This window comes from Chryseobacterium scophthalmum (assembly GCF_900143185.1).
Classification (GTDB): Bacteria; Bacteroidota; Bacteroidia; order Flavobacteriales; family Weeksellaceae; genus Chryseobacterium; species Chryseobacterium scophthalmum.
In genome coordinates, this window is record NZ_FSRQ01000002.1 from 980,414 (window position 1) to 1,038,084 (window position 57,671).

Consider the following 57,671-nt stretch of genomic DNA (forward strand, 5'->3'; position numbering starts at 1 on the left):
ATGAGATGATTATGATTGGTTTAAGGACGATTTGGGGAGTGGATTTAGAAAGTTTAAACCAAAAGTTTTCTGAAAATATTTTAGATAAATTTAATAAAGAAATTCAGCATAAAATAGAAGAAGGTATTTTAAAAATTGAAAATAATCACCTTATAATTCCTAAAAAACATTGGTTTATGGCAGACGGAATTGCCTCTGATTTATTTATTGTCTAGGCTGGAAGTCTGAAGCTTGAGGTTGGAAGATGTGTTTGTGAAAAACTTCCAACATCCGACTTCCATCATCCAACAATTTCACTATTTTTGTATTAAATTTCACATCGTTTGAAAACTAAAAAACAAAACTATTCGCATCTTTCGTCAAAACAACCTATCGGAATTTTCGATAGTGGAGTGGGAGGTTTAACGGTTGCCAAAGAAATAAAAAGACTTCTTCCGAATGAAGATCTTATTTATTTTGGAGACACCAAACATCTTCCTTATGGTGAAAAATCTAAAGAAGCGATTATAGAATATTCTACGAAAATTTCTAATTTCCTGTTAGAGCAAAACTGCAAAGCGATTGTGATTGCCTGTAATACGGCTACAGCAAATGCTTTGAAGGAAGTGATGCTGTCGGTTGCCGGGAAAGTTCCCGTAATTGACGTTATTAATCCTGTTGCCGAGAAAGTTGCCTATGAAATTCATAATAATGTGGGGGTTATTGCAACGAAAGCAACGGTGAATTCTGGTTTGTACAAGAAAAGCATCCGTAAGCATAATAAGTTTATTAAAGTTGATGAATTGGCGACTCCGCTTTTGGTTCCTGCGATTGAAGAAGGTTTTAAAAATCATCCGATCACACATTCTATTATTTATAATTATCTTAGTAATACTAAATTGAAGAATATTGAAACGTTGATTTTGGGTTGTACGCATTATCCGCTTTTGATCGACGAGATCAAACAATATTACGGAAACCGCGTTCGTGTGATTGATTCACCGAATATTGTAGCCAATCATTTGACGATTATTCTAGATAAATATCATCTTTTGAATGATAATAATCCGAAGCCGAATTACAAATTTTACCTTTCGGATATTACCAAGAATTTCGAAAAAATCTCCAAGAAATTCTTTGGCAAGACCATCGATTTAGAATTGAAAGTATTATAAAATAAAAAAAGACTCTTTATGAGTCTTTTTTTATTCTGTTACATCGCTGTTTTCGGTTTCTGCTTCCATTTCAGTTTCCTGATAAGGCTCGTAAAAACTAAAGCTTACATTTCCGTATTTTCTGGTGAATTTATAATTCGGATGATCAAGCTTTAATCTGCTTTGATGTTCCACAATTAAAACTCCATTAGGTTTCAGATATTTATTTTTTAAAACTAAAGAAAGCAATTCGTGATACTTTTTTTCCTCAGTTTCAAAAGGAGCATCAGCAAAAACGATTTCGTAAGATTTATTATTTCTGAATTTTTTAAGCCAGTCAAAAACATCGCCTCTTTGCGTATTTACCTGCAAACTCATATCCAGTTCTGAAGCGGTAGCATTGATGAAAGACGTATGTTTTGGGTTCATTTCAACCGAAGTCACATCTTGGCAACCTCTTGAAGCAAATTCAAAAGTAATAGAACCAATTCCTGCAAAAAGATCAAGAACGGAAATCGACTGCATGTCATAAGTGTTTTCCAAAATACTGAAAAGTGCTTCTTTAGCAAAATCGGTTGTTGGTCTTACGTCAAAGTTTTTGGGAGCGGCTATTTTTTTTGCTTTCCATTTACCGGAAATTATTCTGTACATTTTTGTTAGGTTTTAGATGGTAGGTGAAAGGGAGCAGTAGAAACTAAATCCTAAAATCTGCATCCTGCAACCTAATTAAGGATAAAATTCTTATTCGGGATATTATCAAAAACAACTTTCAGATTTTTTACAAATTTCTGAAGTTCAGAGATAAATGTTTCGTTTTCTGTGGTTTCACCATACACGTAAAAATAAGTGTCGTTTATTCCAAAACCAATTTTACTTAAAGTGAACATCACAAAATAAAGAAAATCTACTTCCGAATTAACATCCAGGTTGTTATATAAGATGATTTTTTTATTTGAAATCGCAAAAAACTCACATTGGTTATGATAAAGATTGATGTGAATTTCTTTATTATTCTTATTGTTGATTGAGTTTAAAAATTTCTCTCCCGAAAAATTAAATTTTACCGGAACTGAAATGTCTTTTATTTTATTATAAAATTCTTTTGGAAAAGTATAATAAAACTGTAGCTTAAACTTTTTGTTGACAGAAAGCATCAGTTCTGTATTTTCTTTATCAACAGGTGCGTTGAAGGCGATCAAATCATATCCCGAGTCGTGATCTTCAAAACCTTCGGGCATTAAAGTAAAATGATTCAGCGCAGAAACTACAGAAATTTCGTCATATCTCTGTTTTAGCAATGCTTCTTCTAGTTTTCCGGAGATGAAATCCTTTGGCGATTCTTCGTCTACGAAATAAGACTTTTCCTCCAAAACACTTTTGTTTTTGATGATTTGGTAGATCAGTCCGTCTTTGGTAAAAAGTAAATTTAGTACGTTCATATTACAATTGTTGCAAATTTAGTGAAATTCTACCATTACCGCACCCGATTGATGATGAAGTATTTCCTTATTGTAAAAATCCAGACCTGTTTGGCTTTCAAGAACATCAAAAACCATTCTCTGTAAAGTTCCGTCGCCGATTCCATGTACAATTTCAAGTCTTTTTAAATGATTTTTTCTACAGAAATTAATCGTTTGAATCAATTTTTCCTTTTGCAGAAACAACCTTTCGAAACTATCGTAATCATGAGGATTTTTAACTAAGTTTTCAAAATGAAGATCTAAAATTAAAGGATTTTTATCATGCTTTTTAGAAACTACTTTTTTAGGTTCTGCTTTTTTTATGATTTTAATATTTTCATAAATTTCAGCATCTTTCGGAACCAGTTTTTCTTTCGGATATTGATAAGTAAAACCGTATTCGTCTTTAAAAACCACAATATTTCCATTCACCGAAGTAATCACTCCGCTTAAATCTTCATCTACTACCGAAACTTTATTGCCAATTTTCATATGTTTTAAACACTAATCTGCACAAATTTTTAGCACGAGTTTTCACAATTTTCTAGTGTTGTTAGTGAAAACATTCGTGATATTTGTGTTTTTAAATTAAACTTTTGGTCCTAATTCAATCACAGCCAAATCTTTTATTTCTTCTCCATCAATTACAAACTGCATCATCGTTCTCATTTTATGCCAACCTTGTTTTCCGCACGCTCCAGGATTTAGATGTAATAATTTATTTTTATCATCATACATCGCCTTCAGAATATGAGAATGCCCTGAAATAAATAGTTTCGGAGCTTTTTCTGAAATCTCTTTCTTGGCTAAAGGAGTATATTTTCCGGGATAACCACCAATATGAATCATTAAAACCTCTACATTTTCACAAAAAAAGCGATTTACTTCAGGAAATTCAGTTCGTATTTTCGCATTGTCAATATTTCCCCAAACTCCTTTTAAAGGTTTAATTTTTTCAAGCTGTTCGATAATTTCAAAGCTTCCAAAATCTCCACAATGCCAAATTTCATCGGCCTGTTTTGCGTAATCTAAAATTCGGTCATCAATATAAGAGTGAGAATCGGAGAGGAGAAGGATTTTGGTCATTTATCTTATTGTTCTTTCAGTAATGTTTTGGTCATATTTCTCTTTGAAGATGGCAAGACGATCCGGATTCAATTCTCCATCATTTGTAAGTACTTTTTCTTTCAAAAGCCATTTTATAAGTTTTTCCATAGACTTTTTAGAATTCATAAAACTTGCAATTTTATAAAAATCATTAGACTCTACTTTTACTTTTTCGGTCAGAAAATTCAGTACATAATAATCATCATCTTGATACCTTGATGTTTCATTATCCATTTGTCTGTAAAGCAATATTTCATCGTCACTTTTCAGATTGTAAAATGAATATTCAACCATGTTGATTTTTTCTGCTTTCAAAATTTGTTTTCCATCAAGCAAAACTTTATCATCTTTAATCTCGACTTCCTGAGTAAAGTAAAAATTAAAGCTCAATACTAACAATGAGAATGTCAATAATTTTTTTGTAATCATTTTAATGGTTTTTTTTGCAAATATAAAAATGCTAATTGTTATAATCAGATTTTTTATAGAAGCAATTTATTTTTATTAAATTTTAAGTATTGATGAAATGGGAATTTAATTCTGCTGAATTGATTAAATTTGGGGAAATTTAAAAATAATGAAGCATAACTTATCTTTATTCTTTCTTTTAGTTTCTTTTATCTCTTTTGCGCAGGTTGAAGAAAAAAAATTAGACGAACTCATTCAGAATACTTTAAAAACTTTCGATGTTCCGGGAATGTCTGTTGGTGTTATCAAAGATGGAAAAATGATTTACTCTAAAGGTTTTGGAGTACGTTCGTTAACCACAAAACAACCGATGGATGATACAACTTTGGTGGGTATTGCTTCTAATTCTAAGGCTTTCACTTGTGTTGCTTTGGCGATTTTGGCAGACGAAGGAAAACTGAACTGGGACGATAAAGTTTCAAAATACATTCCTGAATTTCAAATGTATGATTCATATGTTTCTCAAAATGTAACGATTAAAGATTTGATAACCCACAGAGCCGGTTTAGGTTTGGGACAAGGAGATTTGATGTTTTTTCCTGAAGGTGGAAATCTTACGGTGAACGATATTGTACACAATGTAAGATATTTAAAACCTGAAAATCCTTTCAGAACGACTTTAGATTATAATAACATTATGTTTATTGTTGCCGGAGAAGTTATTCACAGAGTTTCCGGTTTGAGCTGGGTAGATTTTATCGAACAGAGAATTATGAAACCTGTCGGAATGAATTCAAGTTTCGGAAGTTACAACAGAGCAAAAGCTGTTGCTAATAAAATTGATGCACACGCTCCTGTTGATGGAAAAGCAATTGCAGTTCCTCACGACTGGAACGAAACAGCCAATGCAGCGGGTGGAATTATGAGTAACATTAAAGACATGACGACTTGGGCAGAATTTCTTTTAAATGGATTCACAACGAAAGACGGAAAGAAATTAGTTTCAGATAAAAATATTCAACAGCTTTGGAGTTTGCAGATTCCTGACAGAGTAGCGATGAAAAATCCTTATGATACAAGTTTCTATGGATACGGTTTAGGTTGGTTCTTAAGCGATGTAAAAGGTCATAAACAAGTTCAGCATACAGGTGGATTGATTGGAACAGTAACGCAGTTTACTTTAATTCCGGATATGAAATTAGGAATTGTGGTTTTAACGAACCAACAATCTGGTGCAGCCTTCAACACGATTACAAATACGGTAAAAGATTCTTATTTAGGAATTGCGGATAGAAATTGGCTGAAAACTTATGGTGAAAGAATGCAGAAAGTGGAAGCTGAATACAATAAGCAAAAGAAAGAAGCTTTTGCAAAATCTGATGCATTTAAAAAAGATAAAAATCTTCAGCCTAAAGCAGAACAGTTTGTCGGAAAGTACAATGATGTATGGTTTGGTGATGTTGAAATTGCTCAACAGGGAAATACTTACAGGATTTTTTGTAAAAATTCTCCAAGACTGAAAGGGGAATTGCTTCCTTTTTCAAACAATACTTTTATCATCAAATGGGACGACAGAAGTTATGATGCCGATGCGTATCTTATTTTTAGCTACGATGAAAACGGGAAAGCAGAATCTGCAAAAATGAAAGCGATTTCAGATATTACAGATTTTAGTTTTGATTTTGACGATCTGGATTTGAGAAGAAAATAATATCAATCAACGAATATAAAAAGAGGCTGTTTTTGCAGCCTCTTTTTTATTAAATTATTTCTTGATAAACTTCTTAGTGATTTCTCCAGTTTTTAGAATGTAATTTCCTGAAGAAAGATGGCTTACATTGATAGAATTCCTTTCGAATGTTCCTGAATTGATGAGTCTGCCCCTCATGTCAAATATTTGATATTCTTTTGATGGAGCGTTGTAAACGTTTAGCTTGTCAATCGCAGGATTAGGATAAATTTTTATATCTTTTGGACCAATTGAGCTGAACTCTGAAACAGAAAGATTTGCTAGATCTACTTTAAATATAGCATTGGCAAAAAAATCTGTAATATACATGATGTTATCGTGCATTAATAATCCTGAAGGATAATCTAATAAGCTAGACGTTACAGCATCAGAAACTGTTGGGTTCAAAACAGAAGTGCTGATTTTTGAAATTTTTGAAGCTCCTGCTTCCGCTATAAATAATTGCTTTCCATTTGATGTAAGACCTGAAGGATAGCTCAATCCTTGAGCGACTATCACATTTGTTGCAGAACTGTTATTGAGTTCGAATCTTACAAGCCTTCCGGCAAATCTTTCGGTAATGTAAAGTTGGCTACCAACTACCTCAATCTCAAAAGGACTTGAAACATAAGTAACATCTATTAATTGAGGTGAAGTTTGAGTAACATCTATTTTGGCAACTTTATTATCTCCTTCCAATGCTACATATAAATCATTTCCGATAAACTCAAGACCTATCGGGCTGTTTACATTAGATATTACGATTTCGGGAACCGGATTTGGATTTGTTAAATTTACTTTGGAAATTTTGTTACCTCCGAATTCTGAAATATAGAGCATGTTATCTTTTATTGCTAATCCGTAAGGTCTGTTTACTCCCGTTGCTACATCAATTGGAGGAGTATTTGGATTGGTAAGATCAAACTTCACAACTTTATCTGAATAATAGTAACCAACATACAAATCGTTACCATCCGTAATCATCGGGTTAGGTGTTGTTAAATTGTCTTGAAATACGCTTATTGAGGTTTGTGAATAAGTTTTGCTTCCTAATAATAGAAAGAAAGTGACCAATAAATAAATTTGTCTGTGCATAATAATAGGATTTTAAATTGTACTTTATTTAGAATAAATAAAATTTAGACAAACTTAATTGTTTTATTCGCAACCGGAAAATGTGCAGTCGGTTGCATTCAAAGAAAGAGAAATAACAAAATAATAATATTGTTATTAATCAGTTTTTATAAATAAACTCAAATGATTTTGGGTTGCCATCCAATTTTCAGAATAGAAAATCTAAGTGTGATAAAAACTATTTTAAAACTTTAAAATCAGCTTCTGCTCTTGAAAATTCTCGATTAAGACCTTGATTTTCGAAGAAATCTCTTAACTCAATCAAACGTTTTTGATTATTATATTTTAAACTTGAATTCAGCTTTTGTTGGCAAAGAGAGCAGGCTCTTGCAAAATGCGAATCTGTCTCGGTAAGATTATTTGTTCCATTCATTACGCAATTTGCATTCAGGCAATGGCTTATTCCAAACATATGACCAATTTCATGTGAACTTATTTTCAGTAATCTTTCGAGACTTTTATTAAAGTTTGCTTCTGTCAAATTTCAATCATAAAATCTGAACATCGAGGTAACGCCAACTCCATTTTCATAGGAAGCAAGCCCGAAAACATAATTCCATTCAGGTCTTGGGAAAAGGTCTTTTTCAGTGATTCCCATCAGAACAACTGCATCTTTAGGTTTTTTCTTTACTAAAATGCTGTCAAGAATATAACTGGCTAAAACCTGTTCCTGATTATTGCTTCTAATTCTTATGGCAAATTTTGGTAAAATAGTATTGGATAAAGTAGGGAGAATCTTAGTTTCCAGTTGAAAGTATGTGGCTAAATATTGTTTTGTGAGCTCAATTTGTTTCTTCTGTAGAATATTAAATTCACCTATTGGCTGAAGGTAAATCGTATTCTTTCCTTCTTCCGGTTTTATTTTTTTTAATTTTTGAAAGTCTTGAAATGTCTGAAAACTTTCTTTTTTATTGTATCTCCATTCTTCTGGTGTAGGATTTTTTAATGCTTCGTCATTAAATGCAATCTTTTCAAAATAAGATAATTCTTTCTTTTGACATGAAAAAAGAAAGATGAGAAGAGGTAAATAAATTAAACTTAAATATGAATTAAATTTTCCCGGGCTCATAAAAGAAAAGAAGCTTTTTAATGGCTCCGTCAAACTGCGACCAAGAATCACAATCAATTTGAAAGCCTGCAACACCACAAGTCGGAAAATGGAAAACATCCTCAGAAATAGAATTGGCAAAATTGGAAATGCCATTATTGTGGGAGAAAAACGCAACAGAATTCAAATCATCATTTAAATCATAAATGACAGAGTGAAAATTACTTTCAGAAGGATTGTAAAGTTTTTCGTCGGTTCCAAAAGTTAGATTATAGGTTTGATTAAAAATTTTGCAGGTAGATAAAGCTCTTACTGCAGGGCTGGAAATAAAATAATCAATACCGATGCTGTTGTTTTTCAGAAATTTAGACATTTTAAGGGCATCTAGCAAACCTTTGTCTGCCAAAGGTCTGTCGAAGTCGCTAGTTTCTTCAGGCCAGTCACTTTTTGCATGTCTTACGAGGATGAGTTGCTTCATAGTCTTGAGTTTGGATAAGATAAAATTAAACAAAAATTAACGGATAAAAAACATGATTTATAAAAAAAACTGTGTTAGGAATATAATGAGTAAAATTTCTTAAATTTGCAGACTTATGGGACAGATCATTGCTATAGACTACGGAAAAGCACGTTGTGGCGTTGCAGCAACCGATGATATGAAGATTATTGCAAGTGGTCTTGATACTGTGGAAACACGTTTTCTGATGGATTTTTTGAAAAAATACGTCGTTGAAAACCGTGTGGAAGAAGTGGTAGTAGGTCTGCCAACAGACTTGAAGGGAAATGTTTCAGAAGTGGAAACCGATATTTTAGGGTTTATAGAAAACTTTAAAAAAGAATTTCCACAGATTGAAGTTCATCGTTTTGATGAAAGATTTACTTCAAAAATGGCTTCGTTTTTTATTTCGCAAAGTGGAAAAAATAAAAAACAAAGACAACAAAAAGGATTAATAGATAAAGTAAGTGCAACCATCATATTGCAGAATTTTTTAGAACAAAAAACAAGATGATTTTACCAATAAGAGCTTTTGGAGATCCTGTTTTAAGAAAAACGGGAAAAGAGATAGATAAAAATTATCCGGATCTGCAACAACTGATCGATAATATGTTTGAAACCATGTACGAGGCAAACGGTATTGGTTTGGCGGCACCTCAGATTGGTTTAGATCTCAGATTGTTTATCGTAGATGTTACGCCTTTGGCAGAAGATGAAGATTACGAAGATATTGCTGAAGAGCTGAAAGACTTTAAAAAAGTTTTCATCAATGCTCAAATTCTTGAAGAATCTGGCGAAGAATGGAAGTTTAACGAAGGTTGTCTTTCGATTCCGGATGTAAGAGAAGATGTGAAAAGAAAAAGTACCATCCTGATCGAATATTATGACGAAAATTTTGTGAAGCATACCGAAACTTTTTCCGATATTAGAGCCCGCGTAATTCAGCACGAATATGATCATATTGAAGGGACCCTTTTCACCGATCACTTAAGTGCTTTGAAGAAAAAGCTGGTAAAAGGAAAACTTACAAAGATCACTCAGGGAGAAGTATCTATTGGTTACAAAATGAGATTTCCAAAATAATTTAAACTAAGAAATATATTATTATAAAAAGCGTTATAGCTTTTACTGAAATTAAAAAAATAAAATTATGCTGTTAGAAAAAATAATTTCAATCTCTGGGAAACCAGGTCTTTACAAATTGGTATCGCAGTTGAAAAACGGATTCATCATTGAAGAAGTTACTACCAAAAAGAAAGTGAGCATCGGTAATTCAAGCCAAGTAAGCTTGTTAGATAATATCGCAATGTTTACTTTTGATAAAGAAGTTCCTTTGTTTGAGGTTTTTGAAAATATTGCTAAAAATTACGATTACAAAGAAACGATCAATCACAAATCTTCAGAAGCTGAATTGGCTGAATTTATGGTTGCATCTCTTCCAAACTACGATACAGATAGAGTTTACAATTCTGATATTAAGAAATTGGCTCAGTGGTACAACATCCTTCACAAAGCGGGATACATCACTCCTGAAAGTTTTGTAAAAGCAGAAGCAGAAACTGTAGAAGGTGAGGCGAGTGTTGAAAAAGAAGCTCCAAAAAAGGCAGCTCCAAAAGCAGACAAACCTGCAACACCAAAAGTAAAAGCAAGTACAGGAGCTAAAGCAGCTACGAAAAGTACACACAGAAAAATGGGATAATTTAGTTTATCTTAATGAATACAAAACCTTGTCAGCAATGATGAGGTTTTTTGTTTTATGGCGACTAAAATTGACTTAGGAAAATGGAGCGTTAAGAAAATTAAAAGTTATTCCGTTAAAAAATTCCCACTGTTTGAAGCGCGACACAACTATTGAATCAAAAAACAATTCACAACTCGCGCAAGTTTTGGGGATTTTAGGAATAACTTTTAATTTTTAGCGGAAGTTTCCAAGTCTTGAACTTTTGGTTCTTTTGTTTCAAGACAAAAGAACTAATAAAGATTTACCTTAAATTTGCATTAATTTCAATCTCAATTATGAATACCAGACAGGAAAAACTCGAAGCTTTCGGAAGACTTTTAGATATTATGGATGACCTTCGTGAAAAATGTCCGTGGGATCAGAAACAGACTTTACAAACATTGCGTCACCTTACTTTGGAAGAAACGTACGAACTTTCTGATGCTCTTTTGCAGGAAGATCTTACCGAAATTAAAAAAGAACTTGGCGATGTGCTTCTGCATTTGGTTTTTTATGCTAAAATAGGTTCAGAAAAAGAAAGTTTTGATATTGCTGATGTGATCAACTCGTTAAACGAAAAACTTATTTTCCGTCATCCTCATATTTATGGAGATACCGAAGTGAAAGATGAAGAAGAAGTAAAGCAAAATTGGGAAAAACTGAAACTGAAAGAAGGCAACAAATCTATTCTGGGTGGCGTTCCTAAAGGATTGCCAAGTATGGTAAAAGCATATAGAATTCAGGATAAAGTAAAAGGAATTGGCTTTGAATTTCATGATGCTGAAGATGCCTGGAAAAAAGTAGATGAAGAGATCAACGAGTTTCATGCAGAAACCGATTCAGACAAAAAAGAGCAGGAATTAGGCGATGTATTTTTCTCATTGATTAATTATGCAAGAATTTCAGGTTTAAATCCTGATTCGGCTTTAGAAAGAACCAATCTGAAATTTATTTCAAGATTTCAGAAAATGGAACAGCTTGCAACTGAGGCAGATTTAAAATTAGGAGAAATGTCTCTTGAAGAAATGGATATTCTCTGGGAAAAAGCAAAACGTTCAGAATAAAATGAAAGTCGACCACCCTGTAAGAAACCGTTTTCAATATCTTATTGAAATGAAGAAAACTGAGCGAAAATGGCATTTCCCGTTTCTTGCTGCATTGTGCATTGGTATTCCGCTTTTGCTAGGCTGGTTTTCAGGGAAACCGAATTACGGAAGTCTTTCGAGTTTGGGAGCGTTAACGATATTGTATTTTACAACGGCTCCAATAAGTCAGCGAATGATTCATTTGGCGGTTTGTGCTTTCGGGATTATATTTTCGTTTACCATCAGTCTTTTTTTTAGTTTTAATATTTATACAGCGGCATTATCTTTCGGAATTGTCTCTTTTCTATCACATTTTATAACCTCTTATTTTAAGATTCCACCGCCGGGAAATTTTTTCTTTATTATGTTGGCGGCGATGGCAAGTACCTATCAGTTTGATTTGGAACTAATTCCTATAAGAGTTGGTTTGGTGACAATGGGCGCTATTTTGTCTTGTTCATTGGCTTTTCTTTATTCAGTTTTTATTGAAAAAAGAGAAGTGGTAAATGTTCCCCGAAGAGTTTTTAAGAAAAAAAGATATACGAAATTTGTTGAAAGTACAATCATAGGTTTAATTATGATGCTGACTTTAATTGTCGGGCATCTTTTAAAGTTTCAAAATACGTATTGGATTTCTATTTCTACCGCTGCCATTATTCAGGGACGAAATTTCGAACATGTGCGACAAAGAAATATGCACCGTATTTTCGGAACTTTCATTGGTTTGGGTTTAGCATGGCTGATTCTGCTTTTTGACTCCGAAAAAATTGTAATGATAGGAATTATTGTAGTTTTACAGTTCGTTGTTGAGTTGATGATCGTAAGAAATTATGGTTTTGCCGTTATCTTTATTACGCCGCTTACTTTGCTTTTAATAGAAGCGGGAAGTACTGTTCATCATGAGGTTGAAAATTTAATGGAAGCAAGATTACTCGACACTATTATTGGAAGTTTAATGGGATTGGTTGCAGGTTTTTTTCTTCATCACCAACAAATGATCAATCAATTGGAGAAAAATATCAGATATTCTTTCTTTCAGTTTAAAAAATTAAAAAAATAAAATTATGCGCATTCTCGTTGTATTTGCTGTTATGCTAATGAGCTGCAATCCGAAAGCTCAGGATTCGGTAACAAAATCGCAGGAAGATTTGAAAACAGAATTTTCACTCCCTAAAAAATTGAAAGAAGTTTCAGGAATTGCTCTTTCTCAAGACCAGAAAACCATTTGGGCAATTGAAGATGCCGGAAATAAAAATGTAGTTTACGGGCTCAACAGACAAGGCGAGTTAGTTAATGATGTTCTTGTAGAAAATGCTGAAAATAACGACTGGGAAGATATCACAAAAGATGCTGCCGGAAATATTTACATCGGGGATTTTGGAAATAATGAAAACGACAGACAGAATCTTTCCATTTTAAAGTTAGATTTAAAAAATGATTCTCAGAAATCGACAAAGGTTATTCAGACGACGAAATTCCATTATGAAGGGCAGACTGAATTTCCTCCCAAAAAATCTAATTTACTGTACGATTGCGAAGCTTTTGTAGAAAAAGATGGAAGATTTTATTTATTTACAAAAAACAGAAGTAAAGGTTTTGACGGAACTTTTCTTGTTTTCCAGATTCCAAATAAAGAAGGTGATTTTGAAGCAAAATTAATTGGAAAACTAAAGCTTGAAGGAGGTTACAGTGATGCTGCCATTACATCAGCTGCGATTAATTCTAAAAATGAAATTGTGCTTTTAACGCATAAAAACATTCACGTAATTTCAGGATTTACAGCCAATGATTTTAATTCAGCTAAAATTCAGAAACTCCCTTTAAACCACAATTCACAAAAAGAAGCAGTCGTTTTCGTTGATGATAAAACTTTGCTGATTGCTGACGAAAAAGATAAAAAAGAAGGTGGGAATGTATATCAGTTTTCTCTTAAATAAATTATTTTTATTTTAAAAACGCTGGAAAAGATTGAACTCCTACGGAGTTCTAATTTTAGAATCGTGGTATTATTCTACAAAGGTATGGCTCCTCCGGAGCCATTTTAAAAAGTAAACTAATCGCAAAATAAAACCCAAAGAAAGCTCTGTGGGTTTTATTTTTTTGTTTCAAGACAAAAGAAAGAGTTTTTGCATTTGAGATTCTTCACTCCGCTTTGCTCCATTCAGAATGACAAACCTTTCTTTTTAAATTTTCAGTTTAATAAAACGGTCAATAACCGTTAAAAACTCAAACCTACACCACCGGAAATTCTTCCGCCATCTTCACCGGTAAAGTAATCGATTCTCGCAGAAAAAGTTTCGAGAATATTCATCCAAAATCCTCCACCAACACCTTGATGCCATTTGTCTGATTGTTCATTATCAATCCACACTCTTCCCACATCATAACCAACCAGAATTCCCATATTGACAGGAACGATATTGTTTTTCACACGACCAAAATCCCAACGGATTTCAGAGTTGTTGACAAAATATGATTTCCCGGCAAATCTTTCATTTCTGTAAGCACGCATTGCGTTGTTTCCACCGATGGCTGCAGCCTGATAAAACTCAAAATTATTGTTGTTGATAATCATGGCATTGGAAGAGTTGGCAAAAACAAATCTTCCTTGTTTATCGATTCTGCGGAACAGGTTTAGGGTTCCTTTAAAAGAGGCAAAGTTTTGGTTAAATTCTGAAAGATTGGCTTTCCAGCCTGCATTTAAAATCATTTCCAAACCTAAAGTAGGGAAGGCGTTATTATCAAAATTTTTAAAACTGAAAGTATAATTAGCTCCCGCAAATTGTTGTCCGTTAAAAACTTCAGGATTCACTTCTGGCGAAGCAGCAACAAAACGATCTTCATTCAACTGCACTTTAGAATGCTCAAAATTTAACTGGAACTGATGCTTCAGATTCAGCCAGCTTGTTTTTGAGATCGATGGAGCAAATTTAAACTGAGAAATTCGTACTCTGTTAAAGTCTTTACTCACTTCATCTTTTTCATATACCGTTTCATTACCCAAACCAAAGAATGTTCTCGCAAAAAATGGAGTAGTGTAGGTTGCATCAATTCCGGCATCCCATCCTGCAATCGCTTTTTTGAAGGTTCCTTTGTAGCCAACATTAAATCCACCAGTTAAAGTATAATAATTGGCGCTTATACTGTGTTTCTGAGTAAAACGATCACGAATAAAATTATTGACTGTATAATTAGCTACAATTCCCAAAATTACACCGTCATCGGGGTTGTAATTGGCCATTGGATAACCTGCAAAGAAATTGAATTTAGGATGCTTCCAATTATACGTATTTATGTCATAATCATCACTGATGTGTTTTGCTGCTCCTTTGGTTTCGTACGTATTTTTCTGAGATTTAAAATCATAAATCTTTACGTTTCTTCCGTTGGATACATTGTATACATCGTGATTATAACCACCAATCAGTCTGATGTTTGTTTTAGATTTTCCGTCGCCTGAAACTTCATAGATATCATCATCATCCAATCCGTAGATCCAAAGTTCTCTGGTCTTTTTTCCGTCGTAAGATTTTTCAAAAACCAATTCTTCGGTTTTATCTTTATTAATTTTAAATTGTTTTACATCAATTGAGTTTTCATTTTTAACGATCACAAATTTGTCTTTGTCTAAAGTTCCTACCAACGGAACTTTTTCCTGAAGAATGTGATAATATTCTACAGCATTAATCTCAATTTTTTCTTTTCTGAGTTTTAATTTTCTCTGAATATCAGCAATTGTTTCATCCTGAACTTCTTTCGGAAGGTTTTTAAAAGCAACATCAATATCGGCATCTGTAAGATTTTGCTGAATAAATTTTGCCTGTTCGCTCCAGTTTTGCTCTGTAGAACCTTTCAGGAAAATTAAATCCAAAGGATAAGGTTCCATATTTACCCAACGCACATTTTTTATTTCATCTTTAAAAGATTTCATGTGGCGAATCATCGGGATGTTCATAATAAAGGTAAACGCAGCGCCATCGTAGGTACTGAAAGCCTGATCTCTGTCTCGTGGAATAGGTTTATAAATAACTTTATTTCCTGTTTTATATTCTGCCCATTTCCACTGATCTTCATGTCTATCCCAATCGCCGATCAGCATATCAAAAATTCTTGCTCTGATGTATAAATCCTGATCAACAGAATATTTGCTGTCTTTTCGCATATTTTTCAGAACATCCGATGTTGAAAGAATATCAGTAGCATTATCAAGCGACTGTAAGGTTTTAGGATCAGAAGAAAAACGCTCTTCAATCATGTATAATTCATCCCCATAATTTTTGTTGTAGCGACCCAAAGATTTTTGTTTTGGAATATAAAATAACTCAGGATTACTGTGAAAAATCCCCAGTTTATCGATCATATTATTAATTGCAAATCCGGTAAAAGGATGATTGGTTGTGTAAAAATCGAGTAAGAACCTTTCAGGGAAAGTATTATTTAATTCGTTTCCGAAATCATTTTTCTTAAAAGCCTGAGCATTGAGAAAACGAACCGCACTTTTTTTGATTCCGCGCATTACAAATTCCTGTCCGTCATTGGTTTTCAGACGAAGACTGTTTGACTGGTTTCCGCCACCTTCTCTGAAAGGAGAATAACCGGGATTCATATCAGAAAGATCTTTCGTTTTTGCTTCAATCGGAAGTGCATAATATTTTCTGTAATGATCTCCCCAAAGCCAGCGGTAAATCCTCCCTTTTTTAGTAAGCTTTTCAGCGTAAACTGTTGAAGTGTAGGTTGCCGGAAGCGAGCTTGGGAAATTATTTTCAAATACTTGAGGTTGAGGAATTACTGAAATTTGCGTCAGTTTTTTAAGCTCATTATTTTTTGTTGAAAAATATTCTACATCTGAACTCAAATCTTTTCTGAGATTTAAAACAGCAAAACCGCTTCCACCGTAAGAAAAATCGGTTTTATTAACAATCGTGGCGGGATCAGTTTTTGAACCAGCTCCGCTGATGATTTGTCTGATATTGTTATCGGCATGATATTGTAGATTATGATCGTGTCCTGAAACGAAAATCACATTTTCTTTATCCTGAACAATACTTTTTAATCTGTTGGCAAAATCTGCATAATGTCTGTTGTTGATGTCTTCCATGCTTGCTCCAGAAGAACTTCTCAATGTTGTAAGTACAGTGGCAACTCCCGGAATCGGAACTTTTCCATTAAATGCTGAAAGGTGAGATTTTGCAGAATTAAATCCGGCATGAACACCTGAACTGATTACCGGATGATGAAGCGCAACAATAATTCTTTTATCCTGATTTTTTGTAATTAAATCTTTGAACTCTGTATAAAAATCGTCTCTGGTTTTAATATCACACCCTTTATTGATTCCAGGATATTTATCCCAATTTATTAAAGCCCATTCAGAATCAATCACAATAAGTTTGATGTCTTTGGTTAAATTAATATCATCAATCGGACAAGAATTTTTAGGAAGAAAAGATTTTTTATTGTTCAGATACGTTTTTACAAAATCTTCCTGAGCTTTTAGACCATCCAAACCGTGATACCAATCGTGATTTCCAGGAATGACTAGCGTTTTACCTTTGAAGTTTTTGGTAATTGCCAGTTGGTTTTCCATTTTTTCTTTTGCTAAAGGATAATCTTTATCGCTTTCTTTTGGCATTCCCAAAGGATAAATATTATCTCCCAAAAAGATGAGCATCGAGTTGCTGTTGGCAGAATCTATCTTGTTCTTAAGAAAATTCAACGTTTGCTGAGCCTGAATTTCTTCTGAGTTTCCGGCATCACCTACCAGAAAAATCTGAAAATCATTATCAGTTTTCAGTTCAGATTTTGATACTTCATGTAAGTTTTTGCCCTTTTTTACGTTGTAGGTAGCACAAGATAAAAGAAGTCCCGAAAGGAGAAACGTTTTTCCGGCCGGTGATATTTTTTTTAAATAAGATTTAAAGGATAAATTCATACATTTACATTAAGAAAAATTCTGTGATGAGCACCTTAGACAAAGCTAAAAATTATGTTGAAAACTTATTCAAAGATAAACTATCTTCTGTTTACTTTTACCATAATTTTATTCATACCACATATGCCGTTCAGAAAGCAGATGAAATCATAAAGCATACCAATTTGTCTGAAGTTGACAGAGAAAAGGTGTTGCTTGCGTTGTGGTTTCATGATGTTGGTTTTACAGATTGCAATGCTGAAGGGCATGAGGAAAGGGGAGCCGCTATTATGAAAGATTTTCTTAAAAAAGATAATTTTTCAGAAGAATATATTAATGAAGTTTCCAGATTGATTCTTTCTACAGAAAAATACCATCAGCCTCAAGATCTTTTAGAAATGATTATGAAAGATGCAGATTTCAGTCATTTTGCAAGTCCGTTTTATAATGATTCTGCGGAAGCTTTGCGTAAAGAATGGGAACTGACAGGCGGAATGTGTTTTTCTAATGATGAATGGAATGAGATGAATGTAGATTTTCTTAAAAACAAGCATAAATATTTCACCGATTATGCCAAAGAAAACTGGGAGCCACTCAAACTGAAAAATGTAAAAAAATTGGAAAAGAAGATGGATAAAATGGACAAAGAAGAGAAACCCAAAAAAGAAAATTCAGATAAAAAAGACCAGAAATCTGACAGAAGTGTAGATACACTTTTCAGAGTTACTTTGAATAATCATACAAGACTGAGTGATATTGCAGATAGTAAAGCCAATATTTTGCTTTCGGTTAATGCAATTATTATTTCGGTTTGCCTTTCTGTTTTGGTTCCGAAATTAGATACACCAAAGAATGCGCATTTGATTATTCCTACATTTTTTCTGTTGATCTCAAGTGTTTTGACGATTATTTTTGCGATTCTTTCTACAAAACCCAATGTTACGAAGACTACTTTTACCAATCAGGATATTAAAGACCGTAAAGTAAACCTTTTGTTTTTCGGAAACTTCCATCAGATGGAATTTAATCATTATCTGAGCTCGATGCATGATCTTATTAAAGACAGAGACTATATCTACGATTCTATGGTGAAAGATCTATATTATCTTGGGAAAGTTTTAGACAGAAAATATAAGCTTCTTTCGGTTACGTATCAGATTTTTATGGCAGGAATTATAATTTCTGTACTGTCTTTTGCGTATGCTTTTCTTACGCTTTAATTTAAAAAAAACTGCATAAAACATGATTGTAAGACAGCGAACACACTGGCTGAAAATGTTATTTATATGGAGAGGTTCTGTACTAAAGAAAATCGTAGCTCAGCTTTGTATTATCACCATTTTCTCCGTAGCGGTATATTATTTTAACGGAAAAATTTACGATTATAAAGTAAAGCTCAATCCTACAGTTTTTACATTGATTGGTTTGGCTTTGGCTATTTTTATGGGCTTTTGCAATACCGCAAGTTATGACCGATTCTGGGAAGGAAGAAAACTTTGGGGATTACTGGTCATTGAAACCCGCTCTTTAACAAGACAGATTTTATCTTTTATACCAAATGTTTCAAAAGAAGAAAAACAGGAAATTGTAAAATTGATTTCTGTATTTTGCTGGTCTTTAAATTATCAGTTAAGAGATAAATCGGACATAAAACCTCTTCAAAAGCTACTTTCTGAAGAACAGTTTCATCAGATTCAGGGTAAAAAATTTATTCCAAGTATTATTTTAGGATTTATTTCAGATTGGCTGAACATTCAGAATAAAAACGGAAATATAGACACGATTGTTTTGACTTCTATGAATCATCAACTGAACCAGTTTTCTAATATTTCCGGTGGTTGCGAAAGGATTTATAATACACCGCTTCCGTTTGCTTACAGTGTTTTACTACATCGTACCGTTTATCTATACTGTTTTTGGTTACCATTCGGATTGCTCGACAGTTTAGATTGGATGATGCCTTTGATTGTACTTCTTATCAGTTATACTTTTATTGCTTTAGACGCCATTATCCAAGAAATTGGGGAACCTTTTGGTGAAGAAGAAAATGATTTGGCACTTAACAGTATTTGCAGAACGATTGAATTTTCTATTTTTGAACAGGCTGAAATTCCGCAAGGTGAATTAAAAAAGCCCGATTCTTATTTTGTAGATTGATTTACGCTAAAGAAACTCTCATTGCAAGCAACCCTGTAATTCCCTGCAGATCTTCAACTCTTAAAAGTTCAACATCAGATTTTAAAATATTTTGTTGCTGAAGTCTGTGGATGTATTGTAAATATTCACGTTGATTTTCTAAACCGAAATAAACGATGGTAATTTTTCCGGGACAGGTAATTCTTTCGTCAGAGTCTTTGATGTGCGCTTTTTCAAGTCTTTTTTTTATGATCTCAAAATTAGAATTAAATGCACCGTCTACATCAAAACGTTTTTCATCCATTCGGAAACGAATGTCTATTTTTTCATTATAAACAAAAATCAACGAAGCAATATCAAGCGAAACCGGAAGATCTTTTTTGAATAAACGGAACTCATGTTCCATCGTACAAATAGTTTCCAGCTGCCAATATCTTAATTCGTTAACCACTTTCGTAGAATAAGGCAATTCAGGAGCGATATTCGGACCTATGTAGAGATTATGTTCAACACCATCCGATTTAAATCTTTCAAAATAATGTGGGAAAATTTCCTGAGCTGCGACTTGCTTTTCGTCTAAAATATCGGCCAGTTTACGATTGAGAAGCGTAATAGAATCGTCTAAATTTTTTCTGTTGGCATAAAAAAGATCATTCTGTGTAAAAACCTGACTAAAGTAATTTTTGATTTTTTCTTTAATCGTTTCTTCACTTTTTACCTCAAGCTGACCTTGCAGATAAGGATGGATTTCTTCGCGCAAAAGCCTTTGGAAACGCTGTTCGGTGTCTGCTTTTATTTCATTATTCAATTCGTTTTCAAAAACATCCAATGCCAAAGAATATTTTTCAGCTTCTGATGAATTTAAAATGGTCATCACTTCATGAAGTCCGTCAATTTGCTGATTGAGATCTTCCAACATCAGCTTAAAACGTTTGTCTGATGAAGAGCGAATGTCTGAAAAACTAAATAAAGGAGTAAGATTTTTAAAAGAAATCTCTTTTAAAGTATATATTTTTTTAGATAAATAAGCATTAAAATAACGCTCTGCTTCATTCCTGAATTTCCAGATTACGCTGTCGTGAATCGTGGTATATTCACGTTGAATAATGGCTTCAATCTGATTATTTCTTTCATAGGTAAACCTGCTCAGAGAGAAAATAATCATGTCGGCAACAAACTCAAGCTTTTTCAGTTTCAAACCGTTCAAACTATTGGCAATAGACGAAGTAAACTCCATCATTGCCAAAAGCTCGTTGTCTTTCATAATCGGAATGACCATGAAGCTATTGATGTTATTGTCTTTCAGAATATTGAAAGTTGGCAGTTTTTTGATTTCCTCATCGAGATTATCAACATTCGAAACCACCACAGGTTTTGAATTGTAACTGATGTTTTCAAAAGCAGTTTTTCTTGCTTCTTCATCAAAGGTGTTGATCCAAAAATCAAGAAGATGATTGGTGAAAACATTCTCGTAAATAGGAAGTTTTTCGAGCCTTTTGTTTTTGATATTAAATAACATCAAACCAAAATTGAGCTCGGCAACATCAAAATAAGATTTAAATATTTCTTTTAAATTCTCATCTGGTGAAGGATTTTCCAGATCAATTTTAATCATGCTCGATTTCAAATCAGACAGTGCCACTTCCGAAGTACAGTCGATAAGAGAAATAATACTGAATCCGTTTAAAATCCATGATTCGGGCTGGAAGTATTTTTTCCAAAGCTGTACATCATCCAGATTTTCAAGCAACATATCCAAAATATCATCCGACGGAATTTTGGTTCCTTCAGCAGGATAAACATCACTGAAATCTGAGTTGACCGTAATTTTATAATGCTTCATAATTCCCTGTTTATCGGGAATATCATAATAAAATGGGATGGTAACTTTAATATCTTTTTTAAGATAAGTCTGTAAAATCAGGCAACAGCAAAAGACGTAATATTCATCATCACTGATGTCTCTGAACTCGATTTCAAAATCTTTTCCGGCATCATTTAAAATATTCTGAAATCTTTCGGTATAATTGAACGTAAGATTGGTAAGCGGAATTCCTGCAGCTTTAATTTCGTTTCTCGTCAAACCGGTAGGGAAGAGGTCTGCCAATAAAAGTCTGATGAGGTCTTTGTGCTTTTCAAACACCGAAAGATCCTGAAAACCGTCTCTTAATTCTTTGAAATTTTTAGTTTTCTCAATTAAAGATTCTGCATAATTGGCGCGATACTCTAACCGATCGTTATACCGAATGTGCTCTAACACATCCAAATATTTTTTGAACGATATAAAAACCTGAAACGGACTTTCTTTCTTGTAGAGATTTGCCAAAATGTAAGAAAAATTGTGAGGGTAAAGGTATGAAAAGTATGAGGGAATTGGGTGTTTTTGGGGTGTGATTTTTATATTGAAGTGTGGTTTTTTGTTATGATGAATATTTTTATTGTCGTTATAGAAGTGGAGGAAAGCCATATACAAAAATAGAACGCTTTTTTAACACAAAAGCCTCACATTTTGCGAGGCTTTATTTGAATTATTAGCTCAAAGTCGGGAGACTTTACGTAGCGGATATTTAATTCTCCCAAGCATTTTTATAAAATGGTGATTTTTACTTTTCGAAAAGAACTGTCCAAACACTGATAATTCTGCCGAAGCTGTCTCTATTTAAATTAACCTCTTCACTTCATCCAAACCTATTTCTCTAGCCATAGCGGTGCCAAAAGATTATTTTTCAAAATTCTTTTAATACAACTCAAATGCTAAACTATACTTTGATATTCCCAGAAATAAAATGTCCCTAAAAAGTGTCTAACTTTTTTGGGGGCAGTCCACATTTCATTATCATTTATAAATGGATGAGGTGTCAAAGAATTTGTAATATGATGAGAAATATTAATATCATAATTATCAGTTTAATCAACTAGATATATTCCTTTTTCCATCATTTTTAGCATTGGCAATCGTATAAGTTTCATCTTTATTATCTCTTACTCCAGTACTTGTAATTCCTCTTCCATTAGCATTGATAAAACGTATAGGATTATTTGCAACATACATCATAGGGTTTAAATTTGGATGGTTCTCCGCCAGCGGAGCTAGGACAACCCATCTACCAATATCCGGCATATAAAACTTGCACCAAAATCATACATTCCCGTCTCTTGGAGTTCTTTGCCGTTGTACTTACAATGAATTGCGAGGTTTTAATTATTTAATGAAAAATTCTTTTAGTTCTCCTTTTTTTATTAATTCAATATTATTAGAACTTATCATTTTATAAATATAACCAAATTGAATATCCTCATCAAATGATCCATTATTTTTGGTTTCCTTGATAAAGTTATTATTGAGAGCATTCTTCTTTTTGATAATATCATACTTTGGATTATAAGATTCTGCTATGATAATTTTATAATCTTTATATTTAAAAGCACCTAATTTACTAATCCTATCTATAGGGAAAACCTCATTCTCTTTTTCTGTAGCTAAAATGATTAATGTATCTTGTCTGGAAAAAACGTAAAAAACGTTTAATTTTTTATTATTTTCATTTAATTTATTAATGTCTTCTATTAAGGTATTATATATTTTATCAGATACGAAAATTTCATTATTGCTTTGTTGTTTACAAGAATAAAGAAATATAAGCAGCGCAAGTATAATTATTTTTTTCATTTTTCTAATGATTTAAGATTTAAATTACCATTGATAATCAGTCCTTTTTTGACAGATATATCATTTACTACTTCTCCATTTTTTATATAGCGTCTGTATTCATATACTCTTTGAGGATTTCCGTCTGAAGTGATAACAAAATGACGAGGATATTTTCCGCTTGCATTATCAAGAGAGACTGCTGCATTCATATCACCGGTATTTGGCAAAGTACCTCTCGGATGATTATGTATTTCGAAAGATAGTTTCGAAACTCCTCTATGTGAGAAAATTGGTGTGACAACGTCAGTTTGGTGTCCTGTAAAAATTGTATAGTTCATTTTAGAGCCAATCTTGTGTCCAGCGAGTCCCCATTCAACATTCGTATTATCAATTAAGAACGTATATAGAGAAGATGCAGTAGTAGAATTGTTTGTAAAGCCTCTACTTAGTCCTTTGGGAAACATCGGAGCAGTAGTGTGTGGATATTTAGCATTTTGAGGATCTTTAAAATTTAAAGATAATTCAGATATTGGTGTTGAATCTGTTGGCGCACTTTTTTTTATGACATGTGGATCAACAGAATTATCTACATTGCCTTTACTATCAGTGACAAAAAGCCTGTCATCACTCCTCTCTTCGCTTCTATCGTTAGGGTCAACCCTTTTAACCTGGCCATCCTGTAGTAACTTGTAATCCGTTAAAACACCCCTCCCGTCTGGGTCAATATTACTGATAGGATTGTTCATCACATAGTTGTAAGGTGACCAACTTGTATATTCCTCACTTAATGAATCTACGACACCCCATCGTCCAATATCCGGCATGTAGAATCTTGCACCATAATCATACATTCCCGTCTCTTGCAACTCCTTACCGTTGTACTTATACTGATAAGACTGATTTCCTGCCAAACCATTATAACCTTCATGCTTTAATCCAAAAGGATAGTAGTTGTTTTCTTCAAGAACTTCTATGCTGTTCCCATTATGGAAATAGCTTAATCTCACGTTTCCTAAATGATCACTGTAATTGTAAATATACTTATTTTTTTCAAAGTCAAAGTAGCCTTCGGACGTAGGTACAAATTTTAAAGTAATACCCGTATCGTAAGGATTTTGAGAGGTACTCATTTTTGTGTATTTCCGCTGATATTGAAAGCCTTCTAAATAATCAACTTCTGTAAAATCTTCCATATAGGGACTTATATTATCTACTCGTTTTGCATATTTTGTTCCATTAGCTTTATATTTATAAGTATGTCTTGGCCCTTCTGCATCTAAACCAGGAAGCCAACCACCACCTACAACAGCATTAACTAATGTTGGGAGGTTAAGATGATTATATTCAATTTTAGAAATATTCTTGTCCATATGATTTGTCATATTTCCATTAGTATCATAAGAAATATTATTCCGAACAGGAAAGAATGGATATCCTGAATTATTCTGGCTAACATCTTGTACAGACTCAAGCTGATTACTTTGATTACCAAATGCATATTTATACACTAAAAAATCGATACCGTTGGCAGTCGTACCATTTGATCCTGCTGTTCGCTGAAGGGTCGTGATATTACTATTAATATCGTAGGTAATTTTTTCAAAATATTCTCCGAGTGTAGGATTGGTATCCTTTTGGAAAAAACCTGCTGACAATCTGTTAAGTTTATCGTAAACATAACCATATCTTCTCAGATTACTGTTGCCGTCTGTAGACGTTTTCCAATCGGTTTCAGCAATATTGCCATTGAACTTTGGCTGTACAATTAAATTTTGGAAATTCAGATTGGGTACTGATTGACCTTCAACAGTATTATATTTAATTTTATAACCGAATAGATCTTCTGTTCCTAAATTTACTGGATCATTAATATGAGTCATCCAGCCACGGATATTATATTGATAATCTATTGTTTGAAGACCACTACCAAGTATCGTTCCTCCTACTTTTTTCTGAATGACTTGTGAGATATCGTTGTAGTCATTCTGAGCCAATATCTCTTCTGCATTGTTGTCAACTTTATGTTTGTGTACTTTGATCCTGTTCTGACTATCATATGTGAATGATTCAATAATTTCTCTCTCCGTATCACCGCTAAGTCTTTTATGACGGGTTATAACTTTTTTTGGGACACCTGAGAATTCCAATTGCGATTCGGTTTTTGTATAACCTCCCAGGTGATTGATGGAATGGCTTGATATTGCTCTGCCCTTTTTGTCATACCAGCTGTAAGTCTTAGTCCAGTTGTTATCTTCTATATTTTTGATGTAGGAAGCTAAAAGCATACCTTTAGTATTGATTTTTGCTGCAGTATTGTCTGTTATGATTTGATTCGATAGCGTATTAGTTACTGGTGGAGTACCAGATGGATAGCTATCATAATAATTAACGGATAATATGGTTTCTAAATATGGAAAATGATTATTAGAGTAGTAAACTTGCATTCCATTTTTCGTAAAGCCTACGCCATCTCGATTTTCAATAATTAAATTATTAAGAATCATATTTTGCATATCAGCTCTGTTTGATCCTCCTACAATCCCCGTCATGATTACTCTGCCAAATTTATCATATTTTGTAAAGAGCCATTTGTCGGAAGGATGCATTACTGCATCTTGTGTAAAAATTAGTCGGTCTGCTTTATCATACACCATGTACTCCCAGCCTTTTCCAGGAAGCTTTTTCTCAACAAGCCTATTTTTTCGGTCATATTTATACTGATAACAAAGATTGTTTAATGTGGTCTCCGGAAGCTGAGTACCTGAGGCTAAATTTTTGAAAAGATCCGTCCCTTTTGGGGAAATTACATAAGCAAGCTGCCCGTAATTATTATAAATATAATATGTGTCAGCGCTCTCTGTAGCAGATAATATTTTTCTTACTAATATTATCTGTCCCTCACTATTCTTAAATTCAATGCTTTGATTACCATCTTCATCAGTTACAGAATTCTTATAAAGTTGACCTGCGGTATAATCTATAGATTTTGATATGGTTGATTGGGATGTGCTATAATCAAAAGTTGCAATATATTTTTGTACCTCTCCTGTCGCATTGGCGCCATAGCTAAAATTAATAGGATTCTGCTGCCAACTATTTCCTTCATTTAGCTTAGATAAAGGCCTATCCAATGGTGAAAGTTCAAGATTAGAATGTGAATATGGATAATTATCCGAATAATAGGTATTTGCAGCAGACTTTACTGATGACTGAATATTGCCATTTAGCGTAGACATGGGAGTAGGAAGCCATGAATCTACTTGTCTACCAAAATTGTCATATTCTATATGAGTTACGATATCTTTTCCTGAAGGAGCTGAATTTACACTCACTATTTGTTTCGGTCTGCCTAATCCATCAATATACTGAACGGTACGTAACTTATCTCCTGTTCCAAGTGAGTCTAAATAAACCTTGGTTTCTATAAAGTTTTCTGATGTAGACTGTGCAGATAATATACAGCCAAACAATAAATGAATGGGGATTATTATTTTTTTCATGATCTGGTTTATTGTTTAAAGTTGTAATTATACTCTTTTAGCAAATTGCCCGAATAAGAGTTCTCGCGAACTTCTTTAAGTCTTCCTGCTGAATCATATTTATATATTTCACGAACACCTGATGGTGGAGTAATGCTCCTTACACCTATTAAAGGGTCATGACTGTATGTAGTAATCTGAAAGTCCGATAAGCTTACATCTTTTCTGAAAAGCTCCAAAGCTTGAAGGAAAGTTGTTTCATCATTCATTGGTGGAGCTTGCCCATCTGTGGCGGAGGCATTAATAAGCGTAGTAATTATGGAAGTAGGAATATCAGACAGCTTTGCTCCCGTAATTTTTGCAATAGGTAGTGTTTTGTTATATCCCCAAATAATTGTTGTAGAAATACCATCTTTTGTCGTATACTGCTGTAGATTGCCTGTATCATCATATAGATCATAAACAACTTCTTCTGTTGCGAAGTTCGTATCTGGTAAATCAATATAAGGGTGACTGGCAATAAGTTTATTCTCAGTATAGGATAATAGCTTTTTAGGTAATATACCTACATTACTGTCACTGTAATTATATAAAACCTGGCTGCGCCCTAAAAAAGTATTGTTCTTATAGGTTGTTGTTACCAAAGGAATGCTAAACATATTTTTGGCAAACATATTCATCATGAATGCATAAGGCGGTACAAATGAAGCCGCATGATTAGGAACACCATTCCAGATATCCATCAAGTATTGATAATTTGTTTTTATCTCTGTATTATCACTACTCTTAAATACTTCTCGAGACAAGCTCAGATTGGCTGGACTATCATAAAAATAGTCAGTTTCACTCTTAACCTCTGTTCCATTAAAATAATCTTTGATTATCTTCTTTTTTAAATGAGATGAGTTCATAAATTTTCTGTAACCTTGTACCCATTTACCTGTCATATGGTTAATACTGACATATTTATTATTATCATCTAAATTATTAGGATTGAAATCGATATTATCTGTGTAATCAAAATCTATGATTTTAATGGGATTTACTAAGTCTGATTCTGAGTAAGTTTTTTGACTAAGTAATTTGCCTCTTACTATACTTTTATCAATGCCATATAAATTATTGAAATTTTTATATAGATTAACTGGGGTAATATTGGCATAAGTATTAATATATTCTCTAATATTATTTGTATCAGGGATTAATTGGTCAGGATGAGTTTCATAATTTGAAAAATCAAATTCTGTATAGCCCTTACCAGGTTCTATTTCAAAAACTTTTTTATATCCTACATTATAACTATCTAAGCTGGATTGAATTATACTTGAACTTGTTCTAATGTATGTTTTGTGCCATTCAGGTCCGAAATCACCTTGTTGAGTAAATTCCCAATAGTAAATATACCTAGGCCAATGCATAAGAATTCCAGAACTTGATGTATTATTTAAAGAAGTTGTATATCTATATTGTTTTTGACTGACAAGTACTCCTTCAGAGTAATTTTTAATTTCCTTGATTCTAGCTCCTCCTGCAAAACCAACGTTATTTGTTAATGTAGGTGAAAAATTACTTGCAGAATTTCTTTCCACTCTTTTTCCATAGGATTGAATTTCGTATTCAAAAGTAGTGTATCCTTTAGTAGGATAGTTGACTTTGTTCAATAATCCTTGATTAAAATAGATTGCGCTTGGGTCTCGATATGTATTATTCAATGTATAATCTCCTGTAGTGTAATTATAATCTGTTAAAGGAGCAAGATGTGTATTCCCATCAAGCCCGTTCCAGTATCCCCAATGGTCAATTCCTTTGGTGTAATAAGGAGGCAGCGAATAAAGCGTATTATATGCAAAAGTATATTCTTGATTACTGAAGATATCTTTCACCGATTTAAGGAAAGGGCGTTTGAATTCACCCCCCAGATGATCGTAGGAAAACTGAGTTTTTTTAATTAATTTAGTATGGCTATAGGTTTCAACATTATCAATTACCCATTCATTTAGATATTTTGGGGCTGAATATCTATGCTTTATAGGATATCCTGTATTTAAATAATTGATTTTTATTTCATGATTACCATATTTTATTGAGGTTAATACCGATTTTTTTAAAACTGAAAAACTTTCTAGCGCTCCAGCAGTGCCCCCTTGGCTTCCAGAGCAGGACATGCCGGGACCTCCTGCTGCTAGACAAAACCACCAGTCATCACTTCTTGCTCCTTCCTGAAAGTAGGCTTCAATAGATAAGGCAGGATTAGTTGCTGTTCCTGATAAAATGTTTGGGTTATGGCAAAAATCATACTGTTGCTTTAAAGATCCTTCGAAATATTTGAATTCTACAGTTTTTCCACCATTATAAATAATCTTTGAAAGACTAAAAGCATTAATTGTTGGAAATCCTTTAAACCCTTCCTGAAATAAAACATTGTTATTATAATAGGAAAGTTCATACTTAGACAAATCGCCACCAAAAATATATTGATTTCCTTGCCCGTCAATAATTGTAATGATTGATACAATATCGTTTCCGCAAAAATTTGCGCCACCATATACAGCCATCTGTGATAAATCGACTGTGATATTTGGATCATCAGATTCTACTAATACCCTTCCATCATTTCCGACTACAAATTTTCCGGAAATTCCCATCATATTAAAATTAAAAATATCAGGAGTTCCTTCATATGCATTTGATGGATCTGATCCTGGTCCCATGGTCCAACCGATTGTATTGTTATTAGTGTCAATTTTTCCAGTTCCTCCATACAAATTATATGCATCTACATTTGTGGAAGAATGGGTTCTTACTCCTTTTAAAAAACCATGTACATCTCTTGGAGAACCAAAAATACCTGGAAAATTTGGATTCCCTACGTACTCATCAGGAGTACCGTTTAAAGTTCTAGTTATTCTTCCACCAGCAAGTAATGCCCAGTTCACTCCTGAAACTTCAGACTTCTTATGAGGAATAAATCCTGAAGAGTCGTATGTCAGGGTAATGGGCACACTAACACCATTCTCATCAATAGAAGTGATTGGTATTTTTAAATCGATTGCACCAGTGTAGAGATTAACAGGTACATTGCCATATTTCTCAAAAGAATAACTTTCTGGAGATTTTACCTCAGACTTTTGCATTAATTGCCTTTGTGCATTTATATTTGTAGAAATACAGAAAGTCGTTAATAATAATATTATTTTTGTCATTATGTTTTTATTTTTTAATCAATTTTGCATTAGCAGTTTTCTCAGTATCTGTTTTTATGACGATCAAATACGCTCCCTGAATCAGGTTTTGTGTATTAATCTTCGTTATTTTATTTTTGGTTTTCAAACTTTGCAATTGTCTTCCTCCCATGTCATACAACGTAATATCTGCTTCTTTGAAATCAAATCCTATTTCCACATAAGCATAATCTGAAACAGGATTCGGATAAATCTTAATATTCTGTTTTTCTATTAACTGGTCAATTTGCGAATCTGCAAGCTTTACAATCTTCCAGTTCTCTTTTCCGAGTTCTTCAGCACTTGTTCCAGCGAGCACAATAGAACCGTCTTTATTCATTTTTAGATCAGAAAGCCTTTCCTCTTTCTTTCTAGATTCTCCCTTTACATGTTTTCTCCACTGTTCGTTTCCGTCATTATCGATATACATCATCCAAAATGTTTCATCTTCCGCTTCAATCCTTCCTTCTGCCTGAGTGTAACCACCTAGTAAAACGCCTTTTGAATTTTTACCATCTCTTGTGCTAATCACATTCATCCCCATTAGGATATCACGGTTCTTAAAATTATAAGACTTTTGCCACTGTTCTTCTCCTTTTGTGTTTAAAGAAATCAGCCAGATATCTGTTCCTTCTTCAATTCCAACGGTTTTATTTCCTGATTTATCAGATCTCGATTCTCCACCAATAATATATCCCGAAGAAGTAAAAACCATTGTTCTCAAATGATCATCTCCTTTACCTCCGAAATTCTTTTCCCATTCTACTTTATTGTCTTTGCTGAGTTTGATTATCCAATAATCGCCTTCCCCAAAATTGGGACTGGATTTGGAGTGTCGTGATGCGGGATTCGAGATTTCGTTACCGGAACCCGAACCATACGACTCCGAACTCGAAACCCGAAACTCGGAACTCCTCGAATAAACACCCAACAACCCTCCTCCATCAGGCGTAGGAATCATCTTTTCTACTTCATCCAAACCTCTTCCGCCTAAAACTAATTCTGAAAGAACTTTTCCGTTTTTATCAAGTCTTGTAACCGTTACATCTTTTGAGCCGAATCCGTTGGTTGCGTTCTGAATATTTCCTGCGATCATAAAACCAAAATCAGCGGTCTGAATTACAGATCTTGCTTCTTCGTCCTGCGATGTTCCTAGAGTTTTTTGCCACAATTCATCTCCGAATTCGTTGATTCTGATCAACCAGATGTCCGATCCTCCTTTAGAAGAATCTTTTTTGTCTAAGCCTTTTCCTGAATGTGACGTTCCCGCTAAAAGAAAACCTCCTTCTTGGGTTGCAACGGTTGCCGATAAAAAGTCATGATTCTGTCCTGAGAAATACTTTTCCCACACTTCTTCTCCTTGTTGATTAAGCTTGACAAGATGAAAATCGTAGCCGTTGTTTTGTTTGTTTTCGGAAGTGATCTTTTTGGATTGAATCGAACTTCCTGTAATAAGATATTGTTGATCAACTGTTGTGGTGACTTGTGAAAGGAAATCCTGAGTAGAGGATTTAATATCTTTTTGCCATACCACATCCTGAGAATACAATACGGCGGTTGTGCATATTAAAAATACGCTTATGTAGAGTTTTTTCATGATTGAAGTTATTTTTAAAGATTTGCGAATTTAACTTTTTTTTAACGAGATAAATCACCTGTTTGATGAGAATTAATATGATAATGTTCATATTGGTTTCGCAAATATAATTACATATCACGACAAAAGGTGACGTTTAATAATCGATATATTACTCACTCAATTCATAATTGAATAATATCCATGATGTAAGTTAGATGATTGGGTTAAGTATTTAAAAATGTTTGATTGATTTTGGTCTTGAAAATACAAACAATGGTAACAGATAAAAATGGTATTTTAATCTATGGATTGAGTGGAAGAGTAGGAGACATATTAATATTCTTGTAGAATAAGGAACCGTATTTTTCAGGAACTCGATTTCAATCTAAAATTTTAAAAAGATTTATCATATGAAAGCAATGATCTGAAAACATTCAGTGTGAAATATTTACAAAAAAAACCTTCCATTTAGAGTGAAAGGTTTAATATTATTTGAAATCATTTTTTTAATTTAAAATCTCATTCATCTGTGTCAAAATAATAGGTTTTCCGTCGGTAATCAAAATGGTATGCTCATGCTGTGCCATATACCCACCTTTGTTTCCTACCATCGTCCAACCATCATTAAGCTCTACAGCAATTGTTGAATCGGTCGAAATAAATGTTTCAATCGCCACAACAGAATTTTTCTTAAATCTTCTGGAATCGTAACGGTTTTTGTAATTCATTAATTCATCTGGTTCTTCGTGGAGACTTCTTCCTACCCCGTGACCGCCAAGATTTCTAATGACTTTAAATCCTCTTTTTTTTGCCTCAGTTTCCATTAAAAAACCAATATCTGCGATTTTTACACCACCCTTTATATTATTAATTGTTTTTTCTAAGATTTCCTTGGATGCATCGACTAATTTCTGATGCTGATTGATATCTTTTCCAATCACAAAAGAACTTCCATTATCTGCCCAATATCCATTGAGCTCTGCAGAAACATCAATATTAATTAGATCTCCTTCTTTCAAAACTCTTTCAGAGCTAGGAATTCCATGACAAAACTCGTTGTCAACACTTATACACGTCCAACCCGGAAATCCATACGTAAGATAAGGAGCAGACTTCGCGCCAAAATCCGAAAGAATTTTAGCTCCATACTCATCAAGATCTTTTGTTGTCATTCCCACTTGTGCATAATTCATCATTTCTTTCAAAGTAAAAGCCACAGCTTCACTTACTTTCTGCATTCCGAGTAATTCCTGTTCGTTTGTTATAGACATAATTATGATTTTGAAACAATAAAGTTAGGGAATAAAAAATATTGATTAGAAATAAAAAAACACTTACTGTAATAGTAAGTGTTCTGTGGTCCCACCTGGGCTCGAACCAGGGACCACCTGATTATGAGTCAGGTGCTCTAACCAACTGAGCTATAGGACCTCAAAATTTGGTTAAATTTTGTGTTTGCAAAAATAGTAAAATTTCTTTCACTACAAAATTTTTTATGGCTTTTCTTGACAAAGTTCTACCAAGACACCATTCGTAGATTTCGGGTGTAAGAAGACAACTAATTTGTTATCAGCACCTTCTTTAGGTTCTTCAGAGATAAACTGAAATCCTTCTTTTTTTAATCTTTCTACTTCATTCAGGATATTTTCTACACCAAATGCCAAATGATGAATACCTTCTCCTTTCTTATCGATGAATTTTGAAATTGGACTTTCAGGATTACTGGCTTCCAAAAGCTCAATTTTGCTTTCTCCTGTTTCATAAAATGAAGTCACTACGCCTTCTCTTTCTACCGTTTCTTTTTTGTAGGATTCTTTTCCTAAAAGTTTTGTAAAAAGCTCATCAGAGACTCCTAAAGATTTTACCGCAATACCGATATGTTCTAATTTCATAAATCTAAAATATTTTTTTTTGAATGCTAATCAATTTTCAAATTAGCAATTCAAACAAAAGTACTAAATTTGCATAAATTATGGAAAGCAACAGACAAAGAAAAGTAGCACAGATTATACAGGAAGATTTCGCAGAACTTTTCCGCAAACAGGCATCAGAAAGTAAACAGAATTTTCTGGTTTCGGTTTCCGATGTTAAAGTAACTCCCGATTTGGGAATTGCAAAAATCTATTTAAGTATTTTCCCTCAGGAATTTCGTGCTTCAATTATGAAAGAAATTGAAGAAAACAAGGCGCAATACAGAAACTTCATCGGTCAGAAAATGGCAAAGCAAGTTCGTATTATTCCACAATTGAGCTTTTATCTAGATACTACGCTTGATGATGTAGAGAAAATCGAAAGAGAACTGAGAGGCGAAGGCGACAATCCTGTTTTATAGAAACATTGAAAAACATTGCATTTTACATTGCATCGCGCTACCTTTTATCTAAAAAAGGAAGCACTGCTGTAACATTTATTACCTGGCTTGCTGCCGTGGCGATGAGTGTTGCTGTGGCTGCAATGTTTGTCATTATTTCTGTTTTTTCCGGTCTTGAAGATTTCAACAAAGCTTTGATTTCTAATCTTCATGCTGATTTAACGATAAAAAGCACATCCGGAAAAACGCTGAAAAATTTTGAGAAAATAAATACTGTTTTAAAAAACAATAAAGAAATCTCAAACTTCTCAAGAATAATAGAAGAAAAAACCTACATTAATTACAACGGAAAAGGCGATGTTGCCTATCTTCGTGGGGTTGATTCAGCTTATATTAAAGTAAACCCGGTTGATAAAACCATATTTTTTGGTAGTTATCCTACATTCGAATACACCAATGAAGTGATTATGGAGCATTCGCTTCAGAACAGATTGGGAATTCCTGTAGATTCAAATACAGATTTTTCAACGCTTTTCATGCCTAAACCCGGAACAGGAATCATCAATAAGGAAGAAGATATTTACAATAAAAAAGAAATTATTGTTTGTGGTGTTTTTCCAGGGAATGAACAGCTCAACAATTACATTATTGCTCCGGTAGAATTGGCAGAAGAATTATTAAATCTTCCAAAAAATTCAGCTTATCAAATTGTTATTAAGCTTAAAAATCCAGAAAACATAGATTCTGTAAAACAAAATCTTCTTAAAACTCTAGGAAAAGACATCGAAATTAAAACAAAAGAGGAAGAAAATGCAGCGTTCTGGAAAATGATTAATACCGAAAAGCTTTTTATTTATTTAATTTTCGCTTTGGTTATTTTCATCACGACTTTTAATTTGGCGGGTGCTATCATTATTTTACAGCTCGACAAAAAACAACAGGCAAAATCTCTGATTTCTTTAGGTTTTCCTTTATCACATCTTAGAATGACCTATTTCTATACCGGAATTCTTATTGTTATCTTGGGAGTAATTTCAGGTCTTATTTTAGGAACAGCTTTATGCTATTTCCAAATTTATACTGAATTATTTAAGGCTGTTGAAGATTTACCTTTTCCTGTAAAAATTGTTGGTGAAAATTATTTAATCGTTGCAGCCATCGCTTCTGTCTTTGGTATTATAATTTCTTGGTTCTTTTCTAAAATCAGTAAAGACTATATTACTAAAAATTAATATTTTATAATTTTATTTATTTGTAAATTTGCCTCCCAATTTAGAAAAAATGAGACGAATTTTACATTCATTTTTGCTAACTCTGATCACTATCAGTGCTTTAGCTCAAGTTCCTGCGGGATATTACAACAATGCAACTGGTACAGGTGCAGCTTTAAAAACTCAGCTTAAAGCAATTATTACAAATGGACATCAAGATCACGGTTATGGTGGACTTTGGACTGGTTACCAGACAACAGATAGGGATTACTACTATGAAAATGACGGTACTATTTTAGATATTTATTCTGAAAGACCAACTGCTGCAGATCCTTATAATTTCACATACAGTACCAACCAATGTGGAAGTTACGGTAATGAGGGGGATTGTTACAATAGAGAGCACATTGTTCCTCAAAGTTTGTTTAATGAGGCCTCTCCAATGAAAAATGATATTCATTTTATTAGAGCAACTGATGGTAAAGTAAACGGAATGCGTTCAAATTATCCTTTTGGAAAAGTAGGAACAGCAAGCTTCACTTCATTGAATGGTTCAAAATTAGGAAATTCAGTTTCAGCAGGATATGGCGGAACGGTTTTCGAACCTATTGATGAGTTTAAAGGTGATGTTGCAAGAATGATTTTTTACTTTGTCACAAGATATGAAACTCAGCTTTCAGGATTTAGCTCAGGAGATATGTTGGGCGGAAGCGCATATCCAGGTTTACAAACTTGGGAACTTAACCAGCTTTTAGCTTGGCACAATTTAGATCCAGTTTCTCCAGCAGAAATCGGAAGAAACAATGCTTCATATACTTATCAGGGAAACAGAAACCCTTATATTGACAATCCTAATTATGTAAATTTAGTTTGGGGAACACCAACTACAGATACACAAGCTCCAACAGCTCCAACTAATTTAGTCGCAAATAACCCAACTGCAAGTACGGTTGCATTAAGCTGGACTGCATCTACAGACAATGTAGGAGTTACAGGATACGATGTTTATGCTAATAATGTTTTAAAAGCTACCGTTACAGGAACTTCAACAACTGTTCAGGCTTTAGCTTCTTCAACAACCTACAATTTCCATGTTATTGCTAAAGATGCAGCCGGAAATTCATCTCCTCAAAGCAATACTGCTACAGAAACTACGCTTGCAGGAACTGGTGGAGGAACTGGAACTTGCGGAACCGAAGATTTTACAAACATTCCTGCATCTTCTTCGAGCTATTCTACAAGAAGTTGGACAAACAATAGTATTACATGGACTGCAACTGATGCAAGAACCGATCAAACCATTGTTACTGGTAACAAAGCAATTACTATTCAAAATGGTGATTTAACAAGCAGTACAGTTTCTGGTGGTATTCAAAACTTAACAGTAACAACTCAGCGTAAATTCAACGGTGGTTCATCTAATTTAAATTTACAGATTAATGGTGTAACAGTAGGAACAATTCCTTACGGTGATGCAGTTACTACAACTACAATCAGCAATATCAATGTTTCAGGAGATATAGTTATTAAATTAGTTAATCCTGTTTCTTCAAACCGAGTAGCAATTGATGATCTTTCTTGGACTTGTGCAGCTTCTTTATCAACTGTTGAAAATTCAAAAGAAAAAGCATTCAGTATTTATCCAAACCCGGTTAAAAATCACGAATTATTCGTAAAAGGTGAAAACCTGAACAAAGTTTTGAAAGCTGAAATCTATGATCTTTCAGGAAAACTGATTAAGAATATTGCAAATCCTTTCAAAAACTCAAACAAAATTAATCTTCACGGATTAGCAAAAGGAGTGTACATCCTGAAAACAGACAACAACACTACAAAATTCATTGTAGACTAAGACAACAAATATTTTCAATACGAAAGACCGGTTTTTATCGGTCTTTTTTTTATTTTTGATGTATGGATTCCAGCAACAAATTAGGACTGATCGGAAAAAACATCTCCTACTCTTTTTCAAAACAATATTTTGAAGATAAATTTAAAAAGAAAAAACTCAGCGATTTTTCATACGAAATTTTCGATTTACAGGAAATCAACGAAGTTGAAGAACTGCTTTTGAAACCCAATCTTTTAGGATTTAATGTAACGATTCCCTACAAAGAGAAAGTTATAGATTATCTGGATGAATTGAGTGATGAAGCCAAAAAAATAGGCGCTGTAAACTGTGTTTTAATTGAAAACGGAAAGAAAACCGGCTACAATACAGACGCTTTTGGTTTTGAAAAAACATTGGTTGCCCACAAAAAAACACATCACGAATCGGCTTTGGTTTTAGGAAATGGTGGTGCTGCAAAAGCAGTGCAATACATTTTAGACAAACATCAGATTCCGTATCAGACAATTTCCAGAAAATCAGAAATTAATTTTGAAAATTTAGACTCAGAGACAGTTTCAGAAAACAAGCTCATTATTCAGTGTACTCCGGTCGGAACCTTTCCGAATATCGAAGATTGTCTGAATTTCCCTTTTGAAGCTCTTACAAATCAACATTTGGTGATTGATCTGATTTACAATCCGGAATACAGCAAATTTATTATAAACTCATCTCAAAACGGAGCAAAAACCGTCAACGGATATTATATGCTGGAACAACAGGCAGAAAAAGCTTGGGAAATTTGGTCGTTTAAAAAAAAATAACATAAATTAGTAACTTAATTGGCTTATATTAGCTCGCTTTAAGAAATTAATGCCATTATTCATAAAAGATTTGCTATGACAACAGAAAATAATCTTTCTGAAAACGAAGAACACAAAACGTCTACAGAACATCAGGAAACAGTCGAAAACATTCAGAATACTGAAGAAAATCATCACGAAGAAGATCATGATGGTTCTCAGCACGATTCTATTGCCGATCTGTCTCTTGCTGATGCACTGAAAGAAATGGAAAAAATTATTAATTCTAATAATGCAGGTGAACGATACAGAGAGTTTAATGCATTAAAGGAAAAAGCAAATCATACGATTCACGACGAAATCGAAGATAAAAAGCATGAATATACCGATGCAGGAAATGCAATCGAAAATTTCAGCTACGAGCATCCTTCTCAATCTAAACTTTCAGGTCTGATTCATATTTTCAGAGAAAAGCATGATAATTTCCAGAAAAATCAGGAAGAAGAGCAGAAAAAAAACTTAGACCAACGTCAAAGCATTATTGAAAGGCTTAAAAATCTTTACACTAATTCTGAACCTGGAGTCAATCTTTTCAAATCAATCAGAGAGATTAAAGAGGAATGGTCAAACGCTGGTCAGGTTGCAAAATCTGAATTTAAAATTTTAAATAATAATTATTTCCATCATTTGAATCAGTTTTATCAGATGTTGGATTTAAATAAAGAGTTCCTTGAGCAGGAATACAGCCACAACTTAGAAAAAAGACAGCACATTATTGCAAGAGCAAAAGAGCTGGAAAACGAACCGGTTGTACAAAAAGCTTTAAACGAACTTCAATATCTTCACAAGCTTTGGAAAGAAGAAGCAGAACCTGTTTCTGAAGAATTCCGTGAAAAAACCTGGGAAGAGTTCAAAGAAATTTCAAATAAAATTCACGAGAGAAAAACTGAGCTTTCTGCAGCTATTGAAACAGAGCAGAACGCAAATCTTGAGAAGAAAAACGAAATCATCGCTGAAATCAAGAAACTTTCTGAGCCAAAAGACAATCCTAATCATACGTATTGGCAAAACTCAATCAAGCGAGTTGAAGAACTGCGTTCTGAATTTTTGAAAACAGGAAGTGTTCCTAGAAAATTGTCTAACAATAACTGGAATGATTTCAAAGCTACTTTAAGAGGTTTCAACACGACAAAAAACAATTACTATAAATCTCTGAAAGGTTCTCAACAACAGAATCTTGATGAAAAGCTGAAGCTGATTCAGACTGCAAAAGACAATATGCTTTCTGAAGATTGGGATCTTGCAGTGGCTTTATTCAAAAAGCTTCAGGAAGACTGGAAGAAAATAGGGCACGTTCCGAAAAGTATGACCAATAAAATCTGGGATGAATTCCGTGATGCATGTAATACGTTCTTTAATAATTACAGAGAAAAAAGCAGCGCTTCTACTGATAACTGGAAAGAAAACTACAAGCTTAAAAAAGATATTCTTGAAGAGTTGAAAACCATTTCAAACGACGAAGGAAGCATCGAAAAAATAGAAGCGATTAAAACATCTTGGAATAATATAGGAAAAGTTCCGAGAGATAAGATGGCAATTAACTCTGAGTTTAATAAAACTCTTAGAGAAAAGTTGACGCTGAATAAGATTAATGAGCTTGAACTTAAAGAAGAAGGTTTATCTGAAAACCAATTAACTGATAAAGCAAGAAAAATTAAGAGTCAAATCTCAGATCTTGAAGCTGAAATCGTTAAACTGGAAAATAACCTTTCATTCTTCAAAAATCCATCAAGAGAAAACCCTCTTTTACGAGATACTTACAATACGATTGATGACAAAAAAGCTCACCTTGAGACTTTAAAGCAGAATCTTCACAGTATTATCGCTGGAGAATAAATTAAAATTAAAGTAAAATCTATAGAGCGAAACAAAGAAATTTGTATTCGCTTTTTTTATCTTATGCAAGACGAATTTTACATCAGAAGATGCATTGAGCTCGCTCAGAAGGCCATCGGAAACACTTATCCAAATCCATTGGTAGGAAGTGTGATTGTTCACAACGGTAAAATAATTGGTGAAGGGTATCATCATAAAGCGGGTGAAAATCATGCGGAAATTAACGCTATTAATTCCATTGAAGATAAAAGCCTGATTCCTGAATCTACGATTTATGTTTCTTTGGAACCTTGTGCACATTTTGGAAAAACTCCGCCTTGTGCTCTGAAAATTGTTGAAATTGGCTTTAAAAAAGTTGTTATCGGAGCAATGGATTCTCACGATAAAGTTAACGGAAAAGGCAAGAAAATTATTCAGGATGCAGGAATTGAAGTTGTTTCCGGAGTTTTGGAAAAAGAATGCATTGAGATAAATAAAAGATTTTTTACCTATCACGAAAAAAGAAGACCTTTTATCATCTTAAAATGGGCAGAATCTGGCGACCGTTTTATGGATAAAGATTTTAAGCCTACTCAAATCAGCAACTCACTGACCAAACAATTTGTACATCAGCTAAGAAACAACGAGCATTCTATTCTGATTGGCACAATGACGGCTTTGAGAGACAATCCAAGTCTTACTACAAGAGAAATTGTAGGCAGAAACCCAATCAGGATTTTGATTGATATTGATCTGAAAGTTCCAACCGATTTTAATATTTACAGCAATGAAGCAGAAACTTTGGTTTTCAATTCTGTAAAAGAAGGTGAAGAAGGAAATATAAAATTCATTAAAACTTCAAGAGAAAATTTCATTGAAAATATGTTGAAAAAATTAGACGACCTTCAGATACAATCCATTATTGTGGAAGGCGGAAGTTTGGTTCTTCAGCAGTTTATTGATGCAGGTTTATGGGACGAGATGATTATTATTAAAAATAAAAATTTAGTATTAGAAAACGGAACGAAAGCTCCAAGATTTAGCGAAACTCCGATCGATACTCAGGATTTCCGAGACAATATTATTGAATTTTATAAAAATTCTCACTAAGAAGCCGACCAATGCTGCACGAATACAAAACCATAGAAAAACCTGTAGAAAACACTTTACTTAAAGAAAAAGGAAGCAAGTTCATCGGTTTTGCTTTTCCGGTTAATAATGAAACTGAGCTTAAAAATGCTTTAGAGAAAATAAGAACCGAGCATCCGAAAGCTACGCATCATTGCTATGCTTTCAGAATGGGTTTAAATGGAGAAAATTATCGCGCAAATGACGATGGAGAACCTTCTGGAAGCGCAGGCTTACCAATTTACAATCAACTTCTAGCTAATGAAATAACCAATGTTTTAGTGATAAGCGTTCGTTATTATGGCGGAACAAAATTGGGTGTTTCAGGTTTGGTAAAAGCTTATAAAGAGTCTGCAAAAATTACTTTAGAAGAAGCCCAAATCATTACAAAAGAATTGGAAACTGAGATAGAAATTCAGTTTCAGTTTAATCAGCAAAATCTTATTTTCACTTTGCTCTCAAAATTTGATGCTAAAGTCTTGAATTTTGATGCTAATGAAAACTGTGTTTTGACAGCTTCATTAAAAACAGCGCAAAAAGAAAACATCTCAGAAAAATTATCTGAGATGCAACATATTTCTTTTGAATTTAAAGATTAAATTAATCTCTTCGACCTCCCATTAACAGGGAAGCAAAGTATATCAACTGCGCTAAAGATCCGAGTGCCGCCACCAAATAAGTTCGGGCTGCCCAAGTAAGACTGTCTTTAACACCAACAAATTCTTCTGCAGTCACCGTTCCTGTATCTTTCAGCCACTTCATCGCTCGATTACTCGCATCATATTCTACAGGAAGTGTAATAAAAGCAAAAAGTGTAGTTAATGCAAACATAATTACTCCAATCAATAGAATCAATTTATTGCCACTCATTGCCATAACAACGATCCCTCCCATCAATACAAATTGCATTAAATTTGAACTTATGTTCACAACAGGAACCAATTTTGATCTTAATTGTAACATTGAATATCCTATAGCATGTTGTACAGCATGACCACATTCATGAGCCGCAACAGCCGCTGCAGCTGCGTTTCTTTGCATATAAACTCCTTCTGAAAGATTCACCGTTTTATCCGCCGGATTATAATGATCCGTCAATTGCCCAGGAACTGAAATTACCTGAACATCATGAATATTGTTATCTCTCAACATTTTTTCGGCAACTTCCTTACCCGACATTCCGTTTCTGAGATGTACATTTGAATAATATTCGAATTTAGATTTTAATCTTGAGGAAACAAACCAGCTAATCAGCATCGCAAGTCCTATGATAAGATAATAACCTGTCATTTTATTTAAATTTAGTATATAATAATTCTTATAATTGATGTAAAAATTGTGCCAAAGTTTTAGGTTTTATTAATTATATTTGTGGTTCTATTTACCCGAAAACTATGTCAAAAGTTTCCATTCTTGAAGTAAAAACTCCTGAAGATTTAAAGCAATTTGTAAAATTCCCAATGAATTTATACAAAAACAATCCCTATTATGTTCCTTCATTTATAAAAGACGAAATTAATGTATGGAATCCTCAGGAAAACCCTGCCTTGCAATATTCTGAAGCAAAGCAGTTTTTAGCATGGAAAGACAGTAGAGTAGTAGGACGAATTGCTGTAATTATCAATCATAAAGAAGAAAAAGAACTGGGTATAAAAAAAGTTCGTTTCGGATGGATTGATTTTATTGATGATGCAGAAGTTTCTAAAGCGCTAATCGACACTGCCGTAAATTACGCTAAAGAACATCAAATCGACAACATTGAAGGACCAATGGGTTTTACCAATCTAGACAAAGCAGGAATGCTGACTTTCGGATTTGAGAAAATAGCTACGATGATTGGAATTTACAACCATGAATATTACCCGAAACATATTGAAAATCTCGGTCTTGTAAAAGAAAAAGAATGGGTGGAATTTGAAATGAATTTCCCAAAAGTACTTCCTCCAAAAGTAGAAAAATTCAGTTCACTGATTGCGGAAAAATACAACTTAAGAGTTTTAGACTTCAAAAGCAAAGAAGAGATTTTACCTTACGTAAAACCAATGTTTAAGCTACTTGACGAAACGTACAAGCATCTTTCGACCTATACTCCTATTTCTGAAGAGCAAATTAAAACATACAAAGAGAAATTCTTCCCGATGATTGCCAAAAACTACGTCATCTGCGTAGTTGATGAGCATGATGAGTTGGTTTCTTTTGCCGTTACGATGCCTTCTTATTCTAAAGCTTTACAAAAATCTAAAGGAAAACTTTTTCCTTTCGGTTGGTGGCATTTTTTACAGGCTCAAAAGAAAAACGACCGCGCTAATTTTTACTTAATCGGAATTCATCCAGAATACCAAAGACGTGGTGTAACTGCTATTATTTTCAAAGAAATTTTCGTAAGATTCAACAATATGGGAATCGATTTTGCGGAAACCAACCCTGAATTGGAAGAAAACAAAAGTGTGCAGGTTCTTTGGCAGGATTACAATCCCGTAAATCATAAAAGAAGAAGAACATATTCTTTAAAATTCTAATATGAAGCCACATCTTTTTATTTTCGGTTTTTTGATTGCAGGTTTCGCTGCTTACAATTTGTTTTTTGCATTACCTGATGACAGAATGAATACGCTTGTAAATATCGTTTATGCAAGTGTACTTTTTGGTTATATTTCATTTATGGCATTTACTGTGCTAAGAAAACTGAAGAAATAGCACTATTTTTATTGATTCTAAATTATCGGTTTTCTCTATTTTCATCAGACTTTTAAGTTGATTAATTTCATGCTTTATTGTTTATTGCCTAAATTTGCAACTTGAGATAATAATGTAAAAATGAATTTACCTGAAAGTTATATTCCGATCCTTATACAAGCCGGTGTTGCCATAGGTTTTGTAGCCGTTTCTTTGCTTGGAGCTCATTTTCTGGGTCCAAAGCAGAAAAAAGGAAATTCTGTAAAAAACCAAAGCTGGGAATGTGGTGTACCTGTTGAAGGAAACGCAAGAACTCCATTCTCAATTAAGTATTTCTTAACTGCGGTATTGTTTGTATTATTCGATATCGAAATCGTATTTTTTTATCCGTACGCTGTAAACTTCAGAGAATTTGGTCTTGAAGGATTCTTTGCAGTTCTTACATTCGTTGCTATTTTCTTCCTTGCATTTTTTTATGTCTGGAAACGTGGCGCATTAGACTGGGATAAATAACGATAATTATAAATTTTAAATTACAAATTTTAGATATGGGATTTTTAATTAAAGTTAACATTAACAATAATTTAGAATCTAAAATTTAAAATCTAAAATCTACTAAAAATGTCAGATCAAAAACCAATTATAAGAACAGATGCACCAGCTCCGGAAGGATTTGAAGGAGAGGGGTTTTTCGCAACCAAATTGAGCAGTGTAATCGGAATGGCTAGAAAGTTTTCACTTTGGCCTTTACCTTTTGCTACTTCTTGTTGCGGTATCGAGTTCATGGCTACTCTAAACCCAACGTATGACGCATCAAGATTTGGTATGGAAAGAAACTCTTTCTCGCCAAGACAAGCAGATATGTTGATGGTTTGCGGGACTATTTCTAAAAAATTAGGTCCTGTTTTAAAAGAAGTTTACACTCAAATGGCAGAACCGAAATGGGTAGTTGCTGTTGGAGCTTGTGCTTCAAGCGGAGGTATTTTTGATACGTATTCAGTTTTACAGGGAATTGATAAAATTATTCCGGTAGACGTTTACGTTCCTGGTTGTCCTCCAAGACCAGAACAGATTATTGAAGGTGTAATGCAGGTGCAAGCTTTAGCAGAAAGCGAAAGCATCAGAAGAAGAGATATGCCGGAATACCAAGCATTGCTTGATTCTTATAATATTAGCAATTAATTGATACGGAAATGACGAACGAATTTGTATTAGAAGCGATAACGAGAGAGTTTCCGGAATCTGTAATTTCAAGCTCAGAGCCTTATGGAATGCTGACTGTAGAAATTAAAAAAGAGGATATCAAAAAAATAATTCATTATCTTAAAGATTCATCATTGGAAATTAATTTCCTTACTGATGTTTGTGGAATCCATTACCCAGAATTTCCAGAGAAAGAAATCGGAGTTGTTTATCACTTGCATAATATGATGACGAATTTCAGAATCCGTATAAAAGCTTTTATGTCAAGAGAAAATGTTGAAGTAGATTCTTTAACAGAGCTTTATGCAGGAGCCAACTGGATGGAAAGAGAAACTTTTGATTTTTATGGAATTAAATTTAAAGGACACCCAGATTTAAGACCTATCCTGAATATGGAAGATCTTGGTTATCATCCAATGCTGAAAGAATACCGTCTTGAAGATGGTACTAGAACAGATAAGAACGACACCATGTTTGGTAGATAGGACAAATTTGAAATTGATTATTTGAAATTTGAAGTGAATCAAATCTCAAATTTCAAATCTCAAACCTCAAATGAATTTATTATGAAAGACAACTCATTATCTAATATACTTAACCAGCACAACAGTAACGAACAAATCGACGGGCAATTATACACCCTGAATTTGGGACCTACTCACCCTGCAACGCACGGAATCTTCCAAAACGTTCTTACAATGGACGGTGAAAGAATTCTTCACGCAGAGCAGACCGTTGGTTATATCCACAGAGCTTTTGAAAAAATTTCTGAAAGAAGAAATTATGCTCAAATCACGACGCTTACAGACCGTATGAACTACTGTTCTGCGCCAATCAACAATCTTGGATGGCACATGACTGTAGAAAAACTGATTGGTGTAAAAGTTCCGAAACGTGTAGATTATATGCGTGTTATTTTAATGGAATTGGCAAGAATCGGTGACCATTTGATTTGTAACGGAGTTACCGGAATGGATGCAGGTGCCATTACAGGTCTTACCTATATGTTCATCGAAAGAGAGCGTATTTACGATATGTACGAGCAGATTTGTGGTGCTAGAATGACAACTAATATGGGAAGAATCGGAGGTTTTGAAAGAGATTTCACTCCAAAATTCCATGAGTTGTTGAAAGATTTCTTAAAAACATTCCCGGCAAGATTCCAGGAATTCTGTAATCTATTGGAGAGAAACAGAATATTTATGGACAGAACCATTGGTGCAGGTGCAATTTCAGCAGAAAGAGCATTAAGCTATGGTTTCACAGGTCCAAATTTACGTGCAACAGGTGTGGACTACGATGTAAGGGTTGCACAACCTTATTCTTCTTATGAAGATTTCGATTTTATCATTCCAGTAGGAACTTCTGGTGACACTTACGACCGTTTCATGGTTCGTCAGCAGGAAATCTGGGAATCTTTGAAAATAATCAACCAAGCGTACGACAATTTGCCGGAAGGTCCTTTCCACGCAGATGTTCCAGAATTTTATCTTCCTGAAAAAGCTGATGTTTATAAAAAAATGGAAGCTTTAATTTACCATTTCAAAATCGTAATGGGAGAAACTGACGTACCAAAAGGAGAAGTTTATCACCCTGTAGAAGGTGGAAACGGAGAATTAGGATTCTATTTAGTGAGTGATGGCGGAAGAAGCCCTTACAGACTGCACTTCAGAAGACCATGTTTTATCTACTACCAAGCATATCCTGAAATGATCACAGGTTCTGTAATTTCAGACGCTATCGTTACGATGTGTAGTATGAACGTGATTGCGGGAGAATTAGACGCATAAAAGAAATTATAGATTTTGGATTATAAATTTTAAATTAATCTAAACTCTTTAAATATAAATTAATATCAAAATTGATAGGATTTTTAGAACTAAGATTTTCATCTAAAATCTAAAATCTAAAATCTAAAATCTTTAAATATGAGCGAAACAATAGCTTTTAAACCGGAAAGTTTACAGCAGGTACACAAAATCATGGCAAGATATCCTGAAGGAAGACAAAAGTCTGCCCTTCTTCCTGTTCTACATTTAGCGCAGAAAGAATTTGGAGGATGGCTGGATGTTCCTGTAATGGATTATGTTGCTGAATTATTGAGTATTAAACCTATCGAAGTATACGAAGTAGCCACTTTTTATACCATGTTTAATATGAAGCCGGTGGGTAAATATGTTTTGGAAGTTTGCAGAACCGGACCTTGTATGGTTTGTGGAAGCGAAAAAATTCTTGACCATATCAGAACGAAATTGAACATAAAAGATGGACAAACCACTGAAGATGGAATGTTCACTTTAAAACCAGCTGAATGTCTTGGAGCTTGCGGATACGCACCAATGATGCAGTTAGGAAAATTTTATCACGAAAATTTAACGATAGAAAAAGTTGACGAAATCCTAGATCTTTGCAGAGAAGGACAAGTTGATTTGGGCTAATAGAAATTTTAAAATCTAAATTTTAGATTTTAAATTATTCACTTAACGTTTAATACTAATTAATGCAAAAAGCCAAAAGCTGATTGCAATAAGCAAATAAAAATGAGTAAAAAACTTTTACTTAAAGACGCACACGTAGAAGGAATACGCTACTTCGAAACTTACCGCAAACAAGGAGGTTACGGAGCAGCTGAAAAAGCCTTTAAAATGACACCCGAAGAAATCCTTGAAGAAGTAAAAGTTTCAGGTCTTCGTGGTCGTGGTGGTGCAGGTTTCCCAACAGGAATGAAGTGGAGCTTTCTGGCAAAACCTGAAGGTGTACCAAGACACTTGGTAGTAAATGCCGATGAATCTGAACCGGGAACTTTCAAAGACAGATATTTGATGGAATTCATTCCTCATCTTTTGATCGAGGGAATGTTGATTTCATCTTTCGTTTTAGGTTCAAACGTTTCTTATATCTACATCCGTGGAGAATATTCTTGGATTCCTGATATTTTAGAAGAAGCGATTGAAGAAGCTAAAGCTGCAGGATTTTTAGGTAAAAATATCTTAGGAACAGGTTTCGATTGCGAAATTTATGTTCAAAGAGGTGGTGGAGCTTATATCTGCGGTGAAGAAACTGCTTTACTTGAATCTCTTGAAGGAAAAAGAGGAAACCCAAGATTGAAACCACCCTTCCCTGCTGTAAAAGGACTTTGGGAAAGACCAACGGTTGTAAATAACGTTGAATCTATTGCGGCAATCGTTCCGATTATCGATATTACCGGTGCAGAATATGCAAAAATCGGTGTTGGTAGATCGACTGGTACAAAATTGATTTCTGCTTGCGGAAATATCAATAAACCCGGTGTTTACGAAATCGATATGACCATCACGGTTGAAGAATTTATTTATTCTGATGAATATTGTGGTGGAATTCCAAACGGTAAAAAGCTAAAGGCTTGTATTCCTGGAGGAAGTTCAGTTCCGATCGTTCCGGCAAACTTATTATTGAAAACGGTAAACGGCGAACCAAGATATATGAATTATGAATCTCTTGCTGATGGTGGTTTTGCTACCGGAACAATGATGGGTTCAGGAGGATTTATTGTTTTGGATGAAGACCAGTGTATCGTAGAACATACCATGACTTTAGCGAGATTTTATAATCACGAAAGTTGCGGACAATGTACTCCTTGCCGTGAAGGAACGGGATGGATGTACAAAATTTTGAAAAAAATTGAGAAAGGAGAAGGAAAAATGGAAGACATCGATTTGCTTTGGGATATCCAGAGAAAAATTGAAGGAAACACAATTTGTCCTTTAGGTGATGCGGCAGCTTGGCCTGTTGCAGCAGCGATCCGTCATTTCAGAGATGAATTCGAGTGGCATATTAAAAACCCAGAATTGTCTCAGACACAGAATTATGGTTTGGCTCATTATGCAGATCCTATTCCGGCTGCAGCAAGTAATTAATAGAGATTGAAATTTTGAAGAAGTTTATTGCTGCAGGTTTATTAATCTCAAATTTTGTTTTCGCACAAAATACTAAGATTGATACTTTAGAAGAAAGACATAATGATGAATCGCTTCTAACATCTTACGAAAAACCAGAACCTCTAACTAAAAAAGGTCAGATGTTCGTTTTTTGGGGTTGGAACAGAGCAGGATTTAGTAATTCTGATATCAGATTTAAAGGAAATGGTTACGATTTTACATTAAATAATGTTGTAGCACATGACAGACCTTCAGAATTAAGTTGGGCATATATCGATCCGGGACAGATCTCTGCGCCACAGTTTAATTTTAGATTAGGATATTTTATTAAAGATAATTTAGCATTGGTAATTGCTCAAGATCACATGAAATATGTGATGGACCAAGAGCAGACTGTTGATTTTAATGGAAATATTTCAGATCCGAAATATGCGGCAATGGTTAAGAATGGGCAAGTTGATTTAACAGATCAGGAATTCCTGACTTTTGAACATACAGACGGACTTAATTATGTAAATGCAGGTCTTGAGAAATATAAAAGCTTATTAAATAAAAAGAATTTTGATATTTCATGGGCTTATGGAGGTGGAGTCGGAGTTTTATTTCCGAAATCTAATGTAAAATTATTCGGAAACGAAAGAAGTGATAGGTTTCACGTAGCAGGATTTGGGTTGGATGCAAGAACCAACATCAATTTTGTTTTTTGGAATCGTATTATGGCAAGAGTTGAAGGGAAATTCGGTTACATTAATATGCCGGATATTAAAACAACTCTTAATAATAAACCTGATAAAGCCAGTCAGGATTTTGTATTCTACCAGATTAATTTCGGGATCGGATATACATTTAATACAAGAAAATATAAATAAAGCATTTGCTTAAAATATAATTATGAGCGAAGAGGTTAAAAAATTCAAAATAACGATAGACGGACAAACTGCTGAAGTTTTGCCCGGGACTTCTATTTTGGAAGCTGCAAGACAAATCGGTGGAAAATCTGTTCCTCCAGCAATGTGTTACTACAGCAAATTGGAAACCAGTGGTGGAAGATGTAGAACATGTTTGGTAGAAGTTTCTAAAGGTTCAGAAGCAGATCCGCGTCCTATGCCAAAGTTGGTAGCAAGTTGCAGAACCAATGTGATGGACGGAATGGAAGTAAAAAACCTTTCTTCTGAAAAAGCTCAGGAAGGTAGAAAAGCGGTTACTGAATTCTTGTTGGTGAATCACCCGTTAGATTGCCCGGTTTGTGATCAGGCAGGAGAATGTCACCTTCAGGATCTAGGTTACGAGCACGGAAATCTTGAAACCAGAACAGAATTTGAAAGAAATACTTACGAAGCAGACGATTTAGGTCCACATATCAAATTGAATATGAACCGTTGTATCTTGTGTGCAAGATGCGTTTTGGCGGCAAATCAATTGACAGGTGAACGTGAGCACGGAATTCTTTTCAGAGGAGATCATGCTGAAATTTCTACCTATTTAAATAAAGCTTTAGATAATGATTTCATCGGAAACGTGATCGACGTGTGTCCGGTTGGAGCATTAACCGACAGAACAGCTCGTTTTGCAAGCAGAGTTTGGTTTACAAAGCCAATGAATGGTTCTTGCAAATGCGATAAGTGTTCTGGAAAAGCAACAGTTTACTTGAAAGGTGACGAAGTTGTAAGAGTAACTGCTAGAAAAGATCAGTGGGGAGAAGTTGAAGAATTTATCTGTGATACTTGTCGTTTCGAAAGAAAATCTCTTTCAGACTGGAACATTGAAGGACCAAGACACATCGACAGACATTCAGTTATTTCATTAAACCATTACGAGAAGCCTAAAGACGAATTAAGAGTTTTAGACAATCCAATGGCTAAAGAAATCAGCGAAAAAGACGAAATATAAAAATTTGAAAATTTATTTAATTTGAAAATTTGAAAATCGGGATTATTTTAAATCTCAAATTTCAAATCTCAAATTTCAAACAATAAAACAATGGATTTAATTACATTTAAATTAATACTTGTACTTGCACTTTTCCTGCTTTCATTAACGATTGCAGCCTATTCAACCTGGGCAGAAAGAAAAGTTGCAGCCATTATGCAGGACAGAATCGGGCCAAACAGATCAGGACCTTTCGGTTTGCTGCAGCCTCTTGCAGATGGTGGTAAATTTTTCTTTAAAGAAGACTTTACTCCTGCCAATGCAGAAAAATTCCTTTTCGTATTGGGACCTGCGTTGGTGATGTTTATTTCATTAATTACCGGAGCGGTTATTCCTTGGGGAAAAACGTTAAACTTAGGCGGAGTTTCTTATGATTTACAAGTTGCTAACATTGATGTTGGTGTACTTTTCATCATCGGAATGGCTTCTATCGGAGTTTACGGAATTATGATCGGAGGTTGGGCTTCCAACAACAAGTATTCATTATTAGGTGCAATCCGTGCTTCTTCGCAGATGATTTCTTACGAATTGGCGATGGGTCTTGCATTACTTTCTATCATTATGATGACAGGAAGTTTAGATTTAAAAGTAATTACTGAAAATCAAACTGAAGGAAAACTTTGGGGAATTATCCCTATCGGTTCTGGGATGAACTGGAATATTTTTTACCAACCATTAGCATTCTTAATTTTCTTTGTGGCAGCTTTGGCAGAAACCAACCGTCACCCTTTCGATTTACCTGAATGTGAATCTGAATTGGTAACAGGTTATACTACCGAATATTCTTCAATGAAATTAGGTTTATACATGTTTGGTGAATACGTGAATATGTTTATTTCTAATGCATTCATGGTAGTTCTTTTCTTCGGAGGGTACAACTATCCGGGAATTGACTGGGTTACTGAAAACTGGGGAGAAAATGTAGCAGGTATTTTGAGTATCGTAGCATTTTTATCTAAAACGGTAATCGGAATTTTGATCTTTATGTGGATCAGATGGACGCTTCCAAGATTCAGATACGATCAATTGATGCATTTAGGATGGAAAACTTTAATTCCATTGGCATTAGTCAACTTAATGATTACAGGAGCTGTGATTTTAGCTTTTGGAAATTAAGAAAAGAATTTGAAAATTTGATAATGAGAGAATTTAAAAATTAACATTATCATTTTAAAATAAAATAGTAAATAATTAAGATAACAGACAAGATTAGTCTAAAATCTAATGTCTAACATCTAATATCTATAATTAAATGAAACTTACAAACAGATCAAAAGTTGTTTCAAATAAAGAGATGACCTTTTCTGAGAAAATCTACTTACCGGCGATTTTCAAAGGAATGGGGATTACTTTTAAGCATGCTGTGAGAACCGTTGTAAAACGTGCTCCCAATGTTTATTCTTATCCGGAAGTACAAAAGCCTAGAGCTGATATCTGGAGAGGTCAACATGTTTTGAAAAGAGATGAAGAAGGCAGAGAAAGATGTACAGCTTGTGGATTGTGCGCAGTAGCATGTCCTGCAGAAGCGATCACAATGACTGCTGCTGAAAGAACCAGAGAAGAAAAAGATCTTTACAGAGAAGAAAAATATGCATCGGTATATGAAATCAATATGCTGAGATGTATTTTCTGCGGTATGTGTGAAGAAGCTTGTCCGAAATCTGCAATTTATCTTACAGACAGATTGGTTGATGTTGAGACCAACAGAGGATCTTTCATTTACGGTAAAGATAAATTAGTTGAAAAAATAAATGAAAGGATTGATATCACAGAAAGACAATCCGAGAAACAAAAAAATGCGGTAAAATAATGGATCAGTTTTTATTTTTCTTGGTGGCGTTTTTAGCAGTGGCAAGTGCGGTTTACTTCGTGTTTGCAAAAAATCCTTTATATGCTATTTTGTCATTAATTGTTACAATGTTTTCTATTGCGGGTATGTATATTCTTCTGAATGCACAATTCCTTGCAATCATCCAGATCATCGTTTACGCAGGTGCTATCATGGTACTTTTCCTTTATATCTTAATGATGCTTAACCTTAATAAGCAAGACGAAAGTAAGAAGAACAATACTTTAAAGTTTGTTGGAGTTTTTACAGCAGGTCTTCTTTTGATTGGTGTTTTAGGAGTTTTCAGAGGAGTACAGGATAATCATGTAGTGGTTGAGAACGTAGATAAAGGGGTAGGTCTTACAAAGAACCTGGGAAGACTTTTATTTAATGAATATGTTTTGCCGTTTGAGCTTGCTTCCATCCTGATTTTGGCAGGTATTGTAGGTGCGGTACTAATCGGTAAAAAAGATTTATAAAATTATGGGAGAAGTAAATACATTTATGCAAAGCATCCCTCTGGAATATTTCATCACTCTTTGTTCAGTTTTGTTCTGTCTTGGAGTTTGTGGGGTATTGCTTAGAAAAAATGCGATTGTAATTTTAGGTTGTGTAGAGCTTATGCTTAATTCTGTAAACCTTTTATTGGCTGCATTTGCGGCGTACAACGGGAACAGCGACGGACAGCTTTTGGTATTCTTCATCATGGTAGTTGCAGCAGCCGAAGTAGCGGTTGGTTTGGCAATTATTGCGATGTTATATAGAAACACCCGTTCTGTAGATGTAGGTATATTTAATAAATTAAAAGGATAAGAATGGAGAATTTAATATATGCAATAGTACTTTTACCACTTATAGGCTTTCTTATCAACGGACTTTTCGGGAAAAATCTTCCAAAGATTGTAGTCGGAAGTTTGGCAACAGCTGCAGTTTTTGCATCTTTTTGTATTGCGGTAAGCTTATTTTTAAAATTTGACTCTGAAAGTCCGGCGGTTGTCGTAAAAGCATTCGAATGGTTCAGAGTAAATGGAATTCAAATCAACTTCGGTTTCCAGATTGATCAGCTTTCATTAATGATGGTAATGATTATCACAGGGATCGGGTCTTTAATTCACCTGTATTCTATCGGATACATGAGCCACGATAAAGGTTTCTATAAGTTTTTTACTTATTTAAATCTTTTCATCTTCTCGATGTTACTTTTGGTAATGGGAAGCAACTATATGATTTTATTCATCGGTTGGGAGGGTGTAGGTCTTTGTTCTTATTTATTGATCGGATTCTGGTATACCAACGAAGAATACGGTAAAGCAGCAAGAAAAGCTTTCATCATGAACAGAATTGGTGACCTTGGTTTATTGATCGGTATTTTCATGATTGCGTCTCAGACCAATTCTGTAGATTATATTTCAGTAGCACAAAATGCTTCTAAATTTGAATTAGACGGAACAATTATCATCTTTATCACAGCCAGTTTATTTATTGGTGCTGTTGGTAAATCTGCTCAGGTTCCTTTATATACTTGGTTACCCGATGCGATGGCAGGTCCAACTCCTGTTTCTGCATTGATTCACGCAGCAACGATGGTTACTGCAGGTATTTATTTGGTGGTAAGATCAAATTTCTTATTCACTTTAGCTCCAACTGTTCAGGGCGGAATTTTATTGATTGGATTCTTAACGGCAGCTTTGGCTGGTTTCTACGCACTGCGTCAGAACGATATCAAAAAAGTTTTGGCATATTCTACAGTTTCACAGCTTGGTTTCATGTTCATCGCTTTAGGTTTGGGAGCTTATTCTACAGCAATGTTCCACGTAATGACACACGCTTTCTTCAAAGCATTGTTATTCTTGGGAGCGGGTTCTGTAATTCACGCAATGAGCAACGAACAGGATATGCGTTTTATGGGCGGACTTAAAAAAGTAATCCCAATCACGCACATTACATTCCTTATCGGAACATTAGCGATTTCAGGTTTCCCTTTACTTTCAGGGATGATCTCTAAAGACGAAATTTTGGTTGCAGCATTTGCTAAAAACCCTATTTACTGGGTAATGTTATTCATTTTAGCAGCAACAACCGCAGCATATATGTTCAGACTGTATTATTTGACTTTCCACGGAGAGTTCAGAGGTACAGAAGAGCAGAAACACCATTTACACGAAAGCCCAATGAACATGACATTACCATTGATTGTTTTGGCGATACTTTCAGTAATCGGAGGTTTTATTAATTTACCACACTTTATCGGTCACGGTCATTATGCTAAATTAATGGAATGGCTGAAACCGGTATTGACACCGGAAAGCTTTAAGCAAATGGAAATGACTCTTTCGGGAGTTGATTTTAATACAGAAATGATTCTTTTGGGAGCAACCATCTTAATGTTCTTTACGGTTTGGTTCATTGTGAAAAACATGTATGTGAACAAAAAGAAAATGGCTCTTGCCGAAGAAGAATATACAGGCTGGGAAAAACTTTCTGCTAAAAAGTTATATGTTGATGAGCTTTACAATGCATTAATTGTAAAAACTTTTGAAGGACTTGGACGTGGCGGAAAAATGTTTGACAAAGGCGTTTTAGACCGTTTTGTAGACTACATAGGTGAAGGTGCTGAAGACAGCGGAAAATCTATGAAGCGTATTCAAAACGGAAATGTTGAGAACTATGTTCTTATCATGACTTTGGCTGTGGGAATTATACTGATTGTTAACTTTATATTACAATAATGTCTTATTTACTATTAACATTATTACTTTTACCTCTTGTAGGTTCGGGATTAACCTTTGCATGGAAGAACGCTTTCAGCAAATATTTGGCGCTGGGAATTGCTTTGATTCAGATGTTGCTTACATTTTACATCCTTTCGGATTTTGATTTTAATCTGACTGTAGATAGTTCGCTGCAATATGAGATTACTTATCCTTGGTCACAATTTATTAAAAGTACTCTTCATTTCGGAATTGACGGAATGAGTTTGCTTCTTTTATTACTGACCAATATTCTTTCGCCTCTAATTATTTTATCATCATTTAACGAAAACGTAAGCTACAAAAACTCGTTTTACGGACTTATTTTGCTGATGCAGTTTGGTCTTGTAGGAGTATTTACAGCTTTAGACGGTTTGTTATTCTATATTTTCTGGGAAGTAACGCTTATTCCGATCTGGTTTATTGCTGCTCTTTGGGGACAGGAAAACAAAAGAATGGAATTCACTACAAAATTCTTCGTATATACATTCGTAGGATCTTTGTTTATGTTGGCTGGTTTAATCTATGTTTACACGCATTCAGCATCTTTCGCTCTTACAGATTTGTATAATGCAGATTTGGGTGAAACGCAGCAGATTGTTGTATTCTGGTTTATCTTCTTTGCTTTTGCAGTGAAGCTTCCGGTTTTCCCTTTCCACACTTGGCAACCGGATACGTATACTTATTCTCCAACTCAGGGATCAATGCTTTTATCAGGAATTATGCTGAAAATGGCGATCTATGGAGTAATCAGATATTTATTACCAATTACACCGACTGCTATTTTCGGAATTTCAGGACAGATTGTAATCATCCTTGCAATTATCGGAATTGTTCACGGAGCTTTAATTGCGATCATCCAAACAGATATGAAGAGAATCATTGCCTATTCTTCTTTCTCGCACGTTGGATTAATGGTTGCAGGTATTTTCTCTTCAGCGGTTCTTACTTTAAGAGGAACTTTAACGATTGAAGGAGCTGAAGGAGCTTTGGTTCAGACTTTTGCTCACGGTATCAACGTTGCAGGTTTGTTCTATTGTGCAGATATTTTATACAAAAGATTCAAAACAAGAGACATCAGACAAATGGGAGGTTTGGCAAAAGTAGCGCCTAAGTTTGCGGTATTGTTCTTACTGATCATTTTAGGTTCAATGGGAGTTCCGTTGACGAATGGTTTCATTGGTGAATTTATCCTTATTAAATCTATCTTTGATTTTAATGTATTGGCTTCAATCATTGCTGGTTTAACCATCATTCTTTGTGCGGTTTATCTATTGAGATTTTACGGTAAAGCAATGTTTGGTGAAGGTAATGCTGCAGTTTTGAGCACAGCGAAAGATTTATCGGCAGTTGAATTTTCAGTATTGGCAAGTATTGCAGTATTTGTGATCTTGTTAGGAATTTTCCCTCAACCGATTATTGATATGGTGGGAAGTTCATTGAAGTTTGTGTATTCATCGATGATCAATTAAGATTAAAGATTTAAATAAAAAATTAAAAGAATTAAGAGATAGGAAGTAAAAAGGTAAAAAGTAAAAAGAACCAAGTAATAAAACCTGGAATCTTAAACTTTAAACCTGGAATTTCAAATCTCAAATCTCAAATATAAATTATGAGTGTTTTAATTATTGTTTTCCTGACAGCAGTTGCTGCATTATTCTCGGGAGTTTTTGAAAAGGGAAAATTCGCAAGATACATTGGGATTTTTGGGTTAATCGTTGCATTATATGTAAGTTTTTTACCTGAAGCTTCTTTCTTCGAAAAATACAGATTAATGTATGAGTACGGACAAAATACAGCTTTGTTTACAAAAATTTCTATTGTAACGACTTTGCTTTTATTCTTCCTGGGAGGTTTTGCATTCAGCAACCACAGAAACCATCAGTCAGAATTGTATGCATTGATGCTTTTTGCATTATGTGGCGGTTTTGTATTGTTCGGATACCAAAATTTAGTGACTTTGTTCTTAGGAGTTGAAATCTTGTCTATTCCGTTATACGTAATGGCAGGTTCCAACAAAACAGACCTTAGATCAAACGAAGCTTCATTGAAATATTTCCTGATGGGAGCATTTGCAACAGGTTTCTTATTATTAGGAATTGCATTTATCTACGGAAGCACAGGAACATTTGATTTATACAGAATTCACGATTTCAGCACAGTAAATCCAACAAACGGAATGTTTATTCTTGGAGTTGTATTAATGCTTTGTGCGATGGCATTTAAAGTAGCTTTGGCACCTTTCCACATGTGGAGTCCGGATGTTTACCAAGGTTCACCATCATTGATTACCGCTTTCATGGCGAGTGTTGTAAAAATCTCAGGATTTTATGCATTATTCAGATTAATGACGATTGGATTCTCTGGTGTTACTCATGAGTGGATTAACATTTTAGGCGTATTCCTTATCATTACTTTATTATTAGCAAACGCAATGGGTCTGGCTCAGACTAATGCTAAAAGAATGTTGGCGTACTCATCAGTTTCGCACGCAGGATATATCGGTTTGGTATTCTTCGGAATGAACGCACTTTCAACGTATACATTAGCGTTTTATTTATTCGCTTATTCATTGTCTACAGTGGGAGTATTTATGTGTTTAATCTGGGTTGAAAAACTAAAAAGAGAAACTTCTTACGGCGCATTCAAAGGTTTGGCTAAATCTGAACCATTATTGGCAACCGTTGCAACAATCTCTTTATTGTCAATGGCTGGAATTCCTTTAACGGCAGGTTTCATGGGTAAATTCTCATTATTTGCTCAGGCTTTAAGCAAAGACAACAATGCATTCTTAGTAATTATAGCAGTTTTAGGTTCTGCAATCTCAATCGCTTATTATTTAAGATTAATTATCGCAATGTTCTTCTTTAAAGAAACTACTTTCAAAACTTCAGAAAGAGTTACGGTAACTTAC

Annotated in this window: 54 protein-coding genes and 1 tRNA gene (2 of these 55 running past the window's edge); 35 read left to right on the top strand and 20 right to left on the bottom strand. The window is 34.2% G+C overall.

Features of this window, described 5'->3' with window-relative positions:
- Together hemW and murI are read left to right on the top strand one after the other, a co-directional pair.
- On the top strand, positions 1-215 hold the final stretch of the coding sequence (gene hemW / locus BUR17_RS14785) for a radical SAM family heme chaperone HemW (protein ID WP_074231095.1). It extends 910 nt beyond the left edge of the window; the window shows 215 of its 1,125 coding nt (coding positions 911-1,125); the start codon falls outside the window, past its left edge; it ends in the stop codon at positions 213-215.
- Positions 216-323: 108 nt separating this feature from the next.
- Positions 324-1,154, top strand: a complete 831-nt coding sequence (gene murI / locus BUR17_RS14790) for a glutamate racemase (RefSeq protein ID WP_074231096.1) — start codon at positions 324-326, stop codon at positions 1,152-1,154.
- Between the two features lie 30 nt (positions 1,155-1,184).
- On the opposite strand, the gene BUR17_RS14795 is transcribed toward murI, so the two are convergent.
- The 5 genes from BUR17_RS14795 to BUR17_RS14815 form a co-directional block, all read right to left on the bottom strand.
- Positions 1,185-1,784: an RsmD family RNA methyltransferase gene (locus BUR17_RS14795; RefSeq protein WP_074231097.1), complete on the bottom strand. Its 600-nt coding sequence runs from the start codon at positions 1,782-1,784 to the stop codon at positions 1,185-1,187.
- A gap of 71 nt (positions 1,785-1,855) precedes the next feature.
- Positions 1,856-2,572, bottom strand: a complete 717-nt coding sequence (locus BUR17_RS14800) for a DUF3822 family protein (RefSeq protein ID WP_074231098.1) — start codon at positions 2,570-2,572, stop codon at positions 1,856-1,858.
- A gap of 18 nt (positions 2,573-2,590) precedes the next feature.
- Complete coding sequence (locus BUR17_RS14805) at positions 2,591-3,085, bottom strand: Smr/MutS family protein (RefSeq protein WP_074231099.1); 495 nt, start codon at positions 3,083-3,085, stop codon at positions 2,591-2,593.
- 96 nt (positions 3,086-3,181) lie between these two features.
- A complete protein-coding gene (locus BUR17_RS14810; RefSeq protein WP_074231100.1) occupies positions 3,182-3,679 on the bottom strand; it encodes a metallophosphoesterase family protein in 498 nt (165 codons plus the stop codon).
- Positions 3,680-4,129 carry a hypothetical protein gene (locus BUR17_RS14815; RefSeq protein WP_074231101.1) on the bottom strand — a complete coding sequence of 150 codons (450 nt, stop codon included), beginning with the start codon at positions 4,127-4,129 and terminating at the stop codon, positions 3,680-3,682.
- A gap of 148 nt (positions 4,130-4,277) precedes the next feature.
- Between BUR17_RS14815 and BUR17_RS14820 the strand changes: the two genes are divergently transcribed.
- Positions 4,278-5,819 (top strand): serine hydrolase, encoded by a 1,542-nt coding sequence (locus tag BUR17_RS14820; protein WP_074231102.1) that lies wholly within the window; start codon positions 4,278-4,280, stop codon positions 5,817-5,819.
- 54 nt (positions 5,820-5,873) lie between these two features.
- Here the strand turns inward: BUR17_RS14820 and BUR17_RS14825 are convergent, their stop codons facing one another.
- The 4 genes from BUR17_RS14825 to BUR17_RS14835 all read right to left on the bottom strand — a co-directional run bounded on the left by BUR17_RS14825 (position 5,874) and on the right by BUR17_RS14835 (position 8,497).
- A complete protein-coding gene (locus tag BUR17_RS14825; protein ID WP_074231103.1) occupies positions 5,874-6,932 on the bottom strand; it encodes a T9SS type A sorting domain-containing protein in 1,059 nt (352 codons plus the stop codon).
- 217 nt (positions 6,933-7,149) lie between these two features.
- A complete protein-coding gene (locus tag BUR17_RS21040; RefSeq protein WP_228418765.1) occupies positions 7,150-7,452 on the bottom strand; it encodes a zinc metalloprotease in 303 nt (100 codons plus the stop codon).
- A gap of 3 nt (positions 7,453-7,455) precedes the next feature.
- Positions 7,456-8,040 (bottom strand): archaemetzincin, encoded by a 585-nt coding sequence (locus BUR17_RS14830; RefSeq protein ID WP_228418768.1) that lies wholly within the window; start codon positions 8,038-8,040, stop codon positions 7,456-7,458.
- Positions 8,021-8,497 carry a SixA phosphatase family protein gene (locus tag BUR17_RS14835; protein ID WP_074231104.1) on the bottom strand — a complete coding sequence of 159 codons (477 nt, stop codon included), beginning with the start codon at positions 8,495-8,497 and terminating at the stop codon, positions 8,021-8,023. Before BUR17_RS14835 ends, BUR17_RS14830 begins: the two co-directional genes overlap by 20 nt.
- A gap of 115 nt (positions 8,498-8,612) precedes the next feature.
- On the opposite strand from BUR17_RS14835, the gene ruvX reads away from it, so the two are divergent.
- The 6 genes from ruvX (at position 8,613) to BUR17_RS14865 (ending at position 13,257) form a co-directional block, all read left to right on the top strand.
- Positions 8,613-9,029, top strand: a complete 417-nt coding sequence (gene ruvX / locus BUR17_RS14840; protein ID WP_074231105.1) for a Holliday junction resolvase RuvX — start codon at positions 8,613-8,615, stop codon at positions 9,027-9,029.
- Positions 9,026-9,598 carry a peptide deformylase gene (gene def / locus BUR17_RS14845; RefSeq protein WP_074231106.1) on the top strand — a complete coding sequence of 191 codons (573 nt, stop codon included), beginning with the start codon at positions 9,026-9,028 and terminating at the stop codon, positions 9,596-9,598. The genes ruvX and def overlap by 4 nt, the downstream gene beginning before the upstream one ends.
- 67 nt (positions 9,599-9,665) lie before the next feature.
- Positions 9,666-10,214: a DUF5606 family protein gene (locus BUR17_RS14850; protein ID WP_074231107.1), complete on the top strand. Its 549-nt coding sequence runs from the start codon at positions 9,666-9,668 to the stop codon at positions 10,212-10,214.
- A gap of 317 nt (positions 10,215-10,531) precedes the next feature.
- Positions 10,532-11,299 (top strand): nucleoside triphosphate pyrophosphohydrolase, encoded by a 768-nt coding sequence (gene mazG / locus BUR17_RS14855; RefSeq protein WP_074231108.1) that lies wholly within the window; start codon positions 10,532-10,534, stop codon positions 11,297-11,299.
- Between the two features lies 1 nt (position 11,300).
- Positions 11,301-12,380 carry an FUSC family protein gene (locus BUR17_RS14860; RefSeq protein ID WP_074231109.1) on the top strand — a complete coding sequence of 360 codons (1,080 nt, stop codon included), beginning with the start codon at positions 11,301-11,303 and terminating at the stop codon, positions 12,378-12,380.
- Between the two features lie 4 nt (positions 12,381-12,384).
- Positions 12,385-13,257 carry a hypothetical protein gene (locus tag BUR17_RS14865; RefSeq protein ID WP_074231110.1) on the top strand — a complete coding sequence of 291 codons (873 nt, stop codon included), beginning with the start codon at positions 12,385-12,387 and terminating at the stop codon, positions 13,255-13,257.
- Positions 13,258-13,538: 281 nt separating this feature from the next.
- Here BUR17_RS14865 and BUR17_RS14870 read toward each other — a convergent pair whose 3' ends face one another.
- Positions 13,539-17,252: a metallophosphoesterase gene (locus BUR17_RS14870; RefSeq protein WP_074231111.1), complete on the bottom strand. Its 3,714-nt coding sequence runs from the start codon at positions 17,250-17,252 to the stop codon at positions 13,539-13,541.
- A 26-nt stretch (positions 17,253-17,278) separates the two neighbouring features.
- Here BUR17_RS14870 and BUR17_RS14875 point away from each other — a divergent pair, with 26 nt between their 5' ends.
- On the top strand, positions 17,279-18,451 hold the full coding sequence (locus tag BUR17_RS14875) for a Pycsar system effector family protein (protein ID WP_074231112.1): 1,173 nt from the start codon (positions 17,279-17,281) through the stop codon (positions 18,449-18,451).
- A gap of 22 nt (positions 18,452-18,473) precedes the next feature.
- Positions 18,474-19,388, top strand: a complete 915-nt coding sequence (locus BUR17_RS14880) for a bestrophin family protein (RefSeq protein WP_074231113.1) — start codon at positions 18,474-18,476, stop codon at positions 19,386-19,388.
- A 1-nt stretch (position 19,389) separates the two neighbouring features.
- Here BUR17_RS14880 and BUR17_RS14885 read toward each other — a convergent pair whose 3' ends face one another.
- The 9 genes from BUR17_RS14885 to mce all read right to left on the bottom strand — a co-directional run bounded on the left by BUR17_RS14885 (position 19,390) and on the right by mce (position 33,190).
- Positions 19,390-21,693, bottom strand: a complete 2,304-nt coding sequence (locus BUR17_RS14885) for a GAF domain-containing protein (protein ID WP_074231274.1) — start codon at positions 21,691-21,693, stop codon at positions 19,390-19,392.
- A 585-nt stretch (positions 21,694-22,278) separates the two neighbouring features.
- Positions 22,279-22,422, bottom strand: coding sequence for a hypothetical protein (locus BUR17_RS20760; RefSeq protein ID WP_159437607.1), 144 nt, complete (start codon positions 22,420-22,422; stop codon positions 22,279-22,281).
- Between the two features lie 147 nt (positions 22,423-22,569).
- A complete protein-coding gene (locus BUR17_RS14895; protein ID WP_074231115.1) occupies positions 22,570-23,037 on the bottom strand; it encodes a hypothetical protein in 468 nt (155 codons plus the stop codon).
- Positions 23,034-26,519, bottom strand: coding sequence for a DUF6443 domain-containing protein (locus BUR17_RS14900; protein ID WP_074231116.1), 3,486 nt, complete (start codon positions 26,517-26,519; stop codon positions 23,034-23,036). Before BUR17_RS14900 ends, BUR17_RS14895 begins: the two co-directional genes overlap by 4 nt.
- A gap of 8 nt (positions 26,520-26,527) precedes the next feature.
- The gene (locus BUR17_RS14905; protein WP_143747595.1) at positions 26,528-29,701 is read right to left on the bottom strand and encodes a hypothetical protein; all 3,174 of its coding nucleotides are present in this window, start codon (positions 29,699-29,701) and stop codon (positions 26,528-26,530) included.
- A 7-nt stretch (positions 29,702-29,708) separates the two neighbouring features.
- Positions 29,709-31,316, bottom strand: a complete 1,608-nt coding sequence (locus BUR17_RS14910; RefSeq protein ID WP_074231118.1) for a T9SS type A sorting domain-containing protein — start codon at positions 31,314-31,316, stop codon at positions 29,709-29,711.
- Between the two features lie 488 nt (positions 31,317-31,804).
- Entirely contained in the window at positions 31,805-32,569 is a 765-nt protein-coding gene (gene map / locus BUR17_RS14915; protein ID WP_074231119.1) for a type I methionyl aminopeptidase, read from the bottom strand.
- Between the two features lie 86 nt (positions 32,570-32,655).
- Positions 32,656-32,729, bottom strand: a tRNA-Ile gene (locus BUR17_RS14920).
- Between the two features lie 62 nt (positions 32,730-32,791).
- The gene (gene mce / locus BUR17_RS14925) at positions 32,792-33,190 is read right to left on the bottom strand and encodes a methylmalonyl-CoA epimerase (RefSeq protein ID WP_074231120.1); all 399 of its coding nucleotides are present in this window, start codon (positions 33,188-33,190) and stop codon (positions 32,792-32,794) included.
- An 80-nt stretch (positions 33,191-33,270) separates the two neighbouring features.
- Here mce and rbfA point away from each other — a divergent pair, with 80 nt between their 5' ends.
- From rbfA to BUR17_RS14960, 7 genes are all read left to right on the top strand, one after another.
- Positions 33,271-33,630: a 30S ribosome-binding factor RbfA gene (rbfA, locus tag BUR17_RS14930; protein WP_074231121.1), complete on the top strand. Its 360-nt coding sequence runs from the start codon at positions 33,271-33,273 to the stop codon at positions 33,628-33,630.
- 5 nt (positions 33,631-33,635) lie between these two features.
- Positions 33,636-34,841 (top strand): ABC transporter permease, encoded by a 1,206-nt coding sequence (locus BUR17_RS14935; protein WP_074231122.1) that lies wholly within the window; start codon positions 33,636-33,638, stop codon positions 34,839-34,841.
- A 49-nt stretch (positions 34,842-34,890) separates the two neighbouring features.
- A complete protein-coding gene (locus tag BUR17_RS14940) occupies positions 34,891-36,672 on the top strand; it encodes an endonuclease (RefSeq protein ID WP_074231123.1) in 1,782 nt (593 codons plus the stop codon).
- 62 nt (positions 36,673-36,734) lie between these two features.
- Positions 36,735-37,472 (top strand): shikimate dehydrogenase family protein, encoded by a 738-nt coding sequence (locus BUR17_RS14945; protein ID WP_074231124.1) that lies wholly within the window; start codon positions 36,735-36,737, stop codon positions 37,470-37,472.
- Positions 37,473-37,547: 75 nt separating this feature from the next.
- Positions 37,548-39,347: a DUF349 domain-containing protein gene (locus BUR17_RS14950; RefSeq protein ID WP_074231125.1), complete on the top strand. Its 1,800-nt coding sequence runs from the start codon at positions 37,548-37,550 to the stop codon at positions 39,345-39,347.
- Between the two features lie 63 nt (positions 39,348-39,410).
- Positions 39,411-40,436 (top strand): bifunctional diaminohydroxyphosphoribosylaminopyrimidine deaminase/5-amino-6-(5-phosphoribosylamino)uracil reductase RibD, encoded by a 1,026-nt coding sequence (gene ribD / locus BUR17_RS14955; RefSeq protein WP_074231126.1) that lies wholly within the window; start codon positions 39,411-39,413, stop codon positions 40,434-40,436.
- A gap of 11 nt (positions 40,437-40,447) precedes the next feature.
- A complete protein-coding gene (locus BUR17_RS14960) occupies positions 40,448-41,053 on the top strand; it encodes a YigZ family protein (protein WP_074231127.1) in 606 nt (201 codons plus the stop codon).
- Between the two features lies 1 nt (position 41,054).
- On the opposite strand, the gene BUR17_RS14965 is transcribed toward BUR17_RS14960, so the two are convergent.
- Entirely contained in the window at positions 41,055-41,744 is a 690-nt protein-coding gene (locus BUR17_RS14965; RefSeq protein ID WP_074231128.1) for a zinc metallopeptidase, read from the bottom strand.
- 104 nt (positions 41,745-41,848) lie between these two features.
- On the opposite strand from BUR17_RS14965, the gene BUR17_RS14970 reads away from it, so the two are divergent.
- The 17 genes from BUR17_RS14970 to BUR17_RS15045 all read left to right on the top strand — a co-directional run.
- Positions 41,849-42,973, top strand: a complete 1,125-nt coding sequence (locus BUR17_RS14970) for a GTP cyclohydrolase (RefSeq protein WP_074231129.1) — start codon at positions 41,849-41,851, stop codon at positions 42,971-42,973.
- Between the two features lies 1 nt (position 42,974).
- A complete protein-coding gene (locus BUR17_RS20875; RefSeq protein ID WP_167594304.1) occupies positions 42,975-43,151 on the top strand; it encodes a hypothetical protein in 177 nt (58 codons plus the stop codon).
- Positions 43,152-43,271: 120 nt separating this feature from the next.
- Positions 43,272-43,643, top strand: coding sequence for an NADH-quinone oxidoreductase subunit A (locus BUR17_RS14975; protein ID WP_074231130.1), 372 nt, complete (start codon positions 43,272-43,274; stop codon positions 43,641-43,643).
- Positions 43,644-43,751: 108 nt separating this feature from the next.
- Positions 43,752-44,312, top strand: coding sequence for an NADH-quinone oxidoreductase subunit B (locus BUR17_RS14980; protein WP_074231131.1), 561 nt, complete (start codon positions 43,752-43,754; stop codon positions 44,310-44,312).
- An 11-nt stretch (positions 44,313-44,323) separates the two neighbouring features.
- Positions 44,324-44,818: an NADH-quinone oxidoreductase subunit C gene (locus BUR17_RS14985; protein WP_074231132.1), complete on the top strand. Its 495-nt coding sequence runs from the start codon at positions 44,324-44,326 to the stop codon at positions 44,816-44,818.
- A gap of 81 nt (positions 44,819-44,899) precedes the next feature.
- Positions 44,900-46,123, top strand: coding sequence for an NADH-quinone oxidoreductase subunit D (locus BUR17_RS14990; RefSeq protein WP_074231276.1), 1,224 nt, complete (start codon positions 44,900-44,902; stop codon positions 46,121-46,123).
- Between the two features lie 138 nt (positions 46,124-46,261).
- Positions 46,262-46,771: an NADH-quinone oxidoreductase subunit NuoE family protein gene (locus BUR17_RS14995; protein ID WP_074231133.1), complete on the top strand. Its 510-nt coding sequence runs from the start codon at positions 46,262-46,264 to the stop codon at positions 46,769-46,771.
- Positions 46,772-46,873: 102 nt separating this feature from the next.
- The gene (gene nuoF, locus BUR17_RS15000) at positions 46,874-48,229 is read left to right on the top strand and encodes an NADH-quinone oxidoreductase subunit NuoF (RefSeq protein WP_074231134.1); all 1,356 of its coding nucleotides are present in this window, start codon (positions 46,874-46,876) and stop codon (positions 48,227-48,229) included.
- A 161-nt stretch (positions 48,230-48,390) separates the two neighbouring features.
- On the top strand, positions 48,391-49,119 hold the full coding sequence (locus BUR17_RS15005; RefSeq protein ID WP_228418783.1) for a hypothetical protein: 729 nt from the start codon (positions 48,391-48,393) through the stop codon (positions 49,117-49,119).
- Positions 49,120-49,141: 22 nt separating this feature from the next.
- Positions 49,142-50,140, top strand: coding sequence for a 2Fe-2S iron-sulfur cluster-binding protein (locus BUR17_RS15010; RefSeq protein WP_074231135.1), 999 nt, complete (start codon positions 49,142-49,144; stop codon positions 50,138-50,140).
- A 90-nt stretch (positions 50,141-50,230) separates the two neighbouring features.
- A complete protein-coding gene (nuoH, locus tag BUR17_RS15015; RefSeq protein WP_074231136.1) occupies positions 50,231-51,295 on the top strand; it encodes an NADH-quinone oxidoreductase subunit NuoH in 1,065 nt (354 codons plus the stop codon).
- A gap of 136 nt (positions 51,296-51,431) precedes the next feature.
- The gene (locus BUR17_RS15020) at positions 51,432-51,989 is read left to right on the top strand and encodes a NuoI/complex I 23 kDa subunit family protein (protein ID WP_066680251.1); all 558 of its coding nucleotides are present in this window, start codon (positions 51,432-51,434) and stop codon (positions 51,987-51,989) included.
- Positions 51,989-52,486 carry an NADH-quinone oxidoreductase subunit J family protein gene (locus BUR17_RS15025; RefSeq protein WP_074231137.1) on the top strand — a complete coding sequence of 166 codons (498 nt, stop codon included), beginning with the start codon at positions 51,989-51,991 and terminating at the stop codon, positions 52,484-52,486. The genes BUR17_RS15020 and BUR17_RS15025 overlap by 1 nt, the downstream gene beginning before the upstream one ends.
- Before the next feature lie 4 nt (positions 52,487-52,490).
- Positions 52,491-52,820 carry an NADH-quinone oxidoreductase subunit NuoK gene (gene nuoK, locus BUR17_RS15030; RefSeq protein WP_074231138.1) on the top strand — a complete coding sequence of 110 codons (330 nt, stop codon included), beginning with the start codon at positions 52,491-52,493 and terminating at the stop codon, positions 52,818-52,820.
- A 2-nt stretch (positions 52,821-52,822) separates the two neighbouring features.
- The gene (gene nuoL / locus BUR17_RS15035; RefSeq protein ID WP_074231139.1) at positions 52,823-54,736 is read left to right on the top strand and encodes an NADH-quinone oxidoreductase subunit L; all 1,914 of its coding nucleotides are present in this window, start codon (positions 52,823-52,825) and stop codon (positions 54,734-54,736) included.
- Positions 54,736-56,229 (top strand): complex I subunit 4 family protein, encoded by a 1,494-nt coding sequence (locus BUR17_RS15040; protein ID WP_074231140.1) that lies wholly within the window; start codon positions 54,736-54,738, stop codon positions 56,227-56,229. The genes nuoL and BUR17_RS15040 overlap by 1 nt, the downstream gene beginning before the upstream one ends.
- 140 nt (positions 56,230-56,369) lie before the next feature.
- Positions 56,370-57,671: the 5' portion of an NADH-quinone oxidoreductase subunit N gene (locus BUR17_RS15045; protein WP_074231141.1), read on the top strand. It continues 84 nt past the right edge of the window; only the first 1,302 of its 1,386 coding nucleotides appear in the window; it begins with the start codon at positions 56,370-56,372; its stop codon lies beyond the right edge, outside the window.

Coding starts and splice junctions, on each gene's coding strand:
- BUR17_RS15010 (WP_074231135.1), top strand. CDS start 49,142: ATGAGCGAAGAGGTTAAAAAATTCAAAATAACGATAGACGGACAAACT.
- BUR17_RS14860 (WP_074231109.1), top strand. CDS start 11,301: ATGAAAGTCGACCACCCTGTAAGAAACCGTTTTCAATATCTTATTGAA.
- BUR17_RS14965 (WP_074231128.1), bottom strand. CDS start 41,744: ATGACAGGTTATTATCTTATCATAGGACTTGCGATGCTGATTAGCTGG.
- BUR17_RS14940 (WP_074231123.1), top strand. CDS start 34,891: ATGAGACGAATTTTACATTCATTTTTGCTAACTCTGATCACTATCAGT.
- BUR17_RS15040 (WP_074231140.1), top strand. CDS start 54,736: ATGTCTTATTTACTATTAACATTATTACTTTTACCTCTTGTAGGTTCG.
- BUR17_RS14960 (WP_074231127.1), top strand. CDS start 40,448: ATGCTGCACGAATACAAAACCATAGAAAAACCTGTAGAAAACACTTTA.
- BUR17_RS15005 (WP_228418783.1), top strand. CDS start 48,391: ATGTTCGTTTTTTGGGGTTGGAACAGAGCAGGATTTAGTAATTCTGAT.
- BUR17_RS15020 (WP_066680251.1), top strand. CDS start 51,432: ATGAAACTTACAAACAGATCAAAAGTTGTTTCAAATAAAGAGATGACC.
- BUR17_RS14875 (WP_074231112.1), top strand. CDS start 17,279: ATGAGCACCTTAGACAAAGCTAAAAATTATGTTGAAAACTTATTCAAA.
- nuoL (WP_074231139.1), top strand. CDS start 52,823: ATGGAGAATTTAATATATGCAATAGTACTTTTACCACTTATAGGCTTT.
- BUR17_RS14945 (WP_074231124.1), top strand. CDS start 36,735: ATGGATTCCAGCAACAAATTAGGACTGATCGGAAAAAACATCTCCTAC.
- BUR17_RS14810 (WP_074231100.1), bottom strand. CDS start 3,679: ATGACCAAAATCCTTCTCCTCTCCGATTCTCACTCTTATATTGATGAC.
- BUR17_RS14980 (WP_074231131.1), top strand. CDS start 43,752: ATGTCAGATCAAAAACCAATTATAAGAACAGATGCACCAGCTCCGGAA.
- BUR17_RS14880 (WP_074231113.1), top strand. CDS start 18,474: ATGATTGTAAGACAGCGAACACACTGGCTGAAAATGTTATTTATATGG.
- ribD (WP_074231126.1), top strand. CDS start 39,411: ATGCAAGACGAATTTTACATCAGAAGATGCATTGAGCTCGCTCAGAAG.
- BUR17_RS14900 (WP_074231116.1), bottom strand. CDS start 26,519: ATGAAAAAAATAATAATCCCCATTCATTTATTGTTTGGCTGTATATTA.
- BUR17_RS15025 (WP_074231137.1), top strand. CDS start 51,989: ATGGATCAGTTTTTATTTTTCTTGGTGGCGTTTTTAGCAGTGGCAAGT.
- BUR17_RS14905 (WP_143747595.1), bottom strand. CDS start 29,701: ATGACAAAAATAATATTATTATTAACGACTTTCTGTATTTCTACAAAT.
- map (WP_074231119.1), bottom strand. CDS start 32,569: ATGTCTATAACAAACGAACAGGAATTACTCGGAATGCAGAAAGTAAGT.
- BUR17_RS14805 (WP_074231099.1), bottom strand. CDS start 3,085: ATGAAAATTGGCAATAAAGTTTCGGTAGTAGATGAAGATTTAAGCGGA.
- BUR17_RS14995 (WP_074231133.1), top strand. CDS start 46,262: ATGAGCGAAACAATAGCTTTTAAACCGGAAAGTTTACAGCAGGTACAC.
- BUR17_RS14825 (WP_074231103.1), bottom strand. CDS start 6,932: ATGCACAGACAAATTTATTTATTGGTCACTTTCTTTCTATTATTAGGA.
- def (WP_074231106.1), top strand. CDS start 9,026: ATGATTTTACCAATAAGAGCTTTTGGAGATCCTGTTTTAAGAAAAACG.
- BUR17_RS14795 (WP_074231097.1), bottom strand. CDS start 1,784: ATGTACAGAATAATTTCCGGTAAATGGAAAGCAAAAAAAATAGCCGCT.
- nuoF (WP_074231134.1), top strand. CDS start 46,874: ATGAGTAAAAAACTTTTACTTAAAGACGCACACGTAGAAGGAATACGC.
- BUR17_RS14950 (WP_074231125.1), top strand. CDS start 37,548: ATGACAACAGAAAATAATCTTTCTGAAAACGAAGAACACAAAACGTCT.
- BUR17_RS14975 (WP_074231130.1), top strand. CDS start 43,272: ATGAATTTACCTGAAAGTTATATTCCGATCCTTATACAAGCCGGTGTT.
- nuoK (WP_074231138.1), top strand. CDS start 52,491: ATGGGAGAAGTAAATACATTTATGCAAAGCATCCCTCTGGAATATTTC.
- BUR17_RS14990 (WP_074231276.1), top strand. CDS start 44,900: ATGAAAGACAACTCATTATCTAATATACTTAACCAGCACAACAGTAAC.
- BUR17_RS14895 (WP_074231115.1), bottom strand. CDS start 23,037: ATGAAAAAAATAATTATACTTGCGCTGCTTATATTTCTTTATTCTTGT.
- nuoH (WP_074231136.1), top strand. CDS start 50,231: ATGGATTTAATTACATTTAAATTAATACTTGTACTTGCACTTTTCCTG.
- BUR17_RS14865 (WP_074231110.1), top strand. CDS start 12,385: ATGCGCATTCTCGTTGTATTTGCTGTTATGCTAATGAGCTGCAATCCG.
- BUR17_RS14800 (WP_074231098.1), bottom strand. CDS start 2,572: ATGAACGTACTAAATTTACTTTTTACCAAAGACGGACTGATCTACCAA.
- BUR17_RS14830 (WP_228418768.1), bottom strand. CDS start 8,040: ATGAGCCCGGGAAAATTTAATTCATATTTAAGTTTAATTTATTTACCT.
- BUR17_RS14870 (WP_074231111.1), bottom strand. CDS start 17,252: ATGAATTTATCCTTTAAATCTTATTTAAAAAAAATATCACCGGCCGGA.
- mce (WP_074231120.1), bottom strand. CDS start 33,190: ATGAAATTAGAACATATCGGTATTGCGGTAAAATCTTTAGGAGTCTCT.
- BUR17_RS20875 (WP_167594304.1), top strand. CDS start 42,975: ATGAAGCCACATCTTTTTATTTTCGGTTTTTTGATTGCAGGTTTCGCT.
- ruvX (WP_074231105.1), top strand. CDS start 8,613: ATGGGACAGATCATTGCTATAGACTACGGAAAAGCACGTTGTGGCGTT.
- BUR17_RS14910 (WP_074231118.1), bottom strand. CDS start 31,316: ATGAAAAAACTCTACATAAGCGTATTTTTAATATGCACAACCGCCGTA.
- mazG (WP_074231108.1), top strand. CDS start 10,532: ATGAATACCAGACAGGAAAAACTCGAAGCTTTCGGAAGACTTTTAGAT.
- BUR17_RS14820 (WP_074231102.1), top strand. CDS start 4,278: ATGAAGCATAACTTATCTTTATTCTTTCTTTTAGTTTCTTTTATCTCT.
- BUR17_RS14970 (WP_074231129.1), top strand. CDS start 41,849: ATGTCAAAAGTTTCCATTCTTGAAGTAAAAACTCCTGAAGATTTAAAG.
- BUR17_RS14815 (WP_074231101.1), bottom strand. CDS start 4,129: ATGATTACAAAAAAATTATTGACATTCTCATTGTTAGTATTGAGCTTT.
- BUR17_RS14985 (WP_074231132.1), top strand. CDS start 44,324: ATGACGAACGAATTTGTATTAGAAGCGATAACGAGAGAGTTTCCGGAA.
- BUR17_RS14835 (WP_074231104.1), bottom strand. CDS start 8,497: ATGAAGCAACTCATCCTCGTAAGACATGCAAAAAGTGACTGGCCTGAA.
- rbfA (WP_074231121.1), top strand. CDS start 33,271: ATGGAAAGCAACAGACAAAGAAAAGTAGCACAGATTATACAGGAAGAT.
- BUR17_RS14850 (WP_074231107.1), top strand. CDS start 9,666: ATGCTGTTAGAAAAAATAATTTCAATCTCTGGGAAACCAGGTCTTTAC.
- BUR17_RS20760 (WP_159437607.1), bottom strand. CDS start 22,422: ATGATGTATGTTGCAAATAATCCTATACGTTTTATCAATGCTAATGGA.